Source organism: Pseudomonas sp. FYR_5 (assembly GCF_043106315.1).
Taxonomy (GTDB): Bacteria; Pseudomonadota; Gammaproteobacteria; order Pseudomonadales; family Pseudomonadaceae; genus Aquipseudomonas; species Aquipseudomonas putida_Y.
The window spans coordinates 1-54374 of sequence record NZ_JBICMK010000049.1 but is presented as its reverse complement, the minus strand read 5'-3'; the positions used below and the strand labels follow the sequence as shown (position 1 = coordinate 54374).

The 54374-nt window shown below is 61.7% G+C and carries 57 protein-coding genes, 1 tRNA gene and 1 pseudogene (1 of these 59 running past the window's edge); 25 read left to right on the top strand and 34 right to left on the bottom strand.

Annotation, left to right across the window (positions count from 1 at the left end):
- The 5 genes from ACF8RA_RS07200 to ACF8RA_RS07180 all read right to left on the bottom strand — a co-directional run.
- On the bottom strand, positions 1–1606 hold the 5' portion of the coding sequence (locus ACF8RA_RS07200; RefSeq protein ID WP_339444521.1) for a glycosyltransferase. It extends 56 nt beyond the left edge of the window; the window shows 1606 of its 1662 coding nt (coding positions 1–1606); it begins with the start codon at positions 1604–1606; its stop codon lies off the left edge, out of view.
- Positions 1607–2101: 495 nt separating this feature from the next.
- Positions 2102–3190 (bottom strand): polysaccharide biosynthesis/export family protein, encoded by a 1089-nt coding sequence (locus ACF8RA_RS07195; protein WP_392518980.1) that lies wholly within the window; start codon positions 3188–3190, stop codon positions 2102–2104.
- Complete coding sequence (locus ACF8RA_RS07190) at positions 3183–4289, bottom strand: ABC transporter permease (protein ID WP_252458421.1); 1107 nt, start codon at positions 4287–4289, stop codon at positions 3183–3185. The genes ACF8RA_RS07195 and ACF8RA_RS07190 overlap by 8 nt, the downstream gene beginning before the upstream one ends.
- Before the next feature lie 52 nt (positions 4290–4341).
- The gene (locus tag ACF8RA_RS07185; protein WP_047605250.1) at positions 4342–4995 is read right to left on the bottom strand and encodes an ABC transporter ATP-binding protein; all 654 of its coding nucleotides are present in this window, start codon (positions 4993–4995) and stop codon (positions 4342–4344) included.
- Between the two features lie 13 nt (positions 4996–5008).
- A complete protein-coding gene (locus ACF8RA_RS07180; RefSeq protein ID WP_179052354.1) occupies positions 5009–5800 on the bottom strand; it encodes an ABC transporter permease in 792 nt (263 codons plus the stop codon).
- 790 nt (positions 5801–6590) lie between these two features.
- On the opposite strand from ACF8RA_RS07180, the gene ACF8RA_RS07175 reads away from it, so the two are divergent.
- Positions 6591–7394 (top strand): hypothetical protein, encoded by an 804-nt coding sequence (locus tag ACF8RA_RS07175; protein ID WP_339444528.1) that lies wholly within the window; start codon positions 6591–6593, stop codon positions 7392–7394.
- A gap of 203 nt (positions 7395–7597) precedes the next feature.
- Here the strand turns inward: ACF8RA_RS07175 and ACF8RA_RS07170 are convergent, their stop codons facing one another.
- Both ACF8RA_RS07170 and wecB read right to left on the bottom strand, forming a co-directional pair.
- The gene (locus ACF8RA_RS07170) at positions 7598–7873 is read right to left on the bottom strand and encodes a DUF3077 domain-containing protein (RefSeq protein WP_176685649.1); all 276 of its coding nucleotides are present in this window, start codon (positions 7871–7873) and stop codon (positions 7598–7600) included.
- Positions 7874–8646: 773 nt separating this feature from the next.
- A complete protein-coding gene (gene wecB, locus ACF8RA_RS07165) occupies positions 8647–9789 on the bottom strand; it encodes a non-hydrolyzing UDP-N-acetylglucosamine 2-epimerase (RefSeq protein WP_392518979.1) in 1143 nt (380 codons plus the stop codon).
- Between the two features lie 430 nt (positions 9790–10219).
- Between wecB and ACF8RA_RS07160 the strand changes: the two genes are divergently transcribed.
- Complete coding sequence (locus ACF8RA_RS07160; RefSeq protein ID WP_019752969.1) at positions 10220–10555, top strand: helix-hairpin-helix domain-containing protein; 336 nt, start codon at positions 10220–10222, stop codon at positions 10553–10555.
- Positions 10556–10591: 36 nt separating this feature from the next.
- On the opposite strand, the gene ACF8RA_RS07155 is transcribed toward ACF8RA_RS07160, so the two are convergent.
- Positions 10592–10759 carry a DUF2897 family protein gene (locus ACF8RA_RS07155; protein ID WP_010952850.1) on the bottom strand — a complete coding sequence of 56 codons (168 nt, stop codon included), beginning with the start codon at positions 10757–10759 and terminating at the stop codon, positions 10592–10594.
- Positions 10760–10942: 183 nt separating this feature from the next.
- Here ACF8RA_RS07155 and pyrF point away from each other — a divergent pair, with 183 nt between their 5' ends.
- Positions 10943–11644 (top strand): orotidine-5'-phosphate decarboxylase, encoded by a 702-nt coding sequence (gene pyrF / locus ACF8RA_RS07150; RefSeq protein ID WP_010952851.1) that lies wholly within the window; start codon positions 10943–10945, stop codon positions 11642–11644.
- Positions 11645–12002: 358 nt separating this feature from the next.
- On the opposite strand, the gene ACF8RA_RS07145 is transcribed toward pyrF, so the two are convergent.
- The gene (locus ACF8RA_RS07145) at positions 12003–13004 is read right to left on the bottom strand and encodes an NADP-dependent oxidoreductase (RefSeq protein WP_392518978.1); all 1002 of its coding nucleotides are present in this window, start codon (positions 13002–13004) and stop codon (positions 12003–12005) included.
- A 177-nt stretch (positions 13005–13181) separates the two neighbouring features.
- On the opposite strand from ACF8RA_RS07145, the gene ACF8RA_RS07140 reads away from it, so the two are divergent.
- A complete protein-coding gene (locus ACF8RA_RS07140; RefSeq protein ID WP_392518977.1) occupies positions 13182–13943 on the top strand; it encodes an SDR family oxidoreductase in 762 nt (253 codons plus the stop codon).
- A 143-nt stretch (positions 13944–14086) separates the two neighbouring features.
- Here ACF8RA_RS07140 and ACF8RA_RS07135 read toward each other — a convergent pair whose 3' ends face one another.
- Positions 14087–14830, bottom strand: coding sequence for a hypothetical protein (locus tag ACF8RA_RS07135; RefSeq protein ID WP_392518976.1), 744 nt, complete (start codon positions 14828–14830; stop codon positions 14087–14089).
- Positions 14831–15235: 405 nt separating this feature from the next.
- Between ACF8RA_RS07135 and ACF8RA_RS07130 the strand changes: the two are divergent.
- Together ACF8RA_RS07130 and ACF8RA_RS07125 are read left to right on the top strand one after the other, a co-directional pair.
- A pseudogene (locus ACF8RA_RS07130) lies at positions 15236–16267 on the top strand (methyl-accepting chemotaxis protein); the annotation flags it as partial.
- A 27-nt stretch (positions 16268–16294) separates the two neighbouring features.
- A complete protein-coding gene (locus ACF8RA_RS07125; protein ID WP_370844823.1) occupies positions 16295–17176 on the top strand; it encodes a methyl-accepting chemotaxis protein in 882 nt (293 codons plus the stop codon).
- Positions 17177–17280: 104 nt separating this feature from the next.
- Here ACF8RA_RS07125 and ACF8RA_RS07120 read toward each other — a convergent pair whose 3' ends face one another.
- Positions 17281–18471 (bottom strand): benzoate/H(+) symporter BenE family transporter, encoded by a 1191-nt coding sequence (locus ACF8RA_RS07120; RefSeq protein ID WP_209964282.1) that lies wholly within the window; start codon positions 18469–18471, stop codon positions 17281–17283.
- 144 nt (positions 18472–18615) lie between these two features.
- Here ACF8RA_RS07120 and ACF8RA_RS07115 point away from each other — a divergent pair, with 144 nt between their 5' ends.
- Positions 18616–19218 (top strand): glutathione S-transferase family protein, encoded by a 603-nt coding sequence (locus ACF8RA_RS07115; protein WP_176685806.1) that lies wholly within the window; start codon positions 18616–18618, stop codon positions 19216–19218.
- A 139-nt stretch (positions 19219–19357) separates the two neighbouring features.
- Here the strand turns inward: ACF8RA_RS07115 and ACF8RA_RS07110 are convergent, their stop codons facing one another.
- The 5 genes from ACF8RA_RS07110 to ACF8RA_RS07090 form a co-directional block, all read right to left on the bottom strand.
- Positions 19358–19729 (bottom strand): glutaredoxin, encoded by a 372-nt coding sequence (locus ACF8RA_RS07110; protein ID WP_010952857.1) that lies wholly within the window; start codon positions 19727–19729, stop codon positions 19358–19360.
- Positions 19730–19788: 59 nt separating this feature from the next.
- Complete coding sequence (gene folE / locus ACF8RA_RS07105) at positions 19789–20334, bottom strand: GTP cyclohydrolase I FolE (protein WP_003252789.1); 546 nt, start codon at positions 20332–20334, stop codon at positions 19789–19791.
- Positions 20335–20404: 70 nt separating this feature from the next.
- Positions 20405–20965, bottom strand: coding sequence for a Smr/MutS family protein (locus ACF8RA_RS07100; RefSeq protein WP_176685831.1), 561 nt, complete (start codon positions 20963–20965; stop codon positions 20405–20407).
- A gap of 174 nt (positions 20966–21139) precedes the next feature.
- Positions 21140–21460, bottom strand: a complete 321-nt coding sequence (locus ACF8RA_RS07095) for a hypothetical protein (RefSeq protein WP_176685830.1) — start codon at positions 21458–21460, stop codon at positions 21140–21142.
- A gap of 85 nt (positions 21461–21545) precedes the next feature.
- Positions 21546–22136: a cysteine hydrolase family protein gene (locus ACF8RA_RS07090; RefSeq protein WP_176685829.1), complete on the bottom strand. Its 591-nt coding sequence runs from the start codon at positions 22134–22136 to the stop codon at positions 21546–21548.
- A 181-nt stretch (positions 22137–22317) separates the two neighbouring features.
- Between ACF8RA_RS07090 and prmB the strand changes: the two genes are divergently transcribed.
- The gene (gene prmB, locus ACF8RA_RS07085; protein WP_021783085.1) at positions 22318–23226 is read left to right on the top strand and encodes a 50S ribosomal protein L3 N(5)-glutamine methyltransferase; all 909 of its coding nucleotides are present in this window, start codon (positions 22318–22320) and stop codon (positions 23224–23226) included.
- A gap of 132 nt (positions 23227–23358) precedes the next feature.
- Here the strand turns inward: prmB and ACF8RA_RS07080 are convergent, their stop codons facing one another.
- Entirely contained in the window at positions 23359–24141 is a 783-nt protein-coding gene (locus ACF8RA_RS07080; RefSeq protein ID WP_392518975.1) for a hypothetical protein, read from the bottom strand.
- Positions 24142–24206: 65 nt separating this feature from the next.
- Positions 24207–25169: an alpha/beta fold hydrolase gene (locus tag ACF8RA_RS07075; RefSeq protein WP_339444527.1), complete on the bottom strand. Its 963-nt coding sequence runs from the start codon at positions 25167–25169 to the stop codon at positions 24207–24209.
- A 236-nt stretch (positions 25170–25405) separates the two neighbouring features.
- On the opposite strand from ACF8RA_RS07075, the gene aroC reads away from it, so the two are divergent.
- From aroC to ACF8RA_RS07060, 3 genes are all read left to right on the top strand, one after another.
- A complete protein-coding gene (gene aroC, locus ACF8RA_RS07070; protein WP_129933735.1) occupies positions 25406–26497 on the top strand; it encodes a chorismate synthase in 1092 nt (363 codons plus the stop codon).
- 142 nt (positions 26498–26639) lie between these two features.
- A complete protein-coding gene (locus ACF8RA_RS07065) occupies positions 26640–27794 on the top strand; it encodes an MFS transporter (RefSeq protein WP_230064495.1) in 1155 nt (384 codons plus the stop codon).
- On the top strand, positions 27794–28330 hold the full coding sequence (locus ACF8RA_RS07060; protein ID WP_392518973.1) for an oxidase: 537 nt from the start codon (positions 27794–27796) through the stop codon (positions 28328–28330). Before ACF8RA_RS07065 ends, ACF8RA_RS07060 begins: the two co-directional genes overlap by 1 nt.
- A 155-nt stretch (positions 28331–28485) precedes the next feature.
- Here the strand turns inward: ACF8RA_RS07060 and ACF8RA_RS07055 are convergent, their stop codons facing one another.
- Positions 28486–28758, bottom strand: coding sequence for a DUF3509 domain-containing protein (locus tag ACF8RA_RS07055; protein WP_021783091.1), 273 nt, complete (start codon positions 28756–28758; stop codon positions 28486–28488).
- A 266-nt stretch (positions 28759–29024) separates the two neighbouring features.
- Between ACF8RA_RS07055 and ACF8RA_RS07050 the strand changes: the two genes are divergently transcribed.
- The gene (locus ACF8RA_RS07050) at positions 29025–29549 is read left to right on the top strand and encodes an ankyrin repeat domain-containing protein (protein WP_392513961.1); all 525 of its coding nucleotides are present in this window, start codon (positions 29025–29027) and stop codon (positions 29547–29549) included.
- 60 nt (positions 29550–29609) lie between these two features.
- Positions 29610–30140 carry a hypothetical protein gene (locus tag ACF8RA_RS07045; RefSeq protein WP_392513960.1) on the top strand — a complete coding sequence of 177 codons (531 nt, stop codon included), beginning with the start codon at positions 29610–29612 and terminating at the stop codon, positions 30138–30140.
- Positions 30141–30263: 123 nt separating this feature from the next.
- Here the strand turns inward: ACF8RA_RS07045 and ACF8RA_RS07040 are convergent, their stop codons facing one another.
- Positions 30264–31202 carry a ZIP family metal transporter gene (locus tag ACF8RA_RS07040; protein WP_392460459.1) on the bottom strand — a complete coding sequence of 313 codons (939 nt, stop codon included), beginning with the start codon at positions 31200–31202 and terminating at the stop codon, positions 30264–30266.
- A 126-nt stretch (positions 31203–31328) separates the two neighbouring features.
- Here ACF8RA_RS07040 and ACF8RA_RS07035 point away from each other — a divergent pair, with 126 nt between their 5' ends.
- From ACF8RA_RS07035 to ACF8RA_RS07020, 4 genes are all read left to right on the top strand, one after another.
- On the top strand, positions 31329–31520 hold the full coding sequence (locus ACF8RA_RS07035) for a PLDc N-terminal domain-containing protein (RefSeq protein ID WP_004577083.1): 192 nt from the start codon (positions 31329–31331) through the stop codon (positions 31518–31520).
- A 139-nt stretch (positions 31521–31659) separates the two neighbouring features.
- On the top strand, positions 31660–33717 hold the full coding sequence (locus tag ACF8RA_RS07030) for an LTA synthase family protein (RefSeq protein ID WP_176685644.1): 2058 nt from the start codon (positions 31660–31662) through the stop codon (positions 33715–33717).
- A gap of 144 nt (positions 33718–33861) precedes the next feature.
- Positions 33862–34098 (top strand): hypothetical protein, encoded by a 237-nt coding sequence (locus tag ACF8RA_RS07025; RefSeq protein WP_176685643.1) that lies wholly within the window; start codon positions 33862–33864, stop codon positions 34096–34098.
- A 177-nt stretch (positions 34099–34275) separates the two neighbouring features.
- Entirely contained in the window at positions 34276–34608 is a 333-nt protein-coding gene (locus tag ACF8RA_RS07020; RefSeq protein ID WP_003252824.1) for a ribonuclease E inhibitor RraB, read from the top strand.
- Between the two features lie 248 nt (positions 34609–34856).
- Here ACF8RA_RS07020 and ACF8RA_RS07015 read toward each other — a convergent pair whose 3' ends face one another.
- Entirely contained in the window at positions 34857–35657 is an 801-nt protein-coding gene (locus ACF8RA_RS07015; RefSeq protein WP_392518971.1) for a c-type cytochrome, read from the bottom strand.
- Positions 35658–36184: 527 nt separating this feature from the next.
- Here ACF8RA_RS07015 and ACF8RA_RS07010 point away from each other — a divergent pair.
- Positions 36185–36919 (top strand): amidotransferase, encoded by a 735-nt coding sequence (locus tag ACF8RA_RS07010; protein ID WP_084852264.1) that lies wholly within the window; start codon positions 36185–36187, stop codon positions 36917–36919.
- A 40-nt stretch (positions 36920–36959) separates the two neighbouring features.
- On the opposite strand, the gene ACF8RA_RS07005 is transcribed toward ACF8RA_RS07010, so the two are convergent.
- The 3 genes from ACF8RA_RS07005 to ACF8RA_RS06995 all read right to left on the bottom strand — a co-directional run bounded on the left by ACF8RA_RS07005 (position 36960) and on the right by ACF8RA_RS06995 (position 39601).
- Positions 36960–37931 (bottom strand): magnesium and cobalt transport protein CorA, encoded by a 972-nt coding sequence (locus ACF8RA_RS07005; RefSeq protein WP_084852262.1) that lies wholly within the window; start codon positions 37929–37931, stop codon positions 36960–36962.
- 67 nt (positions 37932–37998) lie between these two features.
- Positions 37999–38712 carry a 1-acyl-sn-glycerol-3-phosphate acyltransferase gene (locus ACF8RA_RS07000; protein ID WP_021783099.1) on the bottom strand — a complete coding sequence of 238 codons (714 nt, stop codon included), beginning with the start codon at positions 38710–38712 and terminating at the stop codon, positions 37999–38001.
- A 199-nt stretch (positions 38713–38911) separates the two neighbouring features.
- Positions 38912–39601, bottom strand: coding sequence for a crotonase/enoyl-CoA hydratase family protein (locus ACF8RA_RS06995; RefSeq protein WP_028698250.1), 690 nt, complete (start codon positions 39599–39601; stop codon positions 38912–38914).
- Positions 39602–39799: 198 nt separating this feature from the next.
- Between ACF8RA_RS06995 and ACF8RA_RS06990 the strand changes: the two genes are divergently transcribed.
- Positions 39800–39889 (top strand) — tRNA-Ser (locus ACF8RA_RS06990).
- 138 nt (positions 39890–40027) lie between these two features.
- On the opposite strand, the gene ACF8RA_RS06985 is transcribed toward ACF8RA_RS06990, so the two are convergent.
- The 3 genes from ACF8RA_RS06985 to ACF8RA_RS06975 all read right to left on the bottom strand — a co-directional run bounded on the left by ACF8RA_RS06985 (position 40028) and on the right by ACF8RA_RS06975 (position 44248).
- The gene (locus ACF8RA_RS06985) at positions 40028–42160 is read right to left on the bottom strand and encodes a TonB-dependent siderophore receptor (RefSeq protein ID WP_392518970.1); all 2133 of its coding nucleotides are present in this window, start codon (positions 42158–42160) and stop codon (positions 40028–40030) included.
- A 317-nt stretch (positions 42161–42477) separates the two neighbouring features.
- Positions 42478–42858 carry a hypothetical protein gene (locus ACF8RA_RS06980; RefSeq protein WP_012053335.1) on the bottom strand — a complete coding sequence of 127 codons (381 nt, stop codon included), beginning with the start codon at positions 42856–42858 and terminating at the stop codon, positions 42478–42480.
- 202 nt (positions 42859–43060) lie between these two features.
- Positions 43061–44248, bottom strand: a complete 1188-nt coding sequence (locus ACF8RA_RS06975; protein WP_084852258.1) for an MFS transporter — start codon at positions 44246–44248, stop codon at positions 43061–43063.
- 106 nt (positions 44249–44354) lie between these two features.
- Here ACF8RA_RS06975 and ACF8RA_RS06970 point away from each other — a divergent pair, with 106 nt between their 5' ends.
- Positions 44355–45239: a LysR family transcriptional regulator gene (locus ACF8RA_RS06970; protein ID WP_392518969.1), complete on the top strand. Its 885-nt coding sequence runs from the start codon at positions 44355–44357 to the stop codon at positions 45237–45239.
- 39 nt (positions 45240–45278) lie between these two features.
- Here ACF8RA_RS06970 and ACF8RA_RS06965 read toward each other — a convergent pair whose 3' ends face one another.
- Positions 45279–46028: a 3-oxoacyl-ACP reductase family protein gene (locus ACF8RA_RS06965; RefSeq protein ID WP_176685638.1), complete on the bottom strand. Its 750-nt coding sequence runs from the start codon at positions 46026–46028 to the stop codon at positions 45279–45281.
- A 118-nt stretch (positions 46029–46146) separates the two neighbouring features.
- Here ACF8RA_RS06965 and ACF8RA_RS06960 point away from each other — a divergent pair, with 118 nt between their 5' ends.
- Positions 46147–47085 (top strand): LysR family transcriptional regulator, encoded by a 939-nt coding sequence (locus ACF8RA_RS06960; protein WP_176685637.1) that lies wholly within the window; start codon positions 46147–46149, stop codon positions 47083–47085.
- A 114-nt stretch (positions 47086–47199) separates the two neighbouring features.
- Here the strand turns inward: ACF8RA_RS06960 and ACF8RA_RS06955 are convergent, their stop codons facing one another.
- Positions 47200–47670: a GreA/GreB family elongation factor gene (locus ACF8RA_RS06955; protein ID WP_176685636.1), complete on the bottom strand. Its 471-nt coding sequence runs from the start codon at positions 47668–47670 to the stop codon at positions 47200–47202.
- 2 nt (positions 47671–47672) lie between these two features.
- Positions 47673–48071: a hypothetical protein gene (locus ACF8RA_RS06950; protein WP_176685635.1), complete on the bottom strand. Its 399-nt coding sequence runs from the start codon at positions 48069–48071 to the stop codon at positions 47673–47675.
- A 129-nt stretch (positions 48072–48200) separates the two neighbouring features.
- Between ACF8RA_RS06950 and earP the strand changes: the two genes are divergently transcribed.
- The gene (earP, locus tag ACF8RA_RS06945) at positions 48201–49334 is read left to right on the top strand and encodes an elongation factor P maturation arginine rhamnosyltransferase EarP (protein WP_392513955.1); all 1134 of its coding nucleotides are present in this window, start codon (positions 48201–48203) and stop codon (positions 49332–49334) included.
- Positions 49335–49382: 48 nt separating this feature from the next.
- Positions 49383–49952, top strand: coding sequence for an elongation factor P (gene efp / locus ACF8RA_RS06940; RefSeq protein WP_003252871.1), 570 nt, complete (start codon positions 49383–49385; stop codon positions 49950–49952).
- A gap of 224 nt (positions 49953–50176) precedes the next feature.
- On the opposite strand, the gene ACF8RA_RS06935 is transcribed toward efp, so the two are convergent.
- The 3 genes from ACF8RA_RS06935 to ACF8RA_RS06925 all read right to left on the bottom strand — a co-directional run bounded on the left by ACF8RA_RS06935 (position 50177) and on the right by ACF8RA_RS06925 (position 52212).
- Positions 50177–50605, bottom strand: a complete 429-nt coding sequence (locus tag ACF8RA_RS06935; RefSeq protein ID WP_021783109.1) for an organic hydroperoxide resistance protein — start codon at positions 50603–50605, stop codon at positions 50177–50179.
- A 139-nt stretch (positions 50606–50744) separates the two neighbouring features.
- On the bottom strand, positions 50745–51200 hold the full coding sequence (locus ACF8RA_RS06930) for a MarR family winged helix-turn-helix transcriptional regulator (RefSeq protein WP_392487623.1): 456 nt from the start codon (positions 51198–51200) through the stop codon (positions 50745–50747).
- 58 nt (positions 51201–51258) lie between these two features.
- Complete coding sequence (locus ACF8RA_RS06925) at positions 51259–52212, bottom strand: LysR substrate-binding domain-containing protein (RefSeq protein WP_392513954.1); 954 nt, start codon at positions 52210–52212, stop codon at positions 51259–51261.
- A 113-nt stretch (positions 52213–52325) separates the two neighbouring features.
- On the opposite strand from ACF8RA_RS06925, the gene ACF8RA_RS06920 reads away from it, so the two are divergent.
- Positions 52326–53075, top strand: coding sequence for a sulfite exporter TauE/SafE family protein (locus ACF8RA_RS06920; RefSeq protein WP_392518968.1), 750 nt, complete (start codon positions 52326–52328; stop codon positions 53073–53075).
- A gap of 28 nt (positions 53076–53103) precedes the next feature.
- Here the strand turns inward: ACF8RA_RS06920 and ACF8RA_RS06915 are convergent, their stop codons facing one another.
- Positions 53104–53955, bottom strand: coding sequence for a LysR substrate-binding domain-containing protein (locus tag ACF8RA_RS06915; protein ID WP_176685630.1), 852 nt, complete (start codon positions 53953–53955; stop codon positions 53104–53106).
- 96 nt (positions 53956–54051) lie between these two features.
- On the opposite strand from ACF8RA_RS06915, the gene ACF8RA_RS06910 reads away from it, so the two are divergent.
- Positions 54052–54270, top strand: a complete 219-nt coding sequence (locus tag ACF8RA_RS06910; RefSeq protein WP_014591954.1) for a DUF1127 domain-containing protein — start codon at positions 54052–54054, stop codon at positions 54268–54270.
- Positions 54271–54374: the final 104 nt, after the last annotated feature.

Here is a 54374-nt window from a genome sequence, read left to right as displayed (position 1 = left end):
GTTTCATTGCTCGGAAGCGATAAAGGCCCTTTGGTTCGTCGAGCATCATCTCGTCGACCTCATGTATGCCTTCGCGCAGGTCGGTTGGCTCGCCGAGGAACTTTTTCGAATCCAGCACCTGTCTGATAACTACAGACTTGGCTGTCTTATATTTATCAATTGTTGCCGGGTCTTCTGTTTTTGGGAGGTAGATCCAGCCGAATTTGCTTGCAGCAGTATTGATCAATGTAGCAGTGGCGGCAGTGGCGGCTAGGGTGGGAGTGTGAGGATTATTTTCGATCTCCTCGAAAAGCTCTACCCAGCGCTGCGTGATGGTTTCTGCATGGAAGCGTTCCATGTTGATAATGCCGGCCTTGCCCATGTTGATCGACAGCTCATGATTGCTCAGCAGTAGGCAGGTTTTTTCAATGAACTCTTTTTCAGTTTTTACGATGAAGCCGTCTACGCCATTTGTAATAATTTCTTTAGGGCCATAGTTGGTGTCTATCGATACCAGTGGTGTCCCGTAGGCAAGCGATTCGGCAAAGCTTACTCCAAAGCCTTCTGTGGCGGACATAGCCAAGCTGACGCTTGCGCGTCGGAAGATGCCTGACACGTCAGTGGCGAAGCCCATTAGCTTGATTGAGGTGTTAGCATTCAGCTTATCAATTTCAGCTTGAAGCTCATCTTTCTGTTCGCCAGATCCCCAGATTTCAAGTCGTGCATCAGGCAGGATCTCTACAACTTTCGTAAAGGCCTTGATCATGTTCTTGATTCGCTTGATCGAATGTAGCCGTGCGACAATTACGGCAAGATTCTTCTCGCGAATAACTTCGCTCTGGCTTTCGGCTACATTAATAGGATTGCCAATGGCTCGGTATCTATCGCAAGGGAATTGCTCGGTCAGATCGGAAAGTTGGGCGTGGGTTAATAGTACCAGTCGATCGGCATTGGGGATGCTTTTGATGACGCCATGATATTTGGCGGCAACTTCGGACCCTGGGGTGTAGGGCTTCATCAGGTGGTTGCTGTGCATCATGAGCACTTTATGTGCTCCTTTGGCATCAACCATGCATATCGTTTCGGCCGCGTGAATCGCATCTGCGATCAAGTGGGTTGTTTCGTAGCTCTTGCTGATTTCATTCAGCCAGTAGGCTTGAAATGTCCTCAAAGAATTGAATTTCAGTGTGGGGGCTTTAGATTGAAAAAGCGCCGCCATTGCAAATTCGCCATTGCCTTTATAGTATTCTTCAAGAAACAGCGTCTCATCGTCCGTGAAATAGCGTACCACTTTAACGTCTAATTGATTTATGTGCTCGGCACGTCGACGGACCTTGACCTTCACATGTTCAAGTGTGCTGCTGGTCGGGTTCTTTCGCAGCTTCCGTGCAAGTTCATTTTTTTCTGCGAACCATTTGTAAATATTTACAATACTGATTTCGCTGGAGATGCGCCCTTGCGCGACAAGGTTCTCGAAAGTTGTTTCAAGGTTGTCGTCATAAGAGAGGAGGGCCATCTTGGAATGAGTTTCTGGGCTTGCCAGAGCTTCAGTTCGGGTCAAGGAGACCCGTGTTACACCGCCTGCTTGTTCTCCCAGGCCGTACAGTACCGAAATGATTTGCTTCAATGTCTCGCCCCCTATTGAATTCTCGGCCGCATCCGTTCACGCCTTAAGAAGGGGTATTGTTACATGAAAGCTAGAAATGGCCTAGCGTGAATTTAGTCTTGAAAGCCGCGCTGATTGCAAGGTCGTGTGATGTTAAGGAGCTCAGGCTTCGTCTTGCTGAGGGAGGTGCAGTGCCCATCCGACCACGGATGCTAGAAGTAGGAAAGTTGCAAAACAGGCGGCGATTAGCAGGGTGTTATATACAATGACTCCCATGTCTTCCTCCTGGTTAAATGATAAGGGCTCGTTATCACTTTCTTTGCAGGGGTTGCTTGGGGTTACTTGTACAGTACTTTCGTGACTGAAATGTTTCTGCGTGCGTAGCTTTTCTCGGGTGGTTCGGGGCTGAGAATTCAAGCGGAGTGAAAGAAAGGGGGGTAGCGCTTTGGGTGCTGATCCTTCCTTACGATGGGTGGCAGGGGTCTCCCTGCCGTACGGCAGGGAGAGTCGCACATATTATTGAACCCCAGCGGCGCGGCCCAGAACCATGGTCTGGACAATCGGGGTGATAATTTTTTGCCACTCGTACACGGCAGCATTAGTTACATAGATGGTGTCATCGGGTTTGATGGCAATTTGCTTGGCATAGAAGATTGCGGCAGGATCACGCATGTTCAGGCGAAGTACGGTCGGCTTTGCAGTCGAGCCTTCGTTCATGCGGAACACGAATACACCTTCAGGGTTGGCATTCTGCTCGCGCAGGCCGCCGACGCTACCCAGTGCATCCAGCAAGGTGGTGTTCTGGCTTGGCAGGTCTTTCAGGCCTGGCTCGCTGACGGCGCCCATGGCAACAAAGCGCTGACGGGCGCGGTCAACCACAACCTCCGAGTTAGGGCGCAGCACCATGTTGTTGCCGGCCAGCACGTTCTCATAGTTAAGCTGTTGTACCTGGGTGCCATTGCGTACGGTGACGTTAACCAGGTGCGGTTCCATGACGGGGCCGCCTGCCTGGTTGATGGCGTCAAGCAGGGTGAGTGGCCCTTGCAGAGTGCTGAAACGGCCTGGCGTTTTTACTGCGCCAGCCACCAGTACCGAGCCCGACAGGTCGCCTACCAGTTCAACGTGGGTTTGCACGTCGGTGGTGATGCCCTTGAGTTGTCGGCGGATAAGGTTTTCAACCTGGTTCAGGGTCATGCCTGCAACAAATTGGCGGCCCACGTAAGGCAGCGAGAGCATGCCTTGAGCATCGATGCGCGTCTTCAGCTGAGTGCCGCCGGTAGCAAGCGGGGCAAACAGTGCAGAGCCCTCGGGTGCGGTATCGGCGATCAGCACATTGAGCACGTCGCCCTGCATCAGGCGAACTTCTGGCGACACAGGTTTAATCACCGTGGCCAATGCGGGCTGTTGAGCCTCGTGCATGTAAGGGGCGATGGTTTTGGCGTTGATGTCGACCAGGTTGTAAGCGTCGGTTTTTGCCTCGATCGCACCCTTGTACGGCCCAGCGCCGGACAGTGTGCCGCTGCAGCCGGCGAGGCCCAGGGTTGCCAGGGCGAGTGCTGCCAGCTTCAGGTTGAAGGTGCGAGAGACAGCAAGGGATTTAATCACGATGATCCTCGATCGAAGCCAGAATGAATCGGGTGATGCCATAAAGCATCAGCAGGCCCAGCAAAATGGTTGCCAGGTTGTACCAACGCTCCGGATACAGTGCTAATTGGGGGGTGTTGGGGCTAACTACGGTCACCAGGGTGCGAATTTTCTTGCTGGCTTCGACGCGTGCATTGTCCAGTGCGGCCACAGAGGCTTTATACGTTTCTTCAGCAATGCCGGCATCCAGTGTCAGTTGCTGGAAGCGCGATGCAACCACGTTCAGCTGCGAGCCGTTAGGGGACGATACCAGCAGACGTTTTTCTTTGGCCAACTGCTGGGTGATCGCTTCGACTTTCTGCTTTTGCTGACGGATTTGCGGGGCATCACCGCGCAGCTTGAACGACATCTCGGTGAGGGCTGCTTGCTCTTTGGTGTACTGGCTCTCAAGGTCGGCGATGATTGTGGCGCGGCTTTGTGCGCTGTTGCCACCGTCCAGTACCTTGTTCTCATTCTGGAAGTTCAGAAGCTGGGTTTTGCGTGTGGCGTAGTTGATGCGCGCGGTTTCCAGTTCCCCTTGGGCGAACTTCATTTGCTCGCGGGCAATTCTGTGGCTGACTTCGTTGACGAAGTGCTCGCTTGCCTGAAGGATGACGCGCAGCATTTTCTCGGACAGTTCCGGTGTGAACGCCTGGACTTCGACGCGCAGCAGGCCGGTCGTTTCGTCGTAGTGGGCCGAAACCATGCGCTGGTAGTACTTCAGCAGGTCTTCGCGAGCTGCGTCCTTGTTGAGCCAGAAGAATACGTCGCGACGTTGGGCTGCGTACTGCTCCACCCAGTGCAGGCGGTCCTCAAGCAGAAGCATCATGTCCGTCGACGTGATGTATTCGCGCAGGTACAGGGTTTCTTCTCGCGATGCCGGGTTGGCGCTGGTCAGTAAGGTTGCAAGGCCGGGCATCTGAGCGCCCTGATTACCGCCATCCTGGCGTACCACCACTTGGGCGGAGCTGACGAAGCGGTCTATGGCAAATACGCCGTAATAGACGCTTGCCAGGATCATTGGCAAGACCACCATGGCGATCGCCAGGCGCCAGCCCTTCTTGTTACCTGTGCTGCTCATAGTTGGATGCATCCTTGAAGTCGAACGGTGCTGCGTAATTGGAGTAGGTTGATCAGCTGTTGTAGGCCTTGATGCCTTCGGCAACGTCGTCATACACCTGGATGCCGCCGTTACGAACCAGCAGCACCACATCGCATAGCTTCTCGATCTCGGGCATGGAGTGAGAGACCAGTACGACGTTGGATTTCTGCAGCTTGTCTTTGAACACTTCGGCGCACTTGCGCTTGAACTGTGCATCGCCCACCGACATCACTTCGTCGATCAGGTAGTAGTCGAAGTCGAAGGCCATGCTCAAACCAAACGCTACGCGAGAGCGCATGCCGGAGGAGTAGGTCTTGATTGGCTCGTCGATCCAGTCACCGATCTCTGCGAATTCCTGCACGTAGCGGATCTTCTCGCGCATGGCTTCGCCCGTAGCGCCATAGACTCGGCAGACGAACTTGATGTTGTCGCGCCCGGTCATGCTGCCCTGAAAGCCGCCTGTCAAACCGACCGGCCATGAAATGCTGCGGTCGGTAATGATTGTGCCGGAGTCGGGAACGTCTGCGCCGCCAAGCAGGCGCATGAGCGTGGACTTGCCGGCGCCATTGCGGCCGATCAAGCCAATGTTCTTGCCTGGCGGGATTGCCAGCGACAGGTTGCGAAAGACGTATCGGCGGCCATTCGGCGTGAGGTACGACTTGGTGACGTTTCTGAGCTCGAACACGTTTGGCCTGTACTTAACCGTTCTTGGTGGAAATCAGGTGCATCCTGCGAGCGCGGTAGGCGCCCAGCGACAGGAACAGCAATACCAGGGTAAAGCTGATGACGTAGGTCTCGGATACACCGTCGACCGGGGTGTAATGGGGCAGTACTTCTGCACGGATCAGTTCGAGAATGTGCAGGAACGGGTTGAGCAGCAGCACTGGCATCATTGCCTGCGGCAGGTAAGAGGCTGGAAGCAGCACGCCCGAGATGAAATAGAGTGGGAAGAAGGCCATGCGAATGACGATTTTCACGCTGGGAAGGGCGTGGGTTATCAGCGCAAGGAGCATGCCCAGGCTAAAGGCAAATAGCAGGCCGAGTAGCAGGGTCGCGACCCACTCAAGAGGGCTGTGAATGGACATGTCGAAGCCATACCACGCAAAGCCGAAGACCAGGATGGCATAAACCGTGGCTGCGATGCAGGTTTCGACAATGACGCGGGCCAAGTAGGTGTCCAGTGGCTTGATTTGCTTGTAGCCAAACAAGGAGCGGTTTTCCCTTAGGCTATCCATGAGCCGGAGGGCGGTATTTCGATAGAGCAGGAAGGGGGCCATGCCGACCAGGATGAACACCGGGTACTCGACGCCGGAGAGGGTGCGGCCACGTAGCATTGCAAACAGAAGGGAGAACACCAGCAGGTGAACGATGGGCTCAAGCAGCATCCAGAGCGCGCCCAGGCGACTTTTTCCAACCCGCGCACGGGCCTCGCGCAGGACTAGGGCGAAGATGACCGATTTCTGAATCTGCAGCGGGGAACGAGGCTTCAAAGTGGCAACCGCAAAGCAAAGCAGCGCGCCTGTGGCACGCCGGAATTCATCTTCAGGAAAGGAGCGCTGTTGCGACTGCGAGCGGAGTCTTCCGAATACTTCCCTGTTCTAAGGGGCGGAAGATTAAGCGTCAGAGGGCATAAGCGTCAAGCGAGGTGGGCCGAATCTCTGTGAAGGCTTGCTGCCGTTCGTCGATCACATGCTGGACAATGTACCTCGACTCCTGCATCCGATTCTGGCTTGAGCGTGCCCAGCAACCTTGGCAGATGATTTCGTTCGAGCTCAACGCTGTAGTCGTTGGTAGTTAGTGAATCAGACAAGGACAGTCTCAAAGGTTTTCAGGTTACGCCTTTGTCATATCCGTCTTGGTCATTGGTATGTCAGCCGTAATAGGGATGTTTTTCGTGTTCGTGATGCGTTGGAGCGGTATATGCACATCTCACAATCGGCCGAAGCCGCACGCGCGGTAGGAGCTATTTGATGCAGAGCCAAAAAAACAACAAGCAAATGCGGCAGGTGATCATGAACTGGAAGAGCGCTGATTGGGGCTGGACGGGTGATGCGGGCCCGCATGCTTGCGGCTTTTAATCAAGATTTTTGCTTCTAAGCAGGGAGAGGAGATGCCTCCGTGGTTAGAACGATCCTACTCACCCCTGCTCTGCCCTTGCGTTGAGTGCGAAGCCCTGGCCCAGAGGTCAGGTTATCCGCTTCAGAGGGGAGGGATCAAACGCAGGGTAACCTGCGACACTGGCCGCGAACTCCATGTCTTAGCAGCAAAATCCGCAAAATTATGGCACTCTGCCAGGCCTCGCTAGCCTTCTGGCTTGACTTATACCCGTACCGTGGCATCTGCCCGGCACGCCTGCCTGACCGTGAAACGATGAACATCCCTAACTTCAAGAAGTTGTTTATGCCTGATATTTCAGCAGACGCAGCCAGCCTTATCCATGCCATAGCCTCTGCCACTGCGGTAATCGCTGCGCTGATCGCCGCCAGTGCGATGATCATTGCCCATATGACCTCGGATGTAAAAAACCAGCATGCCGACGTGCCCGTTTCGCGGGGGGCGCAAGGGGTTACTGTCGTCCACGAGTCGGATGTGCAGGCCAGGCTGGAGATCGAGCAACTCATTGAGCAGAACGACGCGCTCAGGGCCGAACTGGAGCGCGAGAGGGCCGAGCGGTTGAAGCTGGAAGCCAGCCTCAAGCCCAGAACGCTGACGCCGCAGGCGCATGACGCATTCAAGGCATTGGCGGGCGAGCTGAAGGCTAAGACGCTGGCACCGGTGGTGCTGCTGAATATTCACAAAGACGACAAGGAGGCTGTGCGCTTTGCCAAGGAAATTGCCGTTGCGCTGACCAAGGCGGGTGTGCAGGTTCAGATCAAGCAGTTGCCCCTGCAGAAGCACAATACCGGTACCCAGGTGGTCGTTTATGGCGGGGTCGGCAGTGACGAGCTTGAGCAGGCGTTCAAGGCCGCTGATTTTGCTTCGGATATCAAACGCTCGGGGCAGAGCCCGCGGGTGAAGGTGGATGATGGGGATGCGATTGCCATTTCGGCGTTTATCAGTGTTTATCCGCGCACGTTGATTTGAGGGGCGGGGCTGGAAGGGGGCTCTGATTCTTTGCGGGATTGTTGGGGATGGCACCGGCTGTGCCGGTGTTCGCGGGCACGCCCGCTCCCACAGTGTGGGCTTGTTCAGCTCAGTGGCCTGCCCTCGGCAGGTCTTGCCTGATATTGCCCATTCCATCTGACTGCAAGCGAGGCATAGCCTCGCCTGGTCTCGCGTCATACCCTTCAGGGATGCCTGTTCTTCGCAATCTCGATGTCGTTCATCAGGGCTTTTGCGGTGGCCAGCAGGTAATCCGCTGCGCCCAGCATCTTGTGGTCGTCTTCCATATCGCCTTCGCGTACCAAGTGCTTGCAATAGCCCAGCAGGACCGAGACGTGTTCATAGGCGTCATCGATGGGGACGCCGGGTTGGACGCGGAGCAGGTTCAGGGTGGGGTTGCCGGCTTCGAGGAAGGTTTCGATGCCTGCGGTGAGGAGGGGGGATTGGTTGTGGTTTTTCATGGTGAGAACCCAGTGCGTTGACAGAACCCACCACCTCGATCTTTCTCACGGACAAAGGTGGCAGCCATTGCGCGGGGTGAGAAACCGATGCACTGAAACCGGCCAAGCCGAAGCTTGCCCGCGAATGGCTGCCATTGAACAGTAGAGCAGCAGTGCGCAACGGGTTCTCACACCCGGTCACCAACATGGCGACCCGGTGACGTTATCCCTGAGGCATTTCCCCGACAATTCAGCTGCTTCTGACTGGTGCGTAGGATAGTTCGCTTGGTTGTCCGAGCTGAAGGGGTGGGGCAGGGTTTCAGGAAAGTCTGACGTGCGGAATGTGCATCCCAAGGCAAATCTCTTCGCCGTGATTGTTGACCGTTGTTGGGGTGGGTTTACACGCGGAAGGGGGGCTGCTGGCCAGTTTTTACTGGGTGTTCAGCGGTGCTGCGGCTACCGTATTCGCGGGTGAACCCGCTCCTACGCCGAGCGGGGATGGGTTCAGGGCGGGGTGGGGCTGCTGGCCAGTTTTTACTGGGGGGCAGCGGGGCTGCGGCTATCGTATTCGCGGGTGAACCCGCTCCTACGCCGAGCGGGGATGGGTTCAGGTCGGGGTGGGGCTGCTGGCCAGTTTTTACTGGGGGGGCAGCGGTGCTGCGGCTACCGTATTCGCGGGTGAACCCGCTCCTACGCCGAGCTGGGGGTGGGTTCAGTCGGGGTGGGGCTGCTGGCCAGGTTTTACTGGGGGGGCAGCGGGGCTGCGGCTATCGTATTCGCGGGTGAACCCGCTCCTACATTGAGCGGTGGGGGCTGTTCCAGGTGGCCAGGGCTTCGCGTATGCGCGCGCAGGCTTTGCCATCGCCATAGGGGTTATGGGCGAAGCTCATTTCGCGATACGCCGCCTCATCGGTCAGCAAGGTACTCAACGCCCGCACAATCGATGCCACTTCGGTGCCCACCAGCTTGACCGTACCTGCCGCCACGGCTTCCGGGCGCTCGGTGGTGTCGCGCATCACCAGCACCGGTTTGCCCAAGGCCGGCGCTTCCTCCTGAATGCCACCCGAGTCGGTCAGAATCACATAGGCCCGGGTCATGAGGTAAACGAACGGCAGGTAATCCAGCGGTTCGACAAGGTGGATGTTGCTTACATCCGCCAACAGCCGGTTGACCGGCTCGCGCACGTTGGGGTTGAGGTGCACCGGGTATACCACGTCCAACTCGGGGAATTGCCGCGCAGTCTGCACCAAGGCCTGGCAGATGCGCTCGAAGCCGCCACCAAAGTTCTCGCGCCGGTGGCCGGTGACCAGCAACAGCCGGCGTTCGGTTGCCAGGTAGCTGAACTGGCTGGCGAAACGGGCCTTGAGCGCGGGGTTTTGCAGCTTTTGCTCCACCTCCAGCAAGGCGTCGATCACGGTGTTGCCGGTGGTGAAGATGTGCGCCGGGTCGGTGCCTTCGCGCAACAGGTTGTCGCGCGAGGTGGGGGTGGGCGCAAAGTGTAGCGCGGCAAGGGCCCCGGTCAGGCGCCGGTTGCCTTCTTCGGGCCAGGGTGAATACAGGTTGTTGGTGCGCAGGCCGGCCTCAACATGGGCAATGGGGATTTGCTGGTAGTAAGCCGCCAGGCTGGTGGCAAAGGTGGTGGCGGTGTCGCCATGCACCAGCACCACGTCGGGCTTGAACGCGGCCAGCACCGGTCGGATGCCTTGCAAGATGGCAGTGGTCACACCGGTCAGGTCCTGGCCGGCTTTCATGATGTTCAAGTCGTAATCGGGGCTTATACCGAACAGCTCCAGCACCTGGTCGAGCATTTGCCGGTGCTGGCCGGTGACGCACACGCGGGCTTCGAAGCGGCTGTCCTGCGCCAGTTGCAGGGCTAGCGGGGCCATCTTGATGGCTTCTGGGCGGGTACCGAAAACAGTCAGGGTCTTGAGGGGCACGGCAGTGATCCTCTTGCTCGGGTCCTTGAAGCAGGCCGGTGTCCATTGCTCAAGAAATCTAGCAGGCGGGCAATGGCGTGCCAGTTTGCCAGGGGGATGCTTGCCGACTGGGGGAGGGCGGTTTACCGGGCGAGCCTTGTTCGGCGGGCGTTGTAGGGCAATGGCCGGGCAATGGTGGGCAGGGGGTATCGGACAAACGGGGATTTGGCTACAGGCACAGGGCCAGGGGCTTGTGCATTCAGGGTCGGGGCCGAACGGGGAGGAAACGGCGACGGTTGGTGGGTGGGCGAAGTTGAACGTTTTGCTGACCGATTCGGTAACCATTCGCCGGGGTGGTTGGGTATTGTGCGGCCGGGTTACCCGCTAGGGTTGGTTGCGCAGCCGAAGGAAAGCGGTTGCTGGAAAATGACCAACCCAAGGAGTGTTGACCATGCGCAATAACGTTCTGTCGTACCTGCTGCTGCCGCTGTTCGCCAGTTTGTCGTTCTCCCTTAGCGCCGCCCCGGCCAGCACCATGGCAGTGGCCGAACCGGTGCCGGTGGTGGCCCAGGCTCAGGCACAGCAGGCGCCGAGGCTGGACTTGAATACGGCGGATGCACTCACCCTGCAAAAGGAGCTGAATGGCATTGGCAAGGCCAAGGCGGAGGCTATCGTGGCCTACCGCGAGGCCAATGGGCCGTTTGCTTCGGTGGATGAGCTGCTGGAGATAAAGGGGATAGGCAATGCGTTGCTGGAGCGCAACCGGGACAAGGTGATGGTGGAGTAAGCGGGCAGGGGCCGGGGTGATGCCCTGGCCCGGCCTTTAGCGGTCCTGTGCGTCCTTGGCATCCGCTTCGGCATTACGCTCATGTACCTTGCGCAGTTGTTCTTCGGTCAGCGGCAGTTTCTTGGCCGTGTCGCGCAGCAGCATCAACCCGCCGACAATCGAGCCGAGGGCTATGATGAGTATCAGCCAGGCATACCAGGGCATTGTCGTTCTCCTTAGATCGGGCCGTGGGCAACGGTTACATGAATTTTGAGCAATTGCCCGTTCCGTTGGTTCAATTATAGGTGCCAGGCCTTGCTGGGCCAATTCCGTGACCTGCGGGCCCCAAAGCCTGCGTCACTTCGTTTACAATGCGCGCCGTTTTCGACTTGCCAAGAGACCCTGCCCATGTCCGCCTGCCAGACGCCCCTGATCGTCGCCCTGGATTTCCCTACCCGTGAGGCCGCCCTGAAGCTGGCTGACCAGCTTGACCCTGCGCTGTGCCGGGTGAAGGTTGGCAAGGAGCTGTTCACCAGCAGCGCTTCGGGCATTGTCGAAACCCTGTGTGACAAGGGCTTTGAAGTGTTCCTGGACCTCAAGTTCCACGACATTCCCAACACCACCGCCATGGCGGTAAAGGCTGCCGCCGAGATGGGCGTGTGGATGGTCAACGTGCATTGCTCCGGTGGCCTGCGCATGATGGCCGCCTGCCGTGAAGAACTGGCCAAGCGCAGCGGCCCGCAGCCGTTGCTGATTGGCGTGACCGTGCTGACCAGCATGGAGCGTGAAGACCTGGCCGGCATTGGCCTGGATGTCGACCCCCAAGAGCAGGTGCTGCGGTTGGCGGCGCTGGCGGAAAAAGCGGGTATGGACGGTTTGGTGTGCTCGGCGCTCGAGGCCCCGGCACTGAAGGCGGCGCACCCCTCGCTGCAATTGGTGACCCCGGGCATTCGCCCGGCGGGCAGCGCGCAGGATGACCAGCGCCGTATCCTCACCCCACGCCAGGCACTGGATGCCGGTTCGGATTACCTGGTGATCGGCCGGCCGATCAGCCAGGCCGCAGACCCTGCGCAAGCGTTGGCAGCGGTGGTGGCGGAGATCCGCGGGTAATTAACCTGCGGTTGTCCAGCAGGGGCCTGCGCCGAACCACCGATGTGGGCCCACCACCGATGCCTGTGTCGAACCCCTGATGTGCCTGCACCCCCGATCCGTGTGTAGGAGCGGGTTTACCCGCGAATACGGTAGCGGCAGCAACGGTGAACGGCCGGTGGAAATTGGCCGGCAGGCCCGGCCCTTTCGCGGGTGAACCCGCTCCTACGACGGGATGTAGGAGCGGGCTTGCCCGCGAATGCGGTGGCTGCGGCGACGGTGCATGACTGGGGGATATTGGCCGGCAGGTCCGGCCTATTCGCGGGTAAACCCGCTCCTACGACGGGCTGTGCCGGGCCATCGGTGCCGTGCAGGGCGTTTAAACCTTCAACACCAGCTTGCCAAAATTCTCCCCGCTGAACAGCTTCAACAAGGTCTCCGGGAAGGTTTCCAGCCCTTCCACCACATCCTCTTTGCTCTTCACCTGCCCGCTGGCCAGCCAGCCGGCAATCTCCAGCGCGGCTTTGCCGTAATCTTTGCTGTAATCCATCACCACAAAGCCTTCCATGCGCGCGCGGTTCACCAGCAGCGACAGGTAGTTGGCCGGGCCTTTCACGGCTTCTTTGTTGTTGTACTGGCTGATCGCGCCGCAAATCACGATGCGTGCCTTGAAGTTGATGCGCGTCAGCACGGCATCGAGGATGTCGCCGCCCACGTTGTCGAAGTACACGTCTACGCCTTTGGGGCATTCGCGCTTCAGGCCGGCCAGCACGTCTTCGGCCTTGTAGTCGATCACGCCGTCAAAGCCCAGTTCGTCCTTCAGGTACTGGCACTTCTCGGCACCGCCGGCAATACCGACCACGCGGCAGCCTTTGATCTTGGCAATCTGCCCGACAATGCTGCCCACCGCACCGGCCGCGCCGGAAATGACCACGGTGTCGCCAGCTTTGGGTTGGCCGACGTCCAGCAGGGCAAAGTAGGCGGTCATGCCGGTCATGCCCAGCGCTGACAGGTAACGGGGCAGGGGGGCCAGCTTGGGGTCGATCTTGTGCAGGCCCTGGGGCTCGCCGGTGAAGTAGTCTTGCACACCGAGGGCGCCGCTCACGTGGTCGCCGGGCTGGTAGCCGGGGTGATTGGAGGCAATCACCTCACCGACACCCAGCGCACGCATTACCTGGCCCAGGGCCACGGGCGGGATGTAGGACTTGCCTTCGTTCATCCAGCCGCGCATGGCCGGGTCCAGCGACAGGTACAGGTTGCGCACCAGTATCTGGCCTTCGCCGGGTTGTTCGGCGGGTACGGTCTCGAAGCTGAAGTCGTCACGGCGCACGGCGCCGACCGGGCGTTTGGCAAGCAGGAAGCGGCGGTTGGTCTGGGTCATGGCGGGTCCTTGTGGGCAGTGGAGGGCATTAGGTGTTCAATCTACCTTGTTGATGAAGGCGGTTCCTTAAAATCACTGACAAGCATGGTAGCCCAACCGTTGCTGTGATGATGCTGCCCGGCCGAGTGGTGGCTGACTATGCTCTGAACCCCACCCAAACCCTCACAGGAGCACGTGATGAGCATGACCTTTTCTGGCCAGGTAGCCCTGGTGACCGGCGCGGCTGCTGGCATCGGCCGGGCAACCGCCCTGGCGTTCGCCCACGAGGGCATGAAAGTGGTGGTGGCCGACCTCGACCCGATTGGCGGCGAGGCCACCGTGGCGCTGATCCACGCGGCGGGCGGCGAAGCGCTGTTCATTGCCTGCGACGTTACCCGCGACGCCGACGTGCGCCAGTTGCATGAGCGCCTGATTGCCGCGTACGGCCGGCTGGACTACGCCTTCAACAACGCCGGGATCGAGATCGAGCAACACCGCCTGGCCGAAGGCAGCGAAGCGGAGTTCGATGCCATCATGGGTGTGAACGTGAAGGGCGTGTGGTTGTGCATGAAGTATCAGTTGCCCTTGTTGCTGGCCCAAGGCGGTGGGGCCATCGTCAATGCCGCGTCGGTGGCGGGGCTTGGGGCGGCGCCGAAGATGAGCATCTACAGCGCCAGCAAGCATGCGGTCATCGGCCTGACCAAGTCGGCGGCCATTGAGTACGCCAAGAAGGGCGTCCGCGTGAACGCCGTGTGCCCGGCCGTGATCGACACCGACATGTTCCGCCGCGCCTACCAGGCCGACCCGCGCAAGGCGGAGTTCGCCGCAGCCATGCACCCGGTGGGGCGCATTGGCAAGGTCGAGGAAATCGCCAGCGCCGTGCTGTACCTGTGCAGTGACGGCGCGGCGTTTACCACCGGGCATTGCCTGACGGTAGATGGCGGGGCCACGGCGATCTGAGTGGTTGCCGTGCGGGCTGCTTCGCGGGCAAGCCCGCCCTTTGCAAGTGCAATCACCAGGCCAAAGCCCACCATGTCGCGCATGGACAGGATGGGCGTGCCCAGGCCTTTCCTGAGCAAGCCGCGCAGGCAGCTGGCCCCCGGCTAAAAGCTGACGCCTATCTTCAAGCCATACTCGTCACGGGTTTGTTCGTCCGAGGCGGTCATCTGGAACTGCCCGTCCAGTTCATAGTTGTAGCGGCTGAAGTAAAGCGAAGCGTATACCGGCACAGTACCGTGTTGGTTGAAGAGCACGCTAAGTTCGGCAAAGGGGTTGGTGGTATCTTTCAAATCAACCTCTTCACTGCTGATGCCATGTATTTTCAATTGCGAGTCGCCATTGATGACCTGGCGTATGCCCGCTTCGAAACGCAGGGTGGCATTATTGAAGCGGTAATTGTACCCCGCTGCGAGCTTGGCGAATGGCGTGCGGTTGGTAAGGTCGACATCATGACGACTGGTATTGGGTTCCAACCGGTTCCATTTGTAGCCGGCGCCCAGCACCAGGTCGACTGAATGCCGTTCCGCCAGCGCCAGCCGCCAGCCCAGGTCCAGGTCGGCCTGGCCGTCCTTGAGCTTCTGGTCATGCTGTTTCGAGTACATGCCGCTGGCTTCGGCCTGGTAGACAAGGCCTTGCCTGGCCGTCATCTTGTTGCCGTAATTGATGAATAAACCACCTTCGGGCATATCTTCGGTGTCATCCTTGGGGCCGTTCAATTCCAGTTGGGTGTAGCTCCCTTGTAGGCCGAGGGTGAATATCGGTGCGGTGGAAGTATCGGCATATCCAACGGTTGGCACAGTAAACAGCAGCAACGGGGTGACCACAGCAGTAAATATGGCTGTTTTCATTACAAACTCCAGGGTGCACTGCAGGTCCGGAGAACGGGCCAGTTACCGATCACGATAGCGACGTTTTTAATGTGTGCAGGGGTATTTAAAAAAATTTCAATACCCTCTGTTTGGCGCAAATTTAATGGCGTCAATAGTGTTTTATAAAGTGTGGATTGGAATAAATTAATGGCTTACTTGCGTCGATTTAATATGGGAAAGCACCGTCGCAGGCTGAGGGGCGGGCTATCATTGATGGCCTAGTGATATTGCTTACAGCGGGCACTGAAAGCGACCCCTTTGCAGCCAAAAACGACAAGACATAGCTATTTGACACTATTCTGGCGCCACCCCCTTGTTCATTGGCAGGCAACGTTGCCACCCTTAGCCTTCGGGATAACCTCACTGGCTGAAAGGGGATCGGTGATGGGCGCGAGCAAGCACGGTGTGCTGGCCAACCTGGGCATGGCCCGCAAACTTGGCCTGGGCTTTGCCCTGGTGCTGCTGCTGACGCTGGCGGTGGCGGCTATCGGCGTTGTGGCGTTGCAAAGCGTTGGCCAGCGCTTCGACAGTTTGCGTCAGCTGGCTCAGTTCAATACCGACTTGCTGCGTTTGCGCGAGCATGAGCAGGCATTTGCCCTGCGCTCCGACATTCAGCAGGCCGACGCCTTGCGTGGCGGCCTGCAGGGTTTGGTCGAACGCGCCCAAGGCCTGCCGGCGCTGGCCGCGGCGCAAACCGATCTTGCCGCCTATGGCCAGGCATTCGAAGCCTTTGTCGAGGCTGTGCAGGCCAAGGAGCTGGCGCTGGACATGGCCAGCTGGTCGGTGTCCAACGTCTCCAATAACCTTGATGTGCTGCAGGCCGGCCTGGCCGATGACGGCGCATATACCCTCAAGCAGTCCCAAGGCCAGCAGGGTAGCGAGTTTCTTGAGCAAGCCGCGCAGGTGGCCCAGGTGTCGCGGCTGATGCTGCAGGCCATGGACGAAGCACGGGTGCGTCTGGATAAAAGCCGCAAGGGCGAGGAGGGCGTGAGCCAGGAGCGTATTGCCCAGACGGTGGAGGCCGCCGGCCTGGTCAGCCAGTTGCAAGGCGCAGTTGGCGATGCCGGCTACCAGAGCGTGCTGGGTGAAGTGGCTGGGCACATTGGCAGCTTCTCGGAAAAACTCAACGAATACACCGACCAGTTGGCCCGCGAGCAGGGGCTCAAGGCGCAGTTGCAAGCCAGCGCCGAGCGGGTGACCGGGCGTGTCGACCAAGCCTACCTTGGGCAAGAGCAGGCCCTGCAAGGCGAGCTGCAGCGTAATGCCCTGGCCATCGGCCTGGCGACGGCGCTGGCGTTGCTTGTAGGCGTGTTGGCGGCCTGGCTGATTACCCGGGCTGTGGTCGGCCCGTTGAAGCATGTGATTGCCCGCGCCCAGCGCATTGCGGCGGGTGAACTGGGCTTCGACGCCCAGGCGCCGCGCCGGGATGAGGTGGGGCAACTGATGCAGGCCATGCAGCAGATGGCGGCGGGGCTTTCGGGCATTGTCAGCGGCTTGCAGCAGGGCATCGAACAATTGGCCGGCAGCGCCCAGGCGTTGTCGACGGTGACCGAGCAGACCAACCGCGAGGTGGGCAGCCAGAAAGAGGAAACCGAGCAGGTCGCTACCGCCATGCAGCAGATGACTGCCACCGTGCACGATGTGGCGCGCAATGCCGAGGAGGCGGCGCAGGCGGCCCAGGCGGCGGACGAGAAGGTCGACTCCGGTCAGCAGGTGGTGCGCCAGAGCATGCAGCGCATCGAGCAACTGGCGTCGGCGGCAGAAGCTGCCAGCGCCGGCATCGACAGCCTCAGTGCCGAAATCCACACCATTGGCGATGTGCTGGAAGTGATCAAGAGCGTGGCCGAGCAAACCAACCTGCTGGCGCTCAATGCCGCCATCGAGGCTGCCCGCGCCGGCGAGCAGGGGCGTGGCTTTGCCGTGGTGGCCGATGAAGTGCGCGCGCTGGCGCGGCGTACGCGGCAATCCACCGAGCAGATCGAAACCTTGGTGGCCAGCCTGCGCGGCAATGCCCAGCAGTCGGTGGCGCAGATTCGTGGCAGTACCGAGCTGGTACGGCTGGCCGTGGCCGATGCCCTGCAGACCGAAAGCGCGCTGGGCAGCATTGCCGCAGCGGTGTCATTGATTCAGCAGATGAACCAGCAGATTGCCGCAGCCGCCGAGCAGCAGAGTTCGGTGGCGGAAGAGATCAGCCGCAGTGTCACGCAGATTCGCGGCAGTGCGGACCAGGCGGCATTGGCGATGCAGGACAATGCCCGGTCCAGTGTCGAGCTGGCGCAACTGGGCACCGACCTGAAGGGCATGGTGGGGCATTTCAGGTTGTAATCTCGTTGTCTGTGCCGGCCTATTCGCGGGTAAACCCGCTCCTACAAAGCCCGTTGTAGGAGCGGGTTTACCCGCGAATAGGCCGCCACAGGCAACAACAACCCTCACCCCCTGCGCGGGTTAAGCATCACCAAGGCCAACACCCCCGCCACAATCCCCCAGAACGCCGAACCAATCGAGAACAAGGTCAGCCCCGAAGCGGTCACCATGAAGGTGATCACCGCTGCCTCCCGCTCGCGCGCCTCGCTCATGGCCACGGTCAAACCGTTCATGATCGAGCCAAACAGCGCCAGTGCCGCGATCGACAGCACCAGCTCTTTCGGCAATGCCGCGAACAGTGCCGCCAAGGTGGCGCCGAACACCCCGGCAATGCCGTAGAAAATCCCGCACCACACCGCCGCGGTGTAGCGTTTGTTCGGGTCTTCATGGGCATGCGGCCCGGTGCAGATCGCCGCGCTGATCGCCGCCAGGTTGACCCCATGCGAGCCGAACGGCGCCAGCACCAGCGAGGCGAAGCCGGTGGCCGAAATCAGCGGCGAGGCCGGTACCTGGTAGCCGTCGGCACGCAGTACGGCCACGCCGGGCATGTTCTGCGAAGTCATGGCCACCACGAACAGCGGAATGCCGATGCTGATGGTTGCCGCCAGCGAGAAGCTTGGCGTGGTCCACACCGGCTTGGCCACTTCAAGGTGGAAGCCGCTGAAGTCCAGCAGGCCCAGCGCGCCGGACAATGCCGTGCCCACCAACAGTGCGGCAAGCACGCAATAGCGCGGCGACAGGCGTTTGACCAGCAGGTAGCTGAAGAACATGCCCAGTACCAGCAATGTGCGGTGCTGCGCGGCCACGAAGATTTCGCTGCCGATCTTGAACAGGATGCCCGCCAGCAGTGCCGAGGCCAGCGAGGCCGGAATGCGCTTGACCAGGCGCTCGAAGCTGCCGGTCAGGCCGCACGCCAGCACCAGCAAGGCACAGGTAATGTAGGCACCAATGGCCTCGCCATAGCTGACCCCACCCAGGCTGGTGATCAGCAGCGCCGCGCCGGGGGTGGACCAGGCGATGGTGATCGGTGTGCGGTAGCGTAGCGACAGGCCGATGCTGCACACCGCCATGCCGATCGACAGCGCCCAGATCCATGACGAAATCTGCGCGGTGGTCAGCCCGGCTGCCTGGCCGGCCTGGAACATCAGCACCAGCGAACTGGTATAGCCGGTGAGCATGGCAATGAAGCCGGCGACCACCGCCGACGGGGAGGTGTCTGCCAGGGGCCGCAGACGTGCGGAAGTGGCATCGGTCATGAACAAAATCCTTGTAAAGGTGTAAGCAGTTTTTTCAGACTACAGCGAGCAAGGTTGATCCTTGCCATACAGCGGCCATTGCTTTTAGCCGTACAGTCGCCACATATTGGGCGCAATTGCGAAACTGCTTTGCAGGGAGGGTCGATGTACAAGGTCTATGGCGACTACCAGTCGGGTAACTGTTACAAGGTCAAGCTGATGTTGAGCCTGCTGGGCCGGCCGTATGAATGGCACCCGGTGGACATTCTCAAGGGCGAGACCGAAACGCCCGAGTTTCTGGCGATGAACCCCAACGGCAAGGTACCGGTGCTGGAACTGGAAGACGGTAGTTACCTGTGGGAGTCCAACGCCATTCTCAACTTCCTGGCCGATGGCAGCGAGTTCCTGCCCAGCGAGCCGCGCCTGCGTACCCAGGTGTTGCAGTGGCAGTTCTTCGAGCAGTACAGCCACGAGCCGTATATTGCTGTGGCGCGGTTCATCCAGTTCTACCTGGGCCTGCCGGACGAGCGCCTGGACGAGTACCGCAAGTTGCACAAGGGCGGCTACAAGGCGTTGAGGGTGATGGAGCGACAGTTGCAGATGACGCCTTACCTGGTGGGTGAGCAGTACTCGATTGCCGATGTGGCGTTGTATGCCTACACCCATGTGGCGCAGCAGGGCGGGTTCGACCTGGCAGAGTACCCGGCGGTAAGGGCCTGGCTGGAGCGGGTCAGCAGCCACCCGCGGCATGTGCCGATGGTGGGTTGAAAACCGACCTGTTTTCCAGGCGCTTGCGCAATCCTTGTGGGAGCGGGCGTGCCCGCGAACACGGGCGTAGCCCGTGCCAACCACCGCGGTGCCTGCTTCGCGGGCTCGCCCGCTCCCACAGAGGGATCTGCAGCGTCAGTCAGATGGCGGCAAACCGCTCATCCAGGTAAGCGATGATCGCCTTGGACTCGTACATCCAGGTCACCTTGCCGGCTTCTTCAATGCGCAGGCATGGCACTTTCACCCGGCCGCCACCTTCTTGCAGGGCCTGGCGGTGCACCGGGTCGTTCTTGGCGTCGCGCAGCGCCACCGGCACGTTCAACCGGTGCAGGGTGCGGCGGGTTTTGACGCAGAACGGGCAGGCGTGGAACTGGTACAGCGCCAGCCCCTTGGCCGCTTGCTCGATGCGGGCCTGGGCGGCGGCGTCGCGCTTGCGTTTGGCCGGGCGGCTGATCCAGTCACCGAACACGATGAGCTGGCCGAGGCCAACCCGCAGGGCTTTGACGATCATGGGCAACTCCTGAAATGCAAAAGCCGACCCTGAAGGGTCGGCTTGGGGCCAGCAACCAATCACTTGATCAGGCTGAGGAACTCGCTGCGGGTGGCGGCGTTATCGCGGAACTCACCCAGCATCACCGAGGTGATCATGGTCGAGTTCTGCTTCTCGACACCGCGCATCATCATGCACATGTGCTTGGCTTCGACCACCACGGCCACGCCTGCAGCACCGGTTACCTGCTGCACGGCTTCGGCGATCTGGCGGCTGAGGTTTTCCTGGATCTGCAGGCGGCGGGCATACATGTCGACGATACGTGCCACCTTCGACAGGCCCAGTACCTTGCCCTTTGGCAGGTAGGCAACGTGTGCCTTGCCAATGAACGGCAGCATGTGGTGTTCGCACATCGAATACAGTTCGATGTCCCGGACCAGCACCATTTCGCTGTTGTCAGAGCTGAACAAAGCGTTGTTGGTGACTTCTTCCAGTGTTTGCTCATAACCGCGGCAAAGGTACTTCATCGCCTTTGCAGCCCGCTTGGGCGTGTCGAGCAGGCCCTCACGGGAGACGTCCTCGCCAATCTGGCTGAGGATCTCGGTGTAGTTCTGTTCCAGGGACATGGATCTACCTGTGGGAAAAAATCGCAAAAACGAAGGGTACGGCGGTGAGGGCGGCGCTGCAAGCGCGGCGTTACTCGTCGCGGCCTTCGAGCATGGTTCGCTTCAGCATCACATACACCGCGCCAGTGCCGCCGTGGCGGGCACTGCACGAGGCAAAACCGAGCACTTGCGGGTGCTGGCGCAGCCAGGTGTTGACGTGGCTCTTGATCATCGGGCGCTTGCCGTCCAGGCGCGCGGCCTTGCCGTGGGTCACCCGCACGCAGCGCACCTCCAGTCTGGTGGCTTCGGCGATGAAGTCCCACAAGGTTTCGCGGGCCTTTTCCACCGTCATGCCGTGCAGGTCGAGGCTGCCCTCGAACGGGATCTGCCCCAGCTTCAGCTTGCGCAGCTGGCCTTCCTGTACGCCATCGCGGCGCCACATCAGCTCGTCTTCGGCGCCTACGTCGATGACGAACTGGTCGGACATGCCATCGATGACCAAAGCCTTGTCACTGCGCACGGTTGCCGCCTGGCGCAGGCCGGCCAGCTTTTGGCGATCGGCCTTGGGCTTGCCGACTTCGGCACGATCATGACGGATCGGTTTTACGCCGCGCACTTCGGCCTTGAACAGGGAAAAATCGTCGTCTTGCATGATGCCTCCACGTAGGCGGCGTAGTTTACGCGACTGTGGGGCCGTGTGCAGCCTGTGGGGGCCTCTTCGCGGGTGAACCCGCTCCTACAGGTACCCCGCCGCCTTCAGGCTCTGTGACATCCCTGCAGGAGCGGGTTTACCCGCGAAGAGGCCCGCACAGGTTACGCAAAACCATCAATCGTGCTTCTTCATCAGGTGCGGCGACAGGTTCAGCTCCCGCCCGCGGCGCAAGCGGATACGGCTGCGCCGCCAGAAACGCACGCCCAGCCACAGCAGCAACAAGCCAGCCACGGTGAGGATGCTGGACAGTGGCTTGTTGGTGTTGAGTTCCTGCAGGGCAGGGTAGTTGCCCAGCAGGCCGGCGACGCCGGCCATGGCCAGCAACACGCCCAGCGTCGCCAGCAGGGCCGACAGGCCGGCCGCCAGGCGGGCGCCCCAGTTACGCGGTTCGCGCGGGCGCAGGCGCTTGGCGTCGAAACTGCCTTTAAGCTTCATTCCGCTCTCCTCGGTGGATATCCGGAATTCGACCTGCTGCTGCCCATCGGGTTCCGCCCGGCTGCCGGGCGGTCCTGCAAGCCGCTCAGATCAGGCTGGCGGTGGGGGCCACGCAAGCGAAGTTGTCAGCCATCACGGCCATTTCGCACTGGTGAATCTGCGCGGCCGGAATGACGCCGTCCTTGAATGCCAGGTCGCGGGTGGCCGACGCGTCTTCTACCAGGGTGCACCGATAACCATAGTCCTTGGCGCGGCGAACGGTGGTGCTGACGCTGGAATGGCTCATGAAACCACAGACGATCAGGTCCAGGTGGCCCAGCTCCTGCAATGTTTCGTGCAGCTTGGTGTTCTTGAACGCGTTGGGCATGCGCTTTTCGATGACGATTTCACCTTCCAGCGGCTCCAGCCCCGGAATGAACTCACCAGCCGGCCCCTGGGGGTCGAAGCGGCCCCCGACAGTGCCCAGGTGGCGAACATGGATGATCGGACGGCCGCTTTTACGGGCGGCGTCGAGCAACCTGGCGATGTTGGCCACGGCCTCGTCCATGCCCGACAGCTTCAGGGGACCGTTGAGGTACTCCTTTTGTGCATCGATGATGATCAGGCTGGCGTGGCTCAGCTTGGCCGGCGGATAGTCGCGGCCAGTGAGGCGAAACATCGTGGTTGGAACGGACATCAAGGGCTCCTTGGATAGGGCTTTTGTATACCTATTCTCCCCTGCCTTGGCGCCAATGGGAATGGTTGACAACGCAAGCGGCATGGTTACTGGCTTGTGGCTAGCCTTTGGGCAAGGCAAAGGAACAAATGTGCGGGTGGGGCTGTTAGACTTTTGTCCGGTCTGAAAATAGGAGTACCCCGTGATCACATCCCGTCTGCGCACGCTGCGCGACTACATCCGCTGGGCGGTCAGCCGCTTCCACGAGCATGATCTGTTCTTCGGTCACGGTGCCGATAATGCCTGGGACGAGGCCCGCATGCTGGTGCTCGGTGCCGTGCACCTGCCATGGGAGGTGGCCGACAGCTACCTGGACTGCATGCTCGAGGACGACGAGCGGGTACGCCTTCAGCACCTGCTCAAGCGCCGTATCGAAGAGCGTGTACCAGCCGCCTACCTGCTGGGCGAGGCGTGGTTCTGCGGCATGTCGTTCATCGTCGACGAGCGGGTGCTGGTGCCGCGTTCGCCCATTGGCGAGCTGATCGAAAAACGTTTCGAGCCGTGGCTGGCCAGCGACCCGGCGCGCATTCTGGACCTGTGCACGGGGTCGGGTTGCATCGGCATCGTTGCTGCCGACGTGTTCCCCGAGGCCGAGGTGGTGTTGGCCGATCTGTCGTTCCAGGCCCTTGAAGTGGCCAACCAGAACATCGAACGCCATGGCCTGGACGGTCGCGTGTACACCGTGCAGGGCGATGGCTTTGGCGGTTTGCCGGGGCAGCGTTTCGACCTGATCCTGTCCAACCCGCCGTATGTCGATGCCGAAGACTTCGACGACATGCCGGCCGAGTACCACCATGAGCCCGAACTGGGCCTGGCCTGCGGCAGCGACGGCCTGGACCTGGTACGGCGGATGCTGGCCGAAGCGGCTGACCACCTGACCGAGAAGGGTTTGCTGATTGTCGAAGTGGGCAACAGCCAGGTGCATGTCGAGGCGTTGTACCCCGAGGTGGACTTTGCCTGGCTGGAATTCGAGCGTGGCGGGCACGGGGTGTTCATGCTCACTGCGGAGCAGTGCCGCCAGCATCAGGAACTGTTCAAGGCCCGCGTTTAGGCTATTTGGGGCTGCTGTGCAGCCCATCGCGACACAAGGCCGCTCCCACAAGGTGCTGGATCAATCTGTGGGAGCGGCCTTGTGTCGCGATGGGCCGCGAAGCGGCCCCAATCTCCACCGACAGATGCGGTCTTAGCGGGTAGCAATCCAGATCAACAGCCCTGCCTGGAACACGGCAAACGCCACCAGGCAAGTAATGGTGAAACGCAATCCGCCGTCCTCGCGCTGGTATTTGGCCACGCGCTCATCCCGCTCGCGCAGTTGCCCTTCCTTTTCCAGCAGTTGCTGGTCCGCCTGCTGCAGCAGGTTGGCGGCATCCAGAATCTCCACCCGTTGCAGGCGCTCGCTGCTCCAGACGGCCTTCAGCTGGCCCACCGTCATATCTGCGGTACGGCCCTTCAGGTGCTGGCTGTCCTCGTACTGCACCTCGATACCCACCCCGCGCAAGCACTGGTCACGGCGCAGGCGTGAGTCCTCGTTCAGGGCATCCTTGCTCGGCAGCGCCATGCCTTCTACCCGGTAGTGCGACCACTTGCGCTGCAACCACTGGGCGCCCTGGGCCAGCATGAAACGGCCGATGCCGCGGTTCACGGGTTCCACTTGCAGGCCATGTTCATTGCCAATGCGTACCAGGCGCTCGGCATGGTCGACGCGGATGTCCAGGCGGTTCTGCTCTTTGTGCACCTTCTGGCCAGGCAACTGGATTTCCATGCGCAGCAGGCTGTGTGCCTTGTCATGGCGCTCGGCATAGCCGAACTGCACAAAGCGCAGCGGCCGCGCGCCGGTGCTGCGGTCGGTCGGCAGTGCTGCCAGGCGTAGCAGCTGGAAATGTTCGGCGGTCAGCTCGCCCCAGGGCAGGGCGGGGGCTTCCTGGGGTTCTTCGGCCGGCTCGACGGCGGTGGGGGAGGTGGTCATCAGGGCTTGTCCTCAGCTATGCCTGCTGTATCGGCAGGCATGCCCGAGACCTGAGCCTGTTTGACTTACGCCGCAGGCAAATGCTGGATGAACGTCACAATTCGCTCACCCAGTTCGTGCGCCAGCGGCAGTTCGGGGTTGAGGTAGCTGTCGCGTTGCTGGCTCATGCCCTTGGGGCTGATGCGCAGCATGTGGTTCATGCCATCGATCAGGACAAGTTGCGCATCTGGCTTGGCCGCTTTCAGCCGTTGGGCGTCGGTCACGTCCACCTGCACGTCATTGCGCCCCTGCACGATCAGCGCCGGCATGGGCAGGCGGGCAAAGGCGGCTGCCGGGTTTTGCTGGAACAGCGAGATCAGGTAAGGCTGCACGCTGGGGCGAAACACCTGGCGCAGCGGCGCTGGCACATCCAGGCTGGTCTGCCCGGCCTGCAGGCGGTCGAGCAGGGCACTGCCACCGGCCAGTTGCGCCGGCGGAAGGCGCTTGGCCAGTTGTTCGCGCAGTACCTCGGCCAGCGGCCGGCCGCTGCCGGCCAGGGTGATGACCGCGCTGGCCCCTGCCTGCTCGGCGGCCAGGCTGGCAATCAGCGCGCCTTCGCTGTGGCCAATCAGGATCAGCGGGCCGAAGCGCGGGTCGGCTTTGAGCTTGTGGCTCCAGGCGACCACATCGGCCACATAGCGCTCCACGCTGAGGTCACGCTCGTCAGGCGTGGCCGGCTGGCTGGCGGCCACCCCGCGTTTGTCGTAACGCACGCTGGCAATGTGCTCGTTGGCCAGCAGCAGGGCCAGGCGCTTGAGGTTGTCGACCTTGCCGGAGGCCGGGTTGTTGCCGTCGCGGTCGGTGGGGCCGGAGCCGGCGATGATCAGCACCACGGGCGGCGGGGTGGCCTGTTGCGGCAGCAGCAGGCTGCCGTGCAGCACGCCCTGGCCGGTGTCCAGGTCGATCGGGCGTTGTAGCACAGTGGGTGCGGCGGCCTGGGCCAGGCCGGTGCACAGCAGGAAGAACAAGGCGACGAGGCGCGACATCATACGGTACTACTTGGGGAGATGTGGGTTTGACCCACTGTTTGCGGGAAGGTTCTCGGGGGTGCATGGCAGGTTCGGCCTCTTCGCGGGTGAACCCGCTCCTACGGGGGATGCACACCATTGGAATCTGGTGGTGACCGCGTAGGAGCGGGTTTACCCGCGAAGAGGCCCGCACAGGCGATCAAACCATCTGTATACTGCTGCTTTCGTCCATTTCAGGCAGAACTCGCGGAGCGTCCATGTCCGGCAATACCTACGGCAAGCTGTTCACTGTCACCACCGCTGGCGAGAGCCATGGCCCGGCGTTGGTCGCCATTGTCGATGGATGCCCACCGGGCCTGGAAATTTCCCTCGCCGACCTGCAGCACGACCTTGACCGGCGCAAGCCCGGCACCAGCCGGCACACCACCCAGCGCCAGGAAGCCGACGAGGTGGAAATCCTTTCCGGCGTGTTCGAAGGCCGCACCACCGGCTGCTCGATCGGCCTGCTGATCCGCAACACCGACCAGAAGTCCAAGGACTACTCGGCCATCAAGGACCTGTTCCGCCCGGCCCACGCCGACTACACCTACCACCACAAGTACGGTATCCGCGACTACCGCGGCGGCGGCCGCAGTTCGGCCCGTGAAACTGCCATGCGCGTGGCCGCCGGTGCTATCGCCAAGAAGTTCCTGGCCACCCAGGGCATCACCGTGCGTGGCTACATGAGCCAGCTGGGCCCGATCGAAATCCCGTTCAAGACCTGGGAGTCGGTGGAGCAAAACGCCTTCTTCAGCCCCGATCCGGACAAAGTACCTGAGCTGGAGGCCTACATGGACCAGCTGCGCCGTGACCAGGATTCGGTGGGCGCCAAGATCACCGTGGTCGCAGAAGGCGTGATGCCCGGGCTGGGCGAACCGATCTTCGACCGCCTGGATGCAGAGCTGGCTCACGCGCTGATGAGCATCAACGCGGTCAAGGGCGTGGAAATCGGCGCCGGCTTCGCCAGTGTGGCCCAGCGCGGCACCGAGCACCGGGACGAGCTGACCCCGGACGGCTTCCTCAGCAACAATGCCGGCGGCATTCTGGGCGGTATTTCCTCGGGCCAGCCGATCGTTGCCCATCTGGCACTGAAGCCCACTTCCAGCATCACCACCCCGGGCCGCTCGATCGATGTCGATGGCAACCCGGTGGACGTCATCACCAAAGGCCGCCACGACCCGTGCGTGGGCATCCGCGCCACGCCGATTGCCGAGGCGATGATGGCCATCGCGTTGATGGACCACCTGCTGCGCCACCGTGCGCAGAATGCCGATGTGCAAGTGAATACCCCGGTGCTGGGCCAGCGCTGATCCAACTGCACCGGCCTCTTCGCGGGTAGACCCACGCCTACATTGGGATATCACTGCCCTCAGGTGCAGTGACAGGGTGGAATCCGCGTAGGAGCGGGTTCACCCGCGAAGAGGCCGGTCCAGGTCCCCACAAGGCCATCCCATGCAACCCGTCCCCTACTGGCGCCTGTCCAGCTTCTACCTGTTCTACTTCGCCCTGCTGGGCTCCACCGCCCCCTTCCTGGCGCTGTACTTTGACCACCTGGGCTTCTCCCCGGCACGCATCGGCGAGCTGGTCGCCATCCCCATGCTGATGCGCTGCGTCGCCCCTAACCTGTGGGGCTGGCTGGGCGACCGCACAGGCCAGCGCCTGTTGATCGTACGCCTTGGCGCGCTGTGCACCCTGGCCACCTTCGCCCTGATCTTCTTCGGCAAAAGCTACGCCTGGCTGGCGCTGGTAATGGCCCTGCACGCGTTCTTCTGGCATGCGGTGCTGCCGCAGTTCGAGGTCATCACCCTGGCCCACCTGCACGGGCAAACGTCGCGCTACAGCCAGGTACGTCTGTGGGGTTCGATCGGTTTCATCCTCACCGTGGTCGGCCTGGGCCGCTTGTTCGAATGGTTGAGCCTGGACATCTACCCGGTGGCGCTGGTCACGATCATGGCCGGTATCGTTGCCGCCAGCCTGTGGGTGCCCAATGCCCAGCCGGTGGAGCAGGGCGGGCGCAGCGGCACGGGGGGCTTCCTGCAGCAGTTGCGTGCCCCGGGGGTGATCGCGTTCTACGCGTGCGTGGCACTGATGCAGCTCAGCCACGGGCCTTACTACACCTTCCTTACCCTGCACCTGGAGCACTTGGGCTACACGCGCGGTGCCATCGGTCTGCTCTGGGCGCTTGGGGTGGTGGCCGAGGTGCTGATGTTCATGGTCATGAGCCGCCTGTTCGCCCGTTTCAGCGTACAGCGTGTGCTGTTGGTCAGCTTCCTGCTGGCGGCATTGCGCTGGCTGCTGCTGGGCAACCTGGCCCAGGAGCCGGCAGTACTGATCTTCGCCCAGCTGCTGCACGCGGCCACCTTCGGCTGCTTCCATGCCGCCAGCATCGCGTTCGTCCAGGCCAGCTTCGGCGCCCGCCAGCAGGGCCAGGGCCAGGCGCTTTACGCAGCGCTGTCGGGTACCGGCGGTGCGCTGGGGGCGCTGTACTCAGGCTACAGCTGGAAGCTGCTGGGCCCCACCTTCACCTTTGGTATGGCCAGTGCCGCAGCCTTGGCCGCAGCCGTTATCATTGCCCTTTGTTCGCAACCGACCAGGACCCGCCCCTGATGAGCATTCTCAGCGTTTTCCACCCCGCCAGCCCGGCACTGCCGAACAAGGTGCTGACTCACCACGACGATATCGCTGCCACCTTAGCTGAACAGGGCGTGCGCTTTGTGCATGCCGAACCTGGCCTGCGGGTGCGCCCGGGCACCGCCCAGGACGAGGTGCTGGATGTTTGCCGCGTGTATCTGGATGAGTTGATGACGGCGCATGGCAGCAAGGCCTTCGCGTTGCTCAACCGCGACGGTGAAGACCCGGCACAGGTCGATGTGCGTGATGAACATGTGCATGAGGTCGACGAGCTGTTCGCCGTGGTCAGCGGGCGGGCGCAGGTTGGCCTGCGGTTGGGCGACTGGGTGTATTCGGTGCTGTGCGAGAAGGGTGACCAGCTGCTGGTGCCGGCCGGAACGCGGCGCTGGGTCGAGCTGGGTGATACACCATTTTGCCTGGCGTTGCGCTTGTATGGCAGCGAGCAGGGCATGCAGGCGCGGTTTACCGGGGATGTAACGGCGCGGGCATTTCTGGGGATCGACGAGTTGTAATGGCATTGCCGGCCTCTTCGCGGGTGAACCCGCTCCTACAGCGGTTGCGCCGCCCTTAGGCATCGCACAGTCAATGTTGCGCCGCCCTTAGGCATCGCACAGTCAATGTAGGAGCGGGTTCACCCGCGAAGAGGCCAGTTCAGGCAATACACCCCTCAGCGGTAAGTCGGCAAGGCAAACCGCTGCTGGCTCTGCAGCATCGAGATGACCGGCAATTCGCTTGCTTCTTCAGCCAGATCACGACGGATGGCACTGATCGCCCAGGACAGCTGTTCGGCACTGTGCAATTGCCCATAAGTCAGCACCCGGCGGGTAACCTTGCCATCCGCTGCGCGCAGGGTAAGCAGTACACCGCCATCGGGCCGGGCTTGGGTATTCACCTGATAGGCCGAAAATACCGAGGCGAACTTTTGCTGGATGAGGTCCATATCAACTCCTGGCTGGTGTGTGGCAGACATGAGTTGATGGTTGCAGTGACCGTGCCAGAATCCTGTTTGGCGAAAAACCCAGTAAATACAGGCTGTTACGGAGAATTTTCAGAAGCGGTATCGTGCAAGCTGCATGGTCGTGCATTTTGCACAGTGCATTTTGCACGGGTCAGCCAGTGCCTATCGGCCCCATAGAATCTGAACCTTTGACCGACCTGGCATGCCTGACGAACACTTGGGCCATCAATTATGCCAGGAGGTTCCCTATGTCCAGCCAGACCGCACCCGCTACCATGACAGATGACGAAACCGCTGCGTTCGCCGAGCAGGTGTTCGAACGTGCCCGCCAGGGCGATGCCGAAATGCTCGAGCGCCTGCTTGCCAGCGGCCTTCCGGCCAACCTGCGTAACCACAAGGGCGATACTTTGCTGATGCTGGCCAGCTACCACGGCCACCACGATGCGGTGCGCGTGCTGCTGGAGCAGGGTGCCGACCCGCTGATTGCCAACGACAATGGCCAGCTGCCGATTGCCGGCGCCGCATTCAAAGGGGACCTGGCGATGATTCGCCTGCTGGTGGAGCATGGCGTGCCGGTGGATGCCGCCGCGCAGGACGGTCGCACCGCGCTGATGTTGGCGGCCATGTTCAACCGCAGCGAAATCCTCGACTATCTGCTGGCACAAGGGGCCAACCCGGCGCACCAGGATGCCCGCGGCATCACCGCCCTGATGGCGGCGCAAACCATGGGTGCAGCAGACACCGCCGCGCGCCTGCAAACGCTGGCCGGCTAACCGCCAGGGGGCATTTGCGGCTATCCTTGGCGCCTTTTCACCCGTCGCAGGCCCCCTTTCATGAAAACTCAGTTGCTTGAATTCATCAGCCTCATTGGCGCCGGCTGCATGCGTGAGGCAGACATCGAGCGTATCGCCGACGAGGCCGCCCAGGCCTACGCCGACCCTGTCGCCTTCCTGGCCGCCAACCCCGACATCAACTACGACGACACTTTCCCGATTCCTTTGGGTGAATGGGTGGTGCTGGGCAGCCTGCCGGATACCGTGGTGTTCCAGGCCGACAGCTATCAGGAGCTGTTCCAGCAGATCAGCGACTCGTTCGACAATAGCGTGCCGTTTACCCTCAAGCCCAAGCAATTGGCCCGTACCGAACCACTGACTGCGCTCAACCGCATCCAGGTACAGATGGGCGCGCTGAACAAGGAGGCGGGGGGGTATGTGCTGCTCAACTTCAGCCAGTTGCTGGATGACGAGATGCAGATGGTCATGGTGGGGCAACAGGACCTGGCGCGGGTAATGGAGCTGGGTGCAGCGCTGGGCATCAAGGTCGAGCCGGCGCTGGAGGCTTTGAAAGTCGCCGTCCACATCTGATACCAGTGATTGCTTGTTCGCGGGCATGCCCGCTCCCACAGGTACTCCAGCGCATCAGGCCCTGTGATAACCCTGTGGGAGCGGGCGAGCCCGCGAAGAGGCCGGCTCACGAAACATCAATCTTCAGCCCAGCGCAGTGTCGAGAAACATCATCACCGCAAACCCACCCATCAACCCCAGGGTCGCCGCTGTCTGGTGCCCGTTGCGGTGGGTTTCGGGGATCACTTCGTGGCTTACCACAAAGATCATCGCCCCCGCCGCCAGCCCCATGCTGATCGGGTAGGCGAGGGCAAAGCCGGTAGAAATCCCCAGCCCGATCACCGCCCCTAGCGGCTCCATCAGGCCCGACCCAATCGCCACCAATGCAGCCTTCAGGTTCGAAAGCCCCGTGGCGCGCAGGGCCAGCGCCACGGCCAGCCCTTCGGGGATGTCCTGGATGGCGATGGCACTGGTCAGCGGCAGGCCGATGTTCATGTCGCCATTGGCAAAGCTCACGCCGATCGCCATGCCTTCAGGCAGGTTGTGCAGCGTAATCGCCAGCACGAATAGCCACACCCGGCTGATGCGCTCGGCTTCAGGCCCGCACGGGCCGGTGCTTTCGTGTTCATGCGGGGTGAAGCGGTCCAGGCCCAGCATCAGCAGCACACCCAGGCCCATGCCCAGCACCACGGTAAAGGCGGCGGCCGGGCCGTTGCCGGTGATCTCGCGGGCAGCCTCCAGGCCCGGCAGAATCAGCGAGAACGAGCTGGCGGCCAGCATCATGCCGGCAGCGAAGCCCAGCATCACGTCCTGGGTGCGCGCGTTGACATCGCGCAGCACCACTGCCAGCACGGCGCCCAGCGCGGTGGCGCCAAAGCCGGACAACCCACCCAGCACGGCCAGGTGCAGGTTGTCGGCATGGTCGCCGTTCACCGCGTTCCAGAGGCTGGCGGCCAGCAGTACGCACACCGCCAGCAGGCTCAGCCCCAGGCCGGCGCTGAGCCAGGGGGTATCGGTGACCTGCTGGCGCCAGGCTTGCAGCAGTGAGGGTGGGGCGGCGCTTTGGCTGTGGGCGGATGGCATGCGAACCTCGAATCAATGAATGCAGTCAGTCTACCGAGGGACCTGCAACATCCGCCAAGGATTCCCTTCTATTGGCGCGATAGCTGACTATGCTGTGCAGCAAAGCCTCTGGACAGGAATTCAGACATGGGATCTACCTTCAACAGCCTGGTCGGGCTGATCATTCTGGCGCTGGATATCTGGGCCATTCTCAACGTGATCAAGAGTGGCAGCGAGATGGGCATCAAGGTCTTGTGGATCTTGTTGATCGCACTGTTGCCGGTGGTGGGGCTGGTGATCTGGGCGATTGCCGGGCCGCGGGGGAACGTGCGGCTGTAGGCGCGGTACCGACATAGCCAGTAATGGGACCGTGACACAATTTTCACATTGATTTAAACAGAATCCGCATCCGCATAATGCTGCGTTGGTCTAGCGCCATCGCCTCTTCGCAAACCGCAATCCTAGGACCTTCCCATTCATGGCTAATACGGATGCCTTGAAGCAACAGGGTGCGCGAACGTCATTTTCGCCGACCCTGAAATCCCACCTGGCCTACACGCTGCTCAGCGGCCTGGTGATCATGCTGATGCTCAGCCTCGTGCGCCTGGCGTTGCTGGCCTACAACAGCGACATGGTCGGTGATACCCCATATTCGACTGTCGCCGAAGGCTTCCTCAACGGCTTGCGCTTCGACCTGCGGGTGGTGGTGTACATCAGCATCCCACTGCTGCTGGCCATGCTCAGCCCCTGGGCCATGGCCCGGCGCGGGGTGTTCCGTTTCTGGCTGACCCTCGCTTCGAGCGTGGTAATGTTCCTCGGCCTGATGGAAATGGACTTTTACCGCGAGTTCCACCAGCGCCTCAACGGCCTGGTGTTCCAGTACATCCAGGAAGACCCGAAAACCGTCATGAGCATGCTCTGGTACGGTTTCCCGGTGGTACGCTACCTGCTGGCCTGGGCCTTCGGTACCTGGCTGCTGAGCCTGCTGTTCAAAGGTATCGATCGCGCTACCCGTGCCGAAGGCCTGCACCGCGTTGCCCCGTGGTACCACCGCCTGGCGGTGTTCATGGTGATCTTGCTGGTGGCGGTGGCCGCTGCCCGTGGCACCCTGCGCCAGGGCCCGCCGATGCGCTGGGGTGACGCTTTCACCACGGACTCCAACTTCGTCAACCAGTTGGGCCTGAACGGCACCCTGACCCTGATCGACGCCGCCAAAAGCCGCTTCGACGAGGACCGTGCCAACATCTGGAAGCCAGTACTGGAGCAGGACGTGGCCACGCAAAGTGTGCGTGAGCAACTGCTGACCGCCAACGACACGCTGGTCGACGCCGACGAAGCCGCTATCCGCCGCGACTTTGTACCGCCGGCTGATCGTACCCTGCCGATCAAGAACGTGGTGGTGATCCTGATGGAAAGCTTCGCCGGCCACTCGGTAGGCGCGTTGGGCAGCCCCAATAACATCACCCCGTACTTCGACAAGCTGGCCAAAGAAGGCCTGCTGTTCGACCGCTTCTTCTCCAACGGCACCCACACCCACCAGGGCATGTTCGCCACCATGGCCTGCTTCCCCAACCTGCCTGGTTTCGAATACCTGATGCAGACTCCGGAAGGCGGCCATAAGCTGTCGGGCCTGCCGGCCCTGCTCGGCGCCCGTGACTACGACGACGTGTATGTCTACAACGGCGACTTTGCCTGGGACAACCAGTCCGGGTTCTTCGGCAACCAGGGGATGACCACCTTCATCGGCCGTAATGACTTCGTCGACCCGGTATTCTCCGACCCGACCTGGGGTGTATCCGACCAGGACATGTTCGATCGCGGCAACGAAGAGCTGGCCAGGCACGATGGCAAGAAGCCGATCTACGCGCTGCTGCAGACGCTGTCCAACCACACGCCGTATGCGCTGCCGAAGGACTTGCCGGTAGAGAAGGTTACCGGCCAGGGTCGGCTGGACGAACACCTGACCGCCATGCGTTATTCGGACTGGGCGCTGGGCCAGTTCTTCGAGAAGGCGCGTAAAGAGCCTTACTTCAAGGACACCCTGTTCGTCATCGTCGGTGACCATGGCTTTGGCAACCACCAGCAGGTTACCGAACTGGACCTGGGCCGCTTCAACGTGCCATTGCTGCTGATTGCCCCGGGCATTCAGGAGAAATTCGGTGCGGTGAACCACACCGTGGGTACCCAGGTCGACATCGTGCCGACCATCATGGGGCGCCTGGGTGGCAAGGCTCGCCACCAGTGCTGGGGACGCGACCTGCTCAACCTGCCCGAGGGTGACCAGGGCGTGGGCATGATCAAGCCGTCGGGCAGCGAGCAGATCGTCGGGCTGGTGCAGGGTGATCGCATCCTGATCGAGTCCAAGGACATGAGCCCGCGGATGTACCGCTACCAGTTGGGCAGCGAGTTCAAGGCCGAGCTGATCGAAAGCCCGGACCAGCCGGAAATGCTCAAGAAGCTGGAAGCGTATATCCAGACGGCGACCAAGAGCCTGCTGGATAACACCGCTGGCGTGGTGCACGGCACACCGAAGTAAGCGGGTGCCGCGTTGCGGCCCATTCGCGGGCAAGCCCGCGAATGGGCCCGGCACAATTCTCCCAGACTGAACATTCTCCCCGTCCCAAGGTCAGTTATTCAGGCATCACACACCTGGTGTTCGTTGACTGAGAGGGTCCGTTCAATGAAAGAGTGGGAAGTCATCTTTGCCGACCAGAAGGGCGAACCGTCCGCATTGCTCTTGCATGCCGAGCATTGCCCCAGCGAGGAAGACGCTGCGCGGGCCATCCGCTCACACCTGTTTCCGGTGATGGACGAGCTGGACCTCAACGACTTCCAGGACCGTATCATCTCCCCGACCGCTCGCTGGCTCAAAGAGCACAGTGGTGTGACCATCACCAGCATTCACGAAGCATCCTGAACCACACGTTTGCGTGGTGCCTTGGCAGGCGCTACGCTGGTGGAGGGCCTGCCTGTTCTGTGGGTTGGCGCCGCCTCAATAATTCGCGTCTTGCATCAGCTCGAACTGCCCGGCCGTTGCCGGCAGGTGCGTAGTGCACGGAAAGTCTATCCATTGCTTTATTCAGGAGGACGATTCATGAGCAGCCAGAACGACGATATCAGCAGCAACGTCCTGCGCCAGATGAAAGCAGGCGGTTTCGACTTCACCCAGATCCACCCCATCGAGTTCTATGCCGTATTCCCGGACGAAGCAGGGGCCCGTCGTGCAGCCGGGCAGTTTCGCGGGGAATCGCTCAATGCCCAGGTGAAGGAGCTGGGCGACGGTGCCTGGCACCTGGAACTGAGCAAGGTCATGTACGCCACCCATGGCGGGATTGGCGACTTTGAAGAGGCCTTCGAGCAGTTGGTGACACCGTATGGGGGTGAGGTGGAAGGGTGGGGCGTCAAGCACGAACGGCTCACGGCCTGACGGTTTTGTGTTGGCCCCCTTAGCGGGTTAACCCGCGCCTACACATTGATGGGTGGTGGAAACCACCTGCCGTTGTAGGAGCGGGTTTCACCCGCGAATACGGTGGCGGCGGCAACGATGAACGGCCAGGGATGTTCGCCAGCAGGACCGGCCCTTTCGCGGGTAAACCCGCTCCTACGACGGTCTGTGTTCAACCCCCGGTGTGTGTCCATCACCTTGTAGGAGCGGGTTCACCCGCGAAGAGGCCCTCAAGGCTTGCGCGCTGCCATGTGCCCCAAATAGGCCAGCAGCGCATCCAGTTCCTGTTCACTCAACACACTTTCGGCAAACCCCGGCATCTTCGCCTGCGGCCATTGCCGCAGGCTTTGCGGGTCGCGTATCAACTTGCGCAAATAAACCGGCTGAAAATACTCGGTCGGGTTATGCGGCACATTCAAGTCCGGCCCCACCTGCCCATCTCCCGCCCCGTTCAACCGGTGGCACACCAGGCAGTTCTGCTGGAACAGGGCAAAGCCCTGGCGCACCGGGCTGTCGGCCGGCAGTTTCGGGTCGGGCAGCAGCGCGGGAAACCGTTGGTCCACCGGGGCCAGCTTGCGAAGGGTGGCAATCTGGAAGGGCCACTGCTCAGGGCGAATACCGCTGGCCTGCGGTGCAGTCCACACCAGGTAGAACGGCCCGGCACTTGGCTTGCCTTGGCCCAGTGGCGGCCACGGCTTGCCTGGGTCTTCCACGGCCAGCCAGGCGCGTGCCGGCCCTTGCTGCAACAGGGGCGCAGCGGGCATTTCGGCGGCAAAGCCATCCAGCGCCACGGCCTGCAGGTGATCGCTGGCGCGCACACCTTCCAGCAGCGTGGTCAGCGGCACCGCTCGATAGCGCATGGGGCGTTTGTAGGAAACGTCCTGTTCGATGCTGATGTCCTGGGCCTCAGGGTGGCCAAGCAGTTCGGCGCTGCTCCACTGGCGCGGTGTAGCGCCCAGTTCAAGGTGCAGTTGCGCCGCCGACAATGGCAGGCTCAGAAGCAACGCTAGCAGGGCAAGGCAGTGGCGCATAGGCAATCTCCGACCATCAAGGCCAGCAGGTTACCTGTGCGTTGCCCGTTGGCGCCACCGCCGCCGTCAGCCAAACAAACGTGTCAGGTTCGGCAAGATCAATAGCAACGTGGTGGCGAATAAAATGAGCCCGGCTTGGCGAATTTTCGATTGTCTGAACATGGCGGACCGCCTTCTTGTTGTTATTCCTGAATACCCGTTGGCTTCCTTGTCGCGTTTCGGGTCGATCACAGTGGCGTTGCGTGGCGCCTGACTGCTTGCCTCTTGAAAGTGGATATACATCCAACAGTAGGGTGTGCGTTATCCATGCTTGAGAACCCTTTGTTCTAACCAAGTGGTTAAACCATTTCTTCTGGCTATGAGGCCAAGTGCCAGCCAGCTGGCATGCTCTATCTAGACAGTGGCGCAAGTGCCAGGCACGCACCGACGAAATGTGACCGTTCGTCAGCGCAGCCTACTTGCTTGTACGTGCCTTTCGCGGCAGTCTCTACAGCAGATTCCCACCCATGTCGTTCAGGACTACCCCTATGTCGTTACGCATCTGCATCCTTGAAACCGATGTCCTGCGACCGGAGTTGACGGCGCAATACCAGGGCTACGGCAGGATGTTCGAGCAGCTCTTCTCGCGTCAGCCGATTGCCGCCGAATTTTGTGTGTACAACGTGATGCACGGCGACTATCCCGCCGACAGTGAAAAGTTCGATGCCTATCTTGTGACGGGCAGCAAGGCCGATTCGTTCGGTACCGATCCGTGGATCCAGACCCTCAAGGCCTACCTGCTCAAACTGTACGAGCGCGGTGAGAAGCTGCTGGGCGTGTGTTTTGGCCACCAGTTGCTGGCCTTGACCCTGGGTGGCAAGGCCGAGCGGGCCGAGCAAGGCTGGGGCGTGGGTATCCACCGCTACTCGTTGGCGGCGCATGCGCCGTGGATGGACCCGGAGGTGTCGGAGCTGACCTTGCTGATCAGTCACCAGGACCAGGTGACCGAGCTGCCGGAAGGCGCCACGGTGATCGCCTCCAGCGATTTCTGCCCGAATGCGGCGTACCACATTCGCGACCAGGTGCTGTGCTTCCAGGGCCACCCGGAATTCGTGCATGACTACTCCCGCGCACTGCTCGATGCGCGCCAGGAATACCTGGGTGACGAGGTGTACCACAAGGCCATAGCCAGCCTGGCCACCGAGCATCAGGGCGATCTGGTAGGGGAGTGGATGTTGCGCTTTATCCAGCAGCCGTCAAAGGCCAGCGACAGCGCCGCTTAATCGGTGGCAACCCTTCGCGGGCACGCCCGCGAAGAGGCCATCAAAGCCAACCCGATTTCTTGAAGCTGGCATACAACCCGGCACACCCCGTCGCAATCACCCCCAGTACCGCGAAGTAACCGTAGTGCCAGCTCAGCTCTGGCATGTTCTGGAAGTTCATGCCGTAAACCCCGGCAATCGCCGTAGGGAATGCCAGAATCGCCGCCCAGGCCGCAAATTTGCGCTGCACGATGCTTTGCCGTGACGACTCCAGCAGCATGCCGATCTCGATAGTCTGGCTGGCAATGTCGCGGATGCCGGCCAAGTCTTCCATCTGCCGCGTCACGTGAATCTGCACATCACGAAAGTATGGGCGCATGTTCTTGTCGATGAACGGGAAGCTCAGGCGCTGCAGTTCTTCGCTGACTTCAACCATGGGCGCCACGTAGCGGCGCAGGCGCAGAATGTCGCGGCGCAGGCTGTGCAGGCGACGGATGTCGTCTTCCTGCAGCGAGCCGCCCAGTACGCTTTCCTCCAGCTCTTCGATCTCGCCATGAATGGCCTCGCTGACCGGCTGGTAGTTCTCGGTGACGAAGTCGAGCAGGGCGTACAGCACGAAGTCTTCGCCATGTTCCAGCAACAGGGGCCGAGCCTCGCAGCGCTGGCGGACCATGGCGTAGGATTTGGAGTGGCCGTTGCGGCAGGTGATGATGTAGCCGTTGCCCGCGAAGATATGGGTTTCGATGAATTCCAGTTTGCCTTCGTGGCGCACTGGCGAGTAGGTGACGATGAACAACGCGTCACCGAAGGTTTCCAGCTTGGGCCGGCTGTGTTTTTCCAGGGCGTCTTCGATGGCCAGTTCGTGCAGGTTGAACTGGGACTGCAGGTTGGCCAGCTCTTCGGCATTGGGCTCTTCCAGGCCGATCCACACGAAATGCCCCGGCTTGCGCGCCCACTCGCTGCCTTCGTCGATGCTGATGTTGGTGACCTTTCTGCCGGCGCTGTACACCGCCGATGCCACGACTCGACCCATGGTTGTCCGCTTATACGTTTGAACACGGATACAGCTTGGGCTGTACCCGGCGCCAGAGCAACCCGGATCAGGCCAGTTCTTTTTCCATCCGGTCAATGCACTGCTGCATTTGCCCCCGGCACTGCTCGATCAGCGCTGGCAGATCCTGCGGCGTCATGCCCGTCGTGGCAATGGGCGGCAGCGAACGCACGATTACCGTGCGCTGGCGCCAGCTGTTCAGGCTCAGACGCCTGGCATAGCGGCTGACGCAGACCGGCACGATCGGCACACCGGCCTCGATGGCCATGTGAAATGCGCCTTTCTTGAACGCCAGCAAATGCTCGCCGGCATTGCGGGTGCCTTCGGGGAAAATCCAGATCGAGGTGTCGTCCTGCAAAACCCGGGTGGTCTTCTGTATGGCCTTGCGCGCCTGGTAGGCATTCTTGCGGTCGACCAGCACGTTGCCGCCCAGCCAGAACAATTGGCCGAACAGCGGGATCCAGCCCAGGCTCTTCTTGCCGATGGCGACGGTGCGTTGCGGCACTACCTGGCCCAGCACGAACAGGTCGAAGTTGGACTGGTGGTTGGCCACGATCACACAGCCGGGCGGATGGTCCCACAATGGGCCGACTTCGGCCTTGACCTTGATGCGCATCAGCCAGGTGGCCGGCAAGCTGTAGAGCCGGGCAAATACGCGGCTGTTGTCAGGGTTGAAGGGGCGGCACAGACCAATGATCAGGCCCACGACGCCAACGGCAAGAAAATGCAGCCCCAGCAGGAACATACGCAATGAATAAAGCATGGTACGACTCACACCAGACAGTCGCCGGGCAGTGTACGGGTGTGCACTGGTTGGGGCAAACCTTGGTGCACGCCTGTTCCGGCCTTTTCGCGGGCAAGCCCGCTCCTGCACAGGTTGCGTATGCCCGTTGAATAGCGGATTTACCCGCGTAGAGGGCGAATGTGCAGGCGCGGGCTTGCCCGCGAAAGGGGCCGTGCGGCTAGCCCATATGCTGCTGGTCCAGCTCGATCGCCTTGTCCAGCGCCTCCAGCAGCCCTTTGCGCACTTTCAGCTTGGTGTTCTTGTGCGCCAGCATGTTCAGCTTCTTCAGCTCCCGCGCCGCGGTCATTGCCGCTTCCTGCAACTGCTCGGCCGGCACCACCTTGTCGAGGAAGCCGGCATCCACTGCGCCCTGCGGGTCAAACACTTCGGCGTTGATCACCGAGCGGTGGAAGGCCGAGCGTCGCAGGCGGTCGCGGGCCAGTTCAATACCGGCGTGGTGCATGGTCATGCCGATTTGCACTTCGTTCAGGCATACCTTGTACGGCCCTTCGACACCAATGCGGTAGTCGGCCGACAGCAGCAGGAAAGCGCCCTTGGCCACGGCATTGCCGGGGCAGGCGACCACCACCGGGAACGGGTGCGACAGCAGGCGGCGGGCGAGGGTGGAACCGGCGGTGACCAGGCTGATGGCCTCTTTGGGGCCGCTGGTCATCACCTTGAGGTCGTAGCCGCCCGACAGAATGCCCGGCTGCCCGGTGATGATCACTACTGCACGCTCTTCGGTAGCGCGGTCCAGTGCTGCATTGAAGGCAGTGATGACGTCCGGCGAGATGGCATTGACCTTGCCGTTGTTCAGGGTAAGGGTGGCGATGCCGTCTTCGGCGTGGTAGGTAATCAGCTCGCTCATGGCAGAGTCCTTTTGTTGGCGTGGCGACGACGTTACCCAGCGTCAGGGGCGAGGTAAAGCAGCAAGGCTGACTGGTCGGTCAGCGCTCACGGCACCCCAAGTGCAAATACATGAAAAAATTGAAAAAAATGCTTGCCAAAGGGAAAGTCTTTCACTAAATTAGCGCACCTCGACGGGCCGCAAGGCTTGAAGAGAAACGGTGAAGTGTCCGAGTGGTCGAAGGAGCACGCCTGGAAAGTGTGTATACGAGAAATCGTATCAAGGGTTCAAATCCCTTCTTCACCGCCACATTCTACGAAGAGCCCCCGCGCTGAAAAGCACGGGGGCTTTTTTTTTCAAGGCCATTGGGGCTGCTGCGCAGTCCATCGCGACACAAGGCCGCTCCCACAGGCGTACCCGATTTCCTGTGGGGGCGGCCCCGGCAATCTAGAAGCTGATCGAAGCCGACAGCCGAGCGGTACGCGGTGCCCCCTGGAACAGGTAGTTGTCCCCCAGGTAATCGCCCACATCGCGCCAGTAACGCTTGTCGAACACATTATCCACCGTCAGCCGCAGCACCGTGTCATACCCGCCGACCCGCGTACGGTAACGGCTACCCAGATCAAACACGGTGTACCCGCCAACCTCCACATTGCCCGCCTGGCTCGCATACTTGCTGGCGCTGTACCGCGCCCCGCCCAGCAGCGCCAGGCCCGTTACTGGCAGGCTGTATTCGGCGTGCAACGCCGCGCGGAACCGGGGAACGTTGATTGCCTGGTGGCCTTCGTAGTCATCGGTACCGCTGTTCTGCACTCGTGCCCGGATGGCTGCGGCACTGGCCTGTACCTGCAGCTTCGGGGTCACCCAGCCGCTGGCGCCCAGTTCCAGGCCGGTATTTTTCTGCTGGCCTTGCTGCACGTAGGTGAAGTTGCCGGTGCCGTCCGGGCGTGCGTACTGGTAAGCCTGGCGGATCTGGAACAGGGCGGCACTCAGGCTCAGGCCTTGCCAGTCGTGCTTGAGGCCCAGTTCCAGTTGGCGCGACGTGGTGGGCGCAAGAATTTCAGCTGCATTGCTGGCGAACCAGGGGGCCGTGCCTCCGGCAGACAGGCCCTTGGCGTAGCTGGCGTATACCGTGGTGTTCGGCTGCGGCTTGTAGATAATCGCAGCTTTGGGCAGCAGCTCGTACTGGCGTGTGTGGCGCCCGGCAACGCCGTTCTCGTTCCAGGTCTTTTCATCCAGCCGCACTTCACGGGCGCCCAGCACGGTCTGCCATTGCTCGTTGAAGCTGATGCGGTCGCTGATGAACAAGCCGTACTGGCGGCTGTCCAGTCGACGTTCGCTGGCGCCTACGGGTTTGTCGGACGGGGCGAATGCAGGGGCGCCGGTGTCGATGTTGCCGGTACCAAGCCACTCGTTGTAGTACGGGCGCTGATCCAGCGTACGCCGTTGCGCACTGGTACCGACGGTTAGGTCATGGCCCACGCCCAGCGCATCGAAGTGCCCGTTGAGCATGGCCTGTGCCTCGTCGGTACGGCGGGTATCGTCGGGGCTGCGAAAGTCATAGATGTCGTAGTCACCATTGCTGCCGAAAAACGCCCCCTCGCTCGAACCCCAGGCAAACGCGCTGTAGTCGTCGATCACCACTTTGCTGCGGGAGGCGCTCAAGGTGCCGGTCCAGGTATCGTTGAAACGGTATTCGAAGCGCCCGCCCAGGTTCAACGAGTCGTTCTGCACGGGCTTTGCCCAATGCTGGTAGGCCAGGCGGTCTTCCGGGTCGATGCCGTGGGGCACTTCAGTGCCTCCGAGCAGTTGGTAACCCGGCACCGACGCCTGTTCGCGGTGCTGGTACTCGGCATCCAGCTGCAGGGTGGCATCCGGGCTGATCTGCCAGTCGAATGCCAGCGAGGCGAAGTCGCGCTTGCCGTCAGCGTGGTCGACGTAGGTGCGGATGTCTTCATGGGCCAGGTTGGCGCGCAGGCCGAACTGCTTTTCGCTGCCGAACCAGCCGCCAAGGTCGGTGGCCAGATAGCGTTCGCCTTGTTCGTTGGTCGACACCGTGACGCTGCGTATGTCTTCGGCGCGCTTGGTCACATAGTTGATCAGGCCGCCCGGCTCCGACACACCACTCTGCAGCCCGGACAGACCCTTGAGCAGTTCCACCTGCTGCTTGTTCTCCAGGGCTACGTTCTGCTCGCCGGCAATGGTCTGGCCATTGATGCGATAGCTACTGGCGGCGTTCAGCCCGAAGCCGCGCACATTGAAGTTTTCGTAGTAGCCGATGGGCGCATAGCTTTCGCCGACTGACGCATCGCTTTGCAACACTTCGCTAAGCTTGCGGACCTGGCGGTCTTCCAGCAGCTGCTGGCTGAACACGCTGACAGAGGCGGGAGTGTCGAGCAGCGGCGCGGGCTGGAAACCGCCCACAGCCGCCTGGCGTGCCTGGTAGCCATCGCTGGCGAAGGTGTCGGAGACCTGCAAGGGGGCAAGCACCACGCTGTCTTCGGCAAGCACAAGGGGGCACTGCAGGGCCAGGCCCAGGCTGAGCAGGCTCAGGGGCAGGCGGGGGTGATGCGGGGGCATGCGGTGGGGCTCCTGGATGCGCGATACCTGTACTGGCCCTTTCGCGGGTAAACCCGCTCCTACACCGGTTGGCGATACACCGGGTGGTGAAACACCGGGTGGTGAAACACCGGTTGGCGATGCACCGGTTGGTGAAACGCCGGTTGGCGATACACCGGTTGGTGAAACACCGATTGGTGATGCACCGGGTGGTGATACCCCAGGTGGTGATATCCCTGTAGGAGCGGGTTTACCCGCGAAGAGGCCGGCACAGGCCATGAAAAAGGCGGCATATTACCAGCCGCCTTCCCCATAAAACGATCAGGGCCCCGTGATAATCAGCCTGTCCTGATCGGCCGCTTGTGCTGCCGCCAGTTGTCATCGATCTTCGACCAGGTCTTGCCATCGGTAATGGCCATCAGCTTGCGTCCATCCTTGAAGGTGGCCAGGAAGGTCGCTTCCTCTTCCTTGCCACCCAGCCACAGCCCGGCCAGCAGCCCCACTGGCCCTGCCACCAGGGCGCCGGCCACGCCCCAGCCCAAGGCGCTGCCAAGGCTGCGGTTGGTTTCCAGGCTGGCCAGCCGCAAGTCGCTGATGCGTGCCAGGGAAATCCGTTCACCGGGTGAGGGGCTACGCGCGGTCTTGAGTGTGAGCGATCCATTGCGATACTCGCCTTCACCTTGCAAGAAGTCGCCGGATTGCACCGTGAGTCTTGTCATAAAGTCATCCTGTCAGGGAAAGGGCATTTTCCAGCGCTTACTGAGCGCTGCGCCGGCAAGCAAGTCAACGGCATTGCGACGGAGGGTAGTGCGGTACTTTGTCGCCGTGGCCAATGGCCTCTTCGCGGGCGCTTCACAAACCTCAGGGCCGTGATACGCCTGTGGGAGCGGGCGTGCCCGCGAAGAATCCAGTGGTCATTTATCAGGCCACCTGCAAGGTGTTCTTGCGCTTACGCTCGGCCAGGCCCCACACCAGCAATCCCAGCCCGCCAATCACTAGCCCGGCCACCACAATCCCCATCCAGCCCTGGCGCTGGAACAGCTGCGTGCCCAGCAACGACCCAAGCGCCCCGCCAATGAAGTAGCAGGTGATATAACCGGCATTCAGCCGCGTACGTGCCTCGGGCCGCAGGGCGATCACCGCGTTCTGGTTGCTCACATGCACCAGCTGTACCGCCAGGTCGAGCATCAGCACGCCCAGCAGCAAGGCGAGCAGCGACTGTTCGGCAAACCCCAGCGGCACCCACGACAGCAGCAACACCACCAGGCCCACGGTGGTACCCAGCGACCCCTTGCCACGGTCCGCCAGGCGCCCGGCCCAGTTGGCCGACAACGCACCCGCCGCACCGGCCAGGCCGAACAGGCCGATCACTGCATCCGAATAGTGGTAGGGACCTTTCGCCAGCAGAAACGCCAGGGGTGTCCAGAACAGGGCGAACAGGCTGAATGCCAACAGACCGAGCAGCGAGCGCAGGCGCAGTACGGGTTCTTCGATGAACAGGCGGAACACGGAGCCGATCAGTGCCGGGTATTTCAGCCCGGCGTGGCTGTGGTGCTGCGGCAGGCTGCGGTATAGCGCCAGCGCGGTAAGTGCCATCAGCACGGCGGCCAGCACGTAGATACTGCGCCAGCCACCCAGCTCGGCCATGAAGCCGGCAGCAGTACGCGCCAGCAGGATGCCCAGCAGCAGGCCGCTCATCAGCGTGCCGATCGCGCGCCCACGCTGATGCGGCTCGCTCAGGGTTGCTGCCATCGGCACGAGGATCTGTGCCACCACCGAGAACAGCCCGGTCAGCGCCGTGCCGAGCAGCAGCCAGGGCAGGCTGGGTGCACAGGCGCTGATGACCAGGCCCAGGGTGGAGACAACGGTCATCACGGTAATCAACCGGCGCTGCTCGAACAGGTCGCCCAGCGGTGCCAGCAGCAACAGGCCGGCGCCATAGCTGAGCTGCGCGGCAATCACGATGCTGCCGGCGCTGGCGGTGCTCAGGCCAAACTGCTGGGCGATGCTGTGCAGCAGCGGTTGGGCGTAGTAGTTGCTGGCCACGGCCAGGCCTGTGGCGGTGGCCATCAGCAGGATCAAGGCGCGGCTGAGAGTGGGGGTGTGCATACAAATCTCGTGGGGGCAGTCGTGTGTGGTGATGATTATCAGCAAGTGCCAGGCATGACACCAATGTATAGTTTTCAACCTATTCATCTTGAAAGCAGATAGATCGATGAACCTCAAGCAGCTCGAATATGCCCTTGCCGTGGCCGACACCGGCAGTTTTACCCGCGCGGCGGAGCGCTGCCATGTGGTGCAGTCGGCGCTTAGCCATCAGGTGGCGCGGCTGGAGGCGCAGTTGGGGGTGAGCCTGTTCGAGCGTAGTTCGCGACGGGTGCGCCTGACACCTGCAGGGGAGGCCTTTGTGCTCAGTGCACGGCCAGCGGTGGAGGCGGCCCGGCGCATTGCCGATGATGTGGCGGCGGCCTGCGGCCAGGTACGCGGGCGGCTGGCGATTGGTGAAATCAGCTCGCTCACCGCGCTGGACCTGGTCGACCTGTTGGCGGTGTTCCACGGTCTTCATCCGGATGTGGATGTACGCTGGCTCACGGCCAAGAGCGAATCGCTGATCGCTGATGTGCTCGAGCGGCGCCTGGACGTGGGTTTTATCGGGCTGTGGCAGGGCGAGGTGGTGCAGGGGGTGCAGCATCGCTTGCTGGCCAGGGAAGAACTGGCCGCTGTGTTGCCGTTGGGGCACCGCTTGGCGGGCAGGGCACAACTGGCGCTGGCTGACCTGGCAGGCGAAGTGTTGGTGGATTTCCCCGAAGGCACTGGGGCGCGACGACAGACCGACGAGGCGTTTCAGGCGGTGGGGTTGCAGCGCAGGGTGCAGTTCGAGATCGGGCATGTTCGTCTGGTGGAGAAATTCGTGCAGCGGGGCATGGCCGTCGGCCTGGTGCCCGAGCGGGTGGCTCAGGGCATCGAAGGGGTGGCCGTGGCGCGGTTGGTGGATGCGCCGGTACGGCACTTGTATGCGGTGTGGTCGTCCAGCCCCACACCGGCTGCCCGGGCTTTTCTGGACGTGATGGAACAAGGCCTGGGGGCAAGGAAAGGCTAAGCCTGTGCCGGCCTTTTCGCGGCACAGGCAACCTTTCAATCAGGCTGCAAACCCACCGTCCACCGTCAAGCTGGCACCGGTGATATACCCGGCTTCAGGCCCCGCCAGGTAAGCGACAAAGCTGGCAATCTCCTCCGGCTCGCCGTACCGCCCAACGGCCATCAGCGGAATCAGGCTCTCGGCGAACTCGCCGCTGGCCGGGTTCATGTCGGTGTCCACTGGCCCGGGCTGCACGTTGTTCACGGTAATGCCTTGCGGCCCGAGGTCGCGTGCCATGCCGCGGGTCAGGCCGACCAGTGCCGACTTGCTCATGGCGTACGGTGCACCGCCGGCAAACGGCATGCGCTCAGCGTTGGTGCTGCCAATGTTGATAATGCGACCCCCTTGGTCCATATAGCGTGCCGCGGCCTGGCTGGCGACGAATACGCTGCGTACGTTCACGGCCAGCATGTGATCGAAGTCGGCCAGGTCGAACTCTGTCACCGGGGCCACTGCCAGCACACCGGCGTTATTGACCAGGATATCCAGCCGGCCCAAGGCCTTCACAGTGTCATCCACTGCCAACTGCACAGCTGCCGCATCAGCGCTGTCAGCCCGCAGGGCCAAGGCTTTGCCGCCGTTCTCGGTAATTTCCCGAGCCAGTTCTTCAGCCGGGCCGGCAGAGCTGACATAGGTGAAGGCCACTTGCGCGCCTTCGCGGGCCAGGCGCCGCACGATGGCTGCGCCAATGCCTCGGGAACCGCCCTGTACCAGGGCCACTTTGCCTTCGAGTGTAAGTTGCTTGGACATGCTGTTCTCCTGCTGGAAGCCAGGCCGAAATGCCTTGGATAGGCACAGTATCGGCGCACGATTACCTACTGATAAGATGGCAATCACTATCAGCAGAGTAAACCTTTGGTTGCTAGTCATGGCCATGGAATCGTTCAGCGCGTTGGAATGCTTCATCCGCAGTGCCGAGGTCGGCAGTTTTGCCGAAGCCGCCAGGCGCCTGAGCCTTACCCCGGCTGCCGTGGGCAAGCACGTTGCGCAGCTGGAAGCGCGCCTGGGTGTGCGGTTGTTCCAGCGTAGTACCCGCAAGCTGACCTTGACCGAAGCGGGGCAGCGTTTTCTCGGCGAGGTCAGTGACAGCTTTCGCACCATCCAGTACGCCGTGGCCAACCTGGCCAGTGCAGAAGGCCAGCCGGCCGGGTCGTTACGGGTGAGCATGGGCACGGTGTTCGGGCGCTTGTACGTGCTGCCGTTGCTGGGGGAATTCTTGCGCCGATACCCGGCGATTACCCCGGATTGGCATTTCGACAACCGCCAGGTCGACCTGATCGGCCAGGGCTTCGATGCAGCGATTGGCGGTGGTTTCGAACTGCCGCCAGGGGTGGTGGCGCGCAAGCTGACCCCGGCGCACCGGGTGTTGGTGGCGGCGCCGGCCTATCTGCAGCGGCACGCGCCGATAGAAGACCCGCAAGTGCTGCAACGCCATGACGGCATCCTGGTCCGGTCACCGCAGACCGGGCGGGTGCGCTCGTGGCCGTTGACCAGCCGTTGGCAGGCGCAGCAGCCGCTGCAATTGCGCCAGGCGATGACCATGAGCGATTCGGACGCGGCGTGCGCAGTGGCCGAGCAGGGGCTGGGTATTGCCCTGGTGAGCCTGCCGTTTGCCGTGCCCTACTTGCTGGCAGGTCGGCTGCTGCGGGTGTTGCCGGACTGGTATGTGGACGATGGGTATATCAGCCTGTATTTCGCCGAGCACAAGCTGTTGCCGGGCAAGACCCGGGTGTTCGTCGATTTTGTGGTGGAGCAGTTTGCCGAGCAGGGGCTGGCGGGGCGTTTCGATGCCTTGCAGGCCCTCTAGAGAATTATTGCCTGTGCCGGCCCTTTCGCGGGCCCGCCCGTTCCCACAGGGATATAACAGCCCTGAAGACAGTGGGAACCTTGTGGGAGCGGGCGTGCCCGCGAAGAGGCCGGTTCAGACAACATCGACAATGAACGATACCTGCGCCCCCAGGCTCACCTCGTCATCCACCCGCTTGCCCAGCAACAGCTGCCCCAGCGGCGATCGTGGGGTAATCACCGTCACCAACCCGTCCCCCTCGCCAATCTTCAATCCCGCTGCCTCAGGCCCGAGAAACAGCCGGCGCTGCCCGCCGTCTTCATCTTCCAGGGTCACCAGGTTGCTTACCTGCACGCCGCGCCCCGGGTCATAATCACGCAGCAGCAACTGCTGGTAGATCACCAGCGCCTGGCGGATCTCGGCACTGCGGCGGGCCTGGCCGGTGGCCAGGTACGAGGCCTCCAGGCCCAGCGTGTCGTACTTGTTCTCGGCGATGTTCTCCTCGGCGGTGGCGGCCTCGTAGGCGGTTTGCGCCGCGCGGGTCAGCACGTCCAGGTCATGTTCGAGGGTGGCGACAATCAGCGCCAGCAGGTGGGGCTTGTCCATGGTCAGTAACAGAACTCCAGCACGTTGGCCTGGCTTTTTTCGGTGGGCGCGGTACGGTTTTGCTGCAGCCAGAACTGGCACTTGGGGCTGTTGAGGTTGCGCGGGTTGCCCTGTGCGGCATCGGCGGCCTGTTGCAGCGCCTGTTTGTGCAGGATGTCCTTGTAGCGTTCGAACATCTCGGCCTGGGCATCCTGGGCTGGGGCCGGTGCAGGCGTTGCAACGGGGCGGTCTGCATGCGGGGCTACAACCTGGGCCAGGGGTTGCACCTGCTGGGGCCACAACTGTTGTGCCAGCCACAGGCTCGCGGCAATGGCCATGGCGCCCAGCCATAGGCCCAAGGCTACGCACATGATCAACGGCAACGGCTTGAGGGTGATCTTCAGTTCACGGTGGCGTGGCATGGCAGCCTCCTGGCAGCGTGGTAGGGGGGCATTGTCGCATGCGCTTGGGCATTTTTCTGCGCAGGTGCTTTTGTCAGCGCCAATTTATGCGCAGAATTCGCGGTTTTTGCACCAGCACGGGAGGGGCGCATGAAAGCCACCTGGGACATCTTCTGCAGCGTCGTCGACAACTACGGCGATATCGGCGTGACCTGGCGCCTGGCCCGGCAGTTGGTGGCCGAGCACGGCCTGGCGGTGCGCCTGTGGGTGGATGACCTCAACGCTTTCACGCCCATGTGCCCTGGCGCCGACGCCACGGCTGCGCAACAGTGGCAGCACGGCGTGGATGTGCGCCACTGGCCGGCAGCGTGGTTGCCGGTGGCGCCGGCCGATGTGGTGATCGGCGCGTTTGCCTGCCAGTTGCCGGCGGCGTATGTCGAGGCCATGCGTGCCCGGCCGCAGCCGCCGCTCTGGCTCAACCTCGAGTACCTGAGTGCCGAGGACTGGGTGGAGGGTTGCCATGGGTTGCCTTCGCCGCAGCCCAACGGTTTGCGCAAGGTATTCTTTTTCCCGGGCTTTACCGACAAAACGGGCGGTTTGCTGCGCGAGGGTTCGCTGCTGGCCCGGCGTGATGCGTTCCAGCAGTCGGCGGAGGCGCGCCGTGCCTTTTTGCAGGGGCTTGGTGTAGACCTTGTGCCGGGTGCACTGTTGATCTCGCTGTTCGCCTATGAAAACCCGCAGCTGGGCAACTGGCTTGATGCCCTGGCCACGGCTGACCAGCCTTGCCACCTGTTGGTCCCGCAAGGGCGCGTCGTCGCGGGGCTCAGCCAGTGGCTGGGCGAGGGGCCGCTGCACGTGGGTGATGTGCGCACGCGTGGGGCGCTGACCGTTCAGGTACTGCCTTTCGTCAGCCAGGACGACTTCGACCGGCTGCTATGGAGCTGCGATTTCAATGCCGTGCGTGGCGAAGACTCGTTCGTGCGTGCGCAGTGGGCGGGGCAGCCGATGCTGTGGCACATCTATGTGCAGGACGAGAATGCCCATTGGGAAAAGCTCGAAGCGTTCCTCGCGCATTATCGCTGCGGCCTGTCAGACGATGCCGATGCAGCCCTGTTGGGCCTGTGGCGTGCATGGAACATGGATTTCGACATGGGCCAGGCCTGGCGGGCGGCCCGCCAGCATTGGCCGGAACTGCAGCAGCATGCCCGCCTTTGGGGGGCGCGACAGGCCGCTCAGCCGGACCTTGCCGAAGCGCTAGTACACTTTTACCGAAATTCGCTATGATACGCGGCCTCGATTTTTATAAATCCATCCAGATTCGGATACTTCGTAATGAAAACTGGTAAAGAACTGAAACCCGGTACCGTACTGCGGATCGACAACGACCCGTGGCTGGTTCAAAAAGCTGAGTTCACCAAGTCGGGCCGTAACAGCGCGATCATGAAGACCAAGCTGAAGAACCTGCTGACCGGCTACAAGACCGAAACCGTGTACGGTGCGGACGACAAGCTGGACGACGTGATCCTGGATCGCAAAGAAGCGACCCTGTCGTTCATCAATGGTGACGAGTACACCTTCATGGACACCACCGACTACACCATGTACGAGCTGAACGCCGAAGACATCGAAGCCGTTCTGCCGTACATCGAAGAAGGCATGGAAGACGTCTGCGAAGCCGTGTTCTTCGAAGGCCGTCTGGTGTCGGTTGAGCTGCCGACCACCATCAGCCGTAAAGTTGTCTACACCGAGAACGCTGCTCGCGGTGACACCTCCGGCAAAGTCATGAAGCCTGCCAAGCTGGCGAACGGTACCGAGATCTCGGTTGCCGACTTCATCCAGATCGACGAGTGGATCGACATCGACACTCGCGACAACAGCTTCAAAGGCCGTTCCAAGAAGTAATGCTTCTTGCGAGACGCAAAAAACCCGGCGCAAGCCGGGTTTTTTTATGCCTGTGTGCTCGTGCTTTTGTGGGTGCAACTGTCGTGCTCAATTTCTAAAAGCTGGCGCAGATCCGTGTGGGAGCGGGCTTGCCCGCGAACACGGGCGAAGCCCGTGCCATCCACCGCGGTGTATTCTTCGCGGGTAAACCCGCTCCCACAGGGGATCGCGCAAGCCTTTGCGCCTTAGACGGTTACGTGCAGGCGCACATCCACATTACCGCGGGTGGCATTGGAATACGGGCACACCTGGTGCGCCTTTTCCACCAGCCCTTCGGCATCGGCCTGGGCCAGGCCCGGCAGGTTGATGTGCAGGTCGATGTCCAGGCCGAAACCGCCCGGGATCTGGCCGATGCCCACCTTGGCGGTGATCGAGGTATCTGCCGGCAGGGCTTTCTTCTCTTGCCCGGCCACGAATTTCAAGGCGCCGATGAAACAGGCCGAGTAACCGGCGGCGAACATCTGCTCGGGGTTGGTGCCGTCACCGCCCGCGCCGCCCAGTTCCTTGGGGGTGCTCAGGCTGACGACGAGCTTGCCGTCGCTGGAGCGGGATTTGCCGTCGCGCCCACCGGTGGAGGTTGCTTCTGCGATGTACAGCGGAGTGACCTTTTGCATCTTGAGCCTCGCTAATGTGTTGTGCACTCCCGTTTGCAGGAGGGCGGGGTTGGTGTGGGATTTAAATTAGCGCGCAATTAATTAGTGCGCAAGATAAATCATCGCCGTTCATCGGAACGGCCATTTCACAGCATAGCGTTCAGAGGTTTTTTTGCAGGTTGTCGCGCAGGTTCAGCAGGTCGGCTTGCAGTTGCTGTAGCTGCTCCAGGCTGCGCCCGCTGGCCTTGAGAATGCACTGCGGCACCGCTTTGGCCTGCTGTTGCAGGGCGCGGCCTTTGTCGGTCAGTTGCACCATCACTACCCGTTCATCTTCGCGGCTGCGGTTGCGCTGCAACAGGCCTTCGCTTTCCAGGCGCTTGAGCAGCGGGGTCAGCGAGCCTGGGTCGGTCAGCAGGTGCTGGCTGATTTCGCCCACGGTCAGGCCGTCACGCTCCCAGAGCACCAGCATGGCAAGGTATTGCGGGTAGGTCAGGCCCAGCGCCTGCAGCAGCGGCTTGTAGACCTTGGTCATCAGCAACGAGGTGGAGTGCAGGGCAAAACAGACCTGGTTGTCCAGCAGCAGCTCGTCACAGGAGGCTTGGGTGTCGGCGTTCATGCAGGTCCTTGAAAGTGATCAATGGAAAATTCTGGCACGCTGATCATCAGTGCGCGAGTTAATCGCGCAGTTCACTGCGCAAGGCCAGGTCCCAGGGTGGTATCGGGCTGAATCGGCTCTTGAGGAATTCGAGCAGCAAACGGCTGCGAGAGTTCGTTTCATGTGCCAGGCGTAGCGCGTAAATGCCGCTGGTCTCGGCTTCAGGCAAGCCGCCGTCGCAGAACAACGGGATAAGCTCGCCGCGCAGCAGGTATTCACTGATCAGCCAGGTGGGAAGGTGGGCTATCCCCAGGCCGGCGAGGGCGCCGAACAGCAGGGTTTCGGCATTGTTGGCGGCCATGCGCATGCGCGCGGGTCGGTACAGGCGGGTTTGCCCGGCCACACTGAAGCGCCAGGCGAACGGCGGCGCCAGGCCATCCCAGTCCAGCCCGTCATGCCCGGGCAGTTCGCTGGGGCAGGTGGGGATGCCGCGGCTGGCCAGGTAGGCGGAGCTGGCGCAGGCGATGCGCACCATGTAGGCGAGCGGCGTGGCGACCAGACGGGTGTCGGCCAAAGGGCCGGCGCGCAACACCAGGTCGACCTCGCCCAGGTGGCTGCCATGCAGGTCGACGAAGCTGTCGATCAACCGCAGTTGCACGTCCAGGCCCGGGTAGGCCACCAGGAAGTCGGCAATGGCCGGGGCCAGGTGGCGGCGGCCAAACGCGGCAGGTGCGTCGATGCGGATCAGGCCTTCCGGGGCATTGCTCAGTGACACCGCTTCGGCCCGGGCCAGGCGCAACTCCTCGATGATGCGCCTGGCCCGCTCGGCAAAGGCGTTGCCTGCAGGCGTGGCCCGCACTGCGTGGGTGCTGCGGGTGAACAGGCGGCTGCCGACGGCGCTTTCCAGGTTGTCGATGCGCCGTGCTACCGCAGACGGGGTCAGCGGGTGGCGACGGGCGGCGGCAGAAAAACTGCCGGTTTCCAGCACATCGAGGAACAGGCTCAATTGGTCGGTCAGGGTATCGGGGCTCATGGTTGCCTTGCTTTTGCGAAAAGCGCACAGCCATTGTGCGCTGCTGTGCGTTTCCCCGCTAGCGCGCAATCGTTAGCATGCTCGCATTATGGGTAAAGGCGGAGGAGGCCCTGATGATCGAGTGGTTGTTGTATATCGTGCTGGGCGCTGCCCTGGGCACCATGGGGGGCTTCTTCGGCATTGGTGGCGGGCTGATTGCGATTCCGGCGCTGGGCGTGTTGTTCGGCCTGGACCAGCAGTTGGCGCAGGGGACCGCGTTGGTGATGGTGGTGCCGAACGTGTTGCTGGCGCTGTGGCGGTATCACCAGCGCAACCGCATCGCGTTGCGCCATGCGTTGCCGCTGTCGGCGTGCAGCTTTCTGTTTGCCTGGCTGGGGTCGATCTGGGCGGTGGGGCTTGATGCGCATTCCATGCGCCTGGGTTTTGTCGGCTTTCTGGTGGTGCTGGCGGTGTGGAACGTGGTGCGGATGTTCATGAAGGTGTCGCCGCCGAGTGCCGAGCTGCGTCATGCCTGGCCGTGGCTGGGTGTGCTGGGCAGCTTTGCCGGCACAATGGGCGGCTTGTTCGGGGTGGGTGGGGCCGTGGTGGCCACGCCGGTCCTGACCAGTGTGTTCGGCGCTACCCAGGTGGTGGCGCAGGGGTTGTCACTGGCGCTGGCGGCGCCGAGTACCGTAGTCACGCTGGTGACCTATGGCGTGCACCATAGCGTTGACTGGGGGGTGGGGATTCCGTTGGCGGTGGGGGGCTTGCTCAGCATCAGTTGGGGCGTGAAGCTGGCCCACGCGTTGCCGGAGAAGGCATTGCGGGCGATGTTCTGTGTGTTTCTGGTGGTCTGTGCGGTGATGCTGGGGTTTGAGCTGTGAGATTTTTGGGCCGCTTTGCGGCCCCAGATTACTTGAAACCCTCAACGATGTAGTCGGCCATGCAGTCGGTAATGGGCGAGGGGGTCTGGGTACTGCGCACCAGCATTACATTGGCCATCGGTAATTGCGGCAGCCCTTCGCTCTCACCCAGTACGCGGATGTTGCCCCCGATCAGGCTCTGCAACTGCGCGGTCACTGCCAGCCCGGCGGTGACGATGGCAAAGATCGCCGCCAGGCTTGGGCTGGTGTAGGCAATACGGTAATCGATGCCCTGTGCCTCCAGTGCATTGCAGGTCCAGGCGCGACAGAAGCAGTCGGTGTTGAACAGCGCCACCGGCATCGGCCGTTGTTCGTGCGGGCAAAAGCCTTCTGCTGCGGCCCACACCAGGCGTTCCTGGCGCAGCAACTGGCCAATCTCGTTGCCGGGCTCGCGGGTGACGATGGTCAGGTCCAGATCCTGGCGCAGCATCAGCTGCTTGGACGAGTCGCAATGCACTTCCACCTGCACCAGCGGGTAGGCCTGGGCAAAGCTCGACAGGATGGTCGGGAGGAAGCGCATGGCGTAGTCGTCCGGTGTGCCGATGCGCACCAGTCCAACCATGTGCGGCATGCGCAGGGTGTTGAACACTTCGCCATGCAACTTGAGAATGCGTCGGGCATATCCCAGCAGGACCTGGCCTTCGGCGGTCAGCCGCACCTGACGGCCATCACGTTCGAAGAGCTGGCGCTGCAGAACGTCTTCTTCCAGGCGTTTCATCTGCATGCTGACTGCTGACTGGGTGCGGTTGACCACTTCGCCTGCGCGGGTAAAGCCGCCTTGCTCGGCAATGGCTACGAAGGTGCGCAGGACGTCCGCGTCGAGGCTCTGGTACTGGGACATTGCATCAATCTCCGAGATGCATCGCATCAGAAACATTCGTTGGATTGATCTTATGCCTGGCGTGAGACTGAAGCCATCAACACGGAGGGCTTCACGATGAAAGGTCATGTCAGCAGCATCCAGCAACCTGCCTTTTCCCTGAGCTACCTGTGGCATGCGGCCCTGCAGCGTCCGGCGCGTTGGCTGGAGTTGTACCGTCAGCGTCAGGAGCTGGCCAGCCTCAGTGATGCAACTTTGCGCGACTTGGGGTTGAGTCGGGCGGATATCCAGCAAGAGGCCGAGCGGCATTTCTGGGATGATCCACTGAGGAAGTGATGCCAGGCGTGGCAGTCGCTTCTGCTTCTGCTTCTGCTTCTGCTTCTGCTTCTGCTTCTGCTTCTGCTTCTGCTCCTGCTTTGGCTTTTGCTTCTAAGCGCGCG

Coding starts and splice junctions, on each gene's coding strand:
- ACF8RA_RS07190 (WP_252458421.1), bottom strand. CDS start 4,289: ATGAGCAGCACAGGTAACAAGAAGGGCTGGCGCCTGGCGATCGCCATG.
- ACF8RA_RS07175 (WP_339444528.1), top strand. CDS start 6,591: ATGGCACTCTGCCAGGCCTCGCTAGCCTTCTGGCTTGACTTATACCCG.
- ACF8RA_RS07170 (WP_176685649.1), bottom strand. CDS start 7,873: ATGAAAAACCACAACCAATCCCCCCTCCTCACCGCAGGCATCGAAACC.
- ACF8RA_RS07160 (WP_019752969.1), top strand. CDS start 10,220: ATGCGCAATAACGTTCTGTCGTACCTGCTGCTGCCGCTGTTCGCCAGT.
- ACF8RA_RS07155 (WP_010952850.1), bottom strand. CDS start 10,759: ATGCCCTGGTATGCCTGGCTGATACTCATCATAGCCCTCGGCTCGATT.
- pyrF (WP_010952851.1), top strand. CDS start 10,943: ATGTCCGCCTGCCAGACGCCCCTGATCGTCGCCCTGGATTTCCCTACC.
- ACF8RA_RS07145 (WP_392518978.1), bottom strand. CDS start 13,004: ATGACCCAGACCAACCGCCGCTTCCTGCTTGCCAAACGCCCGGTCGGC.
- ACF8RA_RS07140 (WP_392518977.1), top strand. CDS start 13,182: ATGAGCATGACCTTTTCTGGCCAGGTAGCCCTGGTGACCGGCGCGGCT.
- ACF8RA_RS07135 (WP_392518976.1), bottom strand. CDS start 14,830: ATGAAAACAGCCATATTTACTGCTGTGGTCACCCCGTTGCTGCTGTTT.
- ACF8RA_RS07125 (WP_370844823.1), top strand. CDS start 16,295: ATGCAGGCCATGCAGCAGATGGCGGCGGGGCTTTCGGGCATTGTCAGC.
- ACF8RA_RS07120 (WP_209964282.1), bottom strand. CDS start 18,471: ATGACCGATGCCACTTCCGCACGTCTGCGGCCCCTGGCAGACACCTCC.
- ACF8RA_RS07115 (WP_176685806.1), top strand. CDS start 18,616: ATGTACAAGGTCTATGGCGACTACCAGTCGGGTAACTGTTACAAGGTC.
- ACF8RA_RS07110 (WP_010952857.1), bottom strand. CDS start 19,729: ATGATCGTCAAAGCCCTGCGGGTTGGCCTCGGCCAGCTCATCGTGTTC.
- folE (WP_003252789.1), bottom strand. CDS start 20,334: ATGTCCCTGGAACAGAACTACACCGAGATCCTCAGCCAGATTGGCGAG.
- ACF8RA_RS07100 (WP_176685831.1), bottom strand. CDS start 20,965: ATGCAAGACGACGATTTTTCCCTGTTCAAGGCCGAAGTGCGCGGCGTA.
- ACF8RA_RS07095 (WP_176685830.1), bottom strand. CDS start 21,460: ATGAAGCTTAAAGGCAGTTTCGACGCCAAGCGCCTGCGCCCGCGCGAA.
- ACF8RA_RS07090 (WP_176685829.1), bottom strand. CDS start 22,136: ATGTCCGTTCCAACCACGATGTTTCGCCTCACTGGCCGCGACTATCCG.
- ACF8RA_RS07080 (WP_392518975.1), bottom strand. CDS start 24,141: ATGACCACCTCCCCCACCGCCGTCGAGCCGGCCGAAGAACCCCAGGAA.
- ACF8RA_RS07075 (WP_339444527.1), bottom strand. CDS start 25,169: ATGATGTCGCGCCTCGTCGCCTTGTTCTTCCTGCTGTGCACCGGCCTG.
- aroC (WP_129933735.1), top strand. CDS start 25,406: ATGTCCGGCAATACCTACGGCAAGCTGTTCACTGTCACCACCGCTGGC.
- ACF8RA_RS07065 (WP_230064495.1), top strand. CDS start 26,640: ATGCAACCCGTCCCCTACTGGCGCCTGTCCAGCTTCTACCTGTTCTAC.
- ACF8RA_RS07060 (WP_392518973.1), top strand. CDS start 27,794: ATGAGCATTCTCAGCGTTTTCCACCCCGCCAGCCCGGCACTGCCGAAC.
- ACF8RA_RS07055 (WP_021783091.1), bottom strand. CDS start 28,758: ATGGACCTCATCCAGCAAAAGTTCGCCTCGGTATTTTCGGCCTATCAG.
- ACF8RA_RS07050 (WP_392513961.1), top strand. CDS start 29,025: ATGTCCAGCCAGACCGCACCCGCTACCATGACAGATGACGAAACCGCT.
- ACF8RA_RS07045 (WP_392513960.1), top strand. CDS start 29,610: ATGAAAACTCAGTTGCTTGAATTCATCAGCCTCATTGGCGCCGGCTGC.
- ACF8RA_RS07040 (WP_392460459.1), bottom strand. CDS start 31,202: ATGCCATCCGCCCACAGCCAAAGCGCCGCCCCACCCTCACTGCTGCAA.
- ACF8RA_RS07035 (WP_004577083.1), top strand. CDS start 31,329: ATGGGATCTACCTTCAACAGCCTGGTCGGGCTGATCATTCTGGCGCTG.
- ACF8RA_RS07030 (WP_176685644.1), top strand. CDS start 31,660: ATGGCTAATACGGATGCCTTGAAGCAACAGGGTGCGCGAACGTCATTT.
- ACF8RA_RS07025 (WP_176685643.1), top strand. CDS start 33,862: ATGAAAGAGTGGGAAGTCATCTTTGCCGACCAGAAGGGCGAACCGTCC.
- ACF8RA_RS07020 (WP_003252824.1), top strand. CDS start 34,276: ATGAGCAGCCAGAACGACGATATCAGCAGCAACGTCCTGCGCCAGATG.
- ACF8RA_RS07015 (WP_392518971.1), bottom strand. CDS start 35,657: ATGCGCCACTGCCTTGCCCTGCTAGCGTTGCTTCTGAGCCTGCCATTG.
- ACF8RA_RS07010 (WP_084852264.1), top strand. CDS start 36,185: ATGTCGTTACGCATCTGCATCCTTGAAACCGATGTCCTGCGACCGGAG.
- ACF8RA_RS07005 (WP_084852262.1), bottom strand. CDS start 37,931: ATGGGTCGAGTCGTGGCATCGGCGGTGTACAGCGCCGGCAGAAAGGTC.
- ACF8RA_RS07000 (WP_021783099.1), bottom strand. CDS start 38,712: ATGCTTTATTCATTGCGTATGTTCCTGCTGGGGCTGCATTTTCTTGCC.
- ACF8RA_RS06995 (WP_028698250.1), bottom strand. CDS start 39,601: ATGAGCGAGCTGATTACCTACCACGCCGAAGACGGCATCGCCACCCTT.
- ACF8RA_RS06985 (WP_392518970.1), bottom strand. CDS start 42,160: ATGCCCCCGCATCACCCCCGCCTGCCCCTGAGCCTGCTCAGCCTGGGC.
- ACF8RA_RS06980 (WP_012053335.1), bottom strand. CDS start 42,858: ATGACAAGACTCACGGTGCAATCCGGCGACTTCTTGCAAGGTGAAGGC.
- ACF8RA_RS06975 (WP_084852258.1), bottom strand. CDS start 44,248: ATGCACACCCCCACTCTCAGCCGCGCCTTGATCCTGCTGATGGCCACC.
- ACF8RA_RS06970 (WP_392518969.1), top strand. CDS start 44,355: ATGAACCTCAAGCAGCTCGAATATGCCCTTGCCGTGGCCGACACCGGC.
- ACF8RA_RS06965 (WP_176685638.1), bottom strand. CDS start 46,028: ATGTCCAAGCAACTTACACTCGAAGGCAAAGTGGCCCTGGTACAGGGC.
- ACF8RA_RS06960 (WP_176685637.1), top strand. CDS start 46,147: ATGGCCATGGAATCGTTCAGCGCGTTGGAATGCTTCATCCGCAGTGCC.
- ACF8RA_RS06955 (WP_176685636.1), bottom strand. CDS start 47,670: ATGGACAAGCCCCACCTGCTGGCGCTGATTGTCGCCACCCTCGAACAT.
- ACF8RA_RS06950 (WP_176685635.1), bottom strand. CDS start 48,071: ATGCCACGCCACCGTGAACTGAAGATCACCCTCAAGCCGTTGCCGTTG.
- earP (WP_392513955.1), top strand. CDS start 48,201: ATGAAAGCCACCTGGGACATCTTCTGCAGCGTCGTCGACAACTACGGC.
- efp (WP_003252871.1), top strand. CDS start 49,383: ATGAAAACTGGTAAAGAACTGAAACCCGGTACCGTACTGCGGATCGAC.
- ACF8RA_RS06935 (WP_021783109.1), bottom strand. CDS start 50,605: ATGCAAAAGGTCACTCCGCTGTACATCGCAGAAGCAACCTCCACCGGT.
- ACF8RA_RS06930 (WP_392487623.1), bottom strand. CDS start 51,200: ATGAACGCCGACACCCAAGCCTCCTGTGACGAGCTGCTGCTGGACAAC.
- ACF8RA_RS06925 (WP_392513954.1), bottom strand. CDS start 52,212: ATGAGCCCCGATACCCTGACCGACCAATTGAGCCTGTTCCTCGATGTG.
- ACF8RA_RS06920 (WP_392518968.1), top strand. CDS start 52,326: ATGATCGAGTGGTTGTTGTATATCGTGCTGGGCGCTGCCCTGGGCACC.
- ACF8RA_RS06915 (WP_176685630.1), bottom strand. CDS start 53,955: ATGTCCCAGTACCAGAGCCTCGACGCGGACGTCCTGCGCACCTTCGTA.
- ACF8RA_RS06910 (WP_014591954.1), top strand. CDS start 54,052: ATGAAAGGTCATGTCAGCAGCATCCAGCAACCTGCCTTTTCCCTGAGC.